A 55,672-nucleotide genomic window follows, 5' to 3' on the forward strand; every position below is an offset into this window, starting at 1 on the left:
CATCCAGCCGTCGGTGATAGGGGCGCAACTCGATGAACGGGTTCAGCGCCCGCAGCGCGATTTCCGCCGAAAACACCTTCGGCATCCCGATCCGCGCATCGGCATGGATGATCTGCCGCTGCAGGTTCGATCCATCCACCATGTCATCATCGACAAAGCCCAGAACCCCGACCCCGGCCCCCGCCAGATACAGCAGCGCAGGCGACCCCAGCCCCCCCGCTCCGATCACCAGAACCTTGGAATCCTTCAGTTTTCTCTGCCCCGGCCCGCCAATCTCGCGCAGCATCACATGGCGCGCATAGCGGTCCAGTTCCGCCGGGCGAAAGGCCCCCGGCGCGGGTGCCGCGACCGCCTCCACCCGCCGCCGCCCGGCCACCAGCCGCAACCCCTGCCGATAGATCAGCACCAGCCCCGCCAGCAGGCCAAAGACCACCCAGCCCTCGAAATCCCCGCCGACGACGCCCGCCAAGGGATTCTCCGCCTGCATCGGCAGATGCGCCACCATCAGGAAGGCCCACCAGATCGCCGCCAGCACCAGCCAGCGCGCCCCCCAGCCCCGCCAGCGCCCCAGCGCCCAAAGCCCGACAAACCCCAGAAGCCCGATCATCGCTTGCCCGTCGACCCGAACCCGCCCGCGCCCCGCGCCGTATCCGACAGCGCCTCAACCACCTGAAATTGCACCTGAATCACGGGGGCCACGATCATCTGCGCGATGCGATCGCCATGATGGATCACATAAGGCTCCGCCCCCAGATTGATCAGCGCCACGCCCAAGGGCCCCCGGTAATCGCTGTCGATCGTGCCGGGCGTGTTGGGCAGCGTGATGCCATGCTTCAAGGCCAGCCCCGACCGGGGGCGGATCTGCATCTCGAAGCCTTGCGGGATTTCCACCCGCAGCCCCGTCGGCACCACGGCCCGATGCATCGGGTCCAGCGTGAAGCCACTTTCGCGATCCTCGGGCAGCAGGTTCGCCCGGATATCCGCCCCCGCCGATCCCGGCGTCTCATAGGCGGGCAGGCCGACCGTCCGGTCGGCCCAGTCCTCCCAGATCATCTTGAGGACAGTCATGCCCAACCCCTTGCAAGACCAGACTTTTTCGAAAACTTTCGCAAAATTCCCCGACGGGTTCCGGTCACGCCAGCGCCTCCGCGATGCGCTGCGCCAGCCGCCGCGCCACCTCGTCCTTGGGCAGGCGCGGCCAGTCCTCCACCCCCGAGGCGGTGATCAGCGTCACCGCATTCTCTGCCCCGCCCATGATCCCCGTCGCGGGCGATACGTCATTGGCCACGATCCAGTCACAGCCCTTGCGCGCCCGTTTCGCCTGCGCATGGGCCAGCACGTCATCCGTCTCGGCGGCAAAGCCCACCACCAGACGCGGCCGCCGGTCCGTCGATTGCGCCACCGATTTCAGGATGTCGGGGTTTTCGGCAAATTCCAGAACGGGCAGGGCGGCCCCTGCCATCTTCTTGATCTTGTGGCCGGATTCATTGGCCACCCGCCAATCCGCCACCGCCGCCGCCATCACGGCGGCTTCCGCTGGCAGCGCCGCCTCCACCGCCTCCAGCATCTCGCGCGCGGTTTCCACCCGCACCACCTGCACCCCCTCCGGCGCTGGCACCGCCGCAGGCCCCGTCACGAACGTCACCCGCGCCCCCAGATCGCGCAGTGCCCCCGCAATCGCCGTGCCCTGCGCGCCCGAAGATCGGTTGGCGATATAGCGCACCGGGTCGATGGGTTCATGCGTCGGCCCGGATGTCACCAGCACATGCCGCCCCGCCAGCGGCCCGGCGGCCAGCGCGCCCCGGATCGCGGCAAGGATCGCCGCAGGCTCCGCCATCCGCCCCGGCCCGTATTCGCCGCAGGCCATCTCGCCCTCATCCGGCCCGACAAGGCGGACCCCATCCCCTTGCAATGTCGCGATATTTCGCTGCGTGGCCGGATGCTGCCACATCCGCACATTCATCGCAGGCGCCACCATCACCGGCGTATCCGTCGCCAGAAGCAGGGTAGAGGCCAGATCATCCGCCCGCCCCTGCGCCATCTTCGCCATCAGATCCGCCGTTGCCGGGGCCACGACCAGCAGGTCGGCCACGCGCGACAGCTGGATATGGCCCATCTCGGCCTCATCCGTCAGGTCGAACAACTGCGTGAAGACCTTCTCGCCCGCCAGCGCCGAAACCGAAAGCGGCGTCACGAATTCCGCCCCCGCCTTTGTCAGCACCGGCGTCACCGCCGCGCCCTCCTTGCGCAGAAGGCGGATCAGTTCCAGCGCCTTGTAGGCGGCGATGCCGCCGCCGATGATCAGAAGAATGCGCTTGTCGGCCAGCATCGGAAGGCTCCGCTTGTCCTGTCAGCCCATGGTGTAGGGAAGCGCGGGCGCAAACTCAACCGCGCATGACGGGCCTCAGCCCGCCTCAGCCCTCGGTCGATCCGAAGGCGGCGCAGGGATCGCCGCGCGATGCGACGCCATCCGTCAGGATCCACAGATGATGCGGCGGACGCCCGACGGGCACCTGTTCCACCTGCCCGATGGAAAGCACCGTCACCCCCGGCGCGGCCCCGCGGATCAGCGCCGGCACGCCGATATCGGTGCGCGCATGTTCCACCCCGGTGATTACCGCAACCGGCCCGCCGGTTTCCCGCAGCGCCGCCAGCGCCGCCCGCGCCAGCGCCGCATCGCGCAGGCGCTGTGCCTGCACCATGCCTGCCATCGCCTCGGCCGGAAGGGCAAAGCAATGGGCGGCCAGCAGGTCCTGCTCGCGCTCTGCCTGCACGGCATCGGGATAGGGCTCGCTCAGCCCGAAACGCGCCGCCTCCGCCCCGAAGACGGCCGCCGCGCCCTCTTGCGTGGCCCGCCGCACCTCATCGCGCGGCACGTCGCCCGCATAGATGCGCGCCCCGGGAACGGCGGTGAACAGGGGGTGATACATGTCGAAATCCGGCCAGCCCCGCGCCTCCCACTGGGTCGCAGACTCGACCGCCTCGGCATCCGACAGATCCTCGGGCAGCGCGGCCACATGATCGGGCAGCAGCATCTCGAAGACAATCGCCGCCGGCGCGATGGCGCGCAGGGCGCGCGCCTGATTGCGGTGATGCGCCGGGTTGTCATGCACCTCGCCCAGCACCACGATATCGACATCGGGAAGGCTGTCCAGCGCATCCGGCCCGATCTCACGCGCGGCGGCCGCACCGCCAAGGTGCAGCGCCAGCAGGGCAGAGATCAGAAGCCGCGTCATGCCAGCAACGCATAAACCTCGCGCGACTGTGCTTCAAGGCTGCGGCGCATCTTGGCAAAGGCAGCGGCTTCAAGTTGCCGAACCCGTTCCTTGGAAAGCCCCAGCTCCTCGCCCAGCGATTCCAGCGTGCGGCCCTCATCCTTCAGCTTGCGTTCGGCCACGATATAGCGTTCCCGCGCGTTCAGCGCCTGCATCGCCGAAACCAGCCAGGTCCGCAGCCGTTCGGCATCATGCGCGCCTTCCACCGCCTCGGCGGCCTGCACGCCATCATCCTCCAGCGCGTCGATCCATTCGCGCCCGTCCTCATCCGACGATTGCGTGGCATTGAGCGAGAAGTCCGATCCCGACAGCCGCCCCTCCATCATCTCCACATCCGCCAGGGGCACGCCGACCTCGGTCGCTACCATCTGGCGCAGCTGGAACTGGTCCAGCGTTTCGCCCCGCGCCGCCGCCTCGCGCTCCAGTTTCGCCTGAACACGGCGCAGGTTGAAGAAAAGCGCCTTCTGGCTGCTGGTCGAACCCGTCCGCACCATGGACCAGTTCCGCATCACGTAATCCTGGATGGAGGCCTTGATCCACCACACCGCATAGGTGGAAAACCGCACGCCGCGATCCGGGTCGAACTTGTCGGCGGCCTTCATCAGGCCAAGGCTTGCCTCCTGGATCAGATCGTTCATCGGCGCGCCATAGCGGCGGAATTTCGCGGCCATGCTGATCGCCAGCCGCATATAGGCCGTCACCAGCCGATGCAGCGCCTGTTCGTCGCGCTGGTCGCGCCAGGCATAGGCCAGCCGCAATTCCGTTTCCGCATCCAGCAATTCCGCCCGCATCGCTTGGCGCGACATGGTTTGGTCGGTATATCCGTCGAGCGCCATTTCGAACCCCCAGTCAGATAACGCGCATCGGCATTCTTGCCGTTTTGAGATTGATACGAGGCTCCGACGTGGCTGGATCACCCGCAGACGCAATAAAATTGCTGGCCGACATCTCCTTCGTTGTCGGAGGCGCAAGGTCAGGCAAATCCCGCCTTGCCGAAGGTCTGGCAATGGGCAGCGGCCTGACCCGCCGCTACATCGCCACCGCGCAGGCCTGGGATGACGAAATGCGCGACCGCATCGCCCGCCACCGCGCCGATCGGGGGGCCGGTTGGATCACGGTCGAAGCGCCCCTTGATCTGGCCGCCGCGCTTGCCGGGGCGCGCGAGGGTGAAGTCGTGCTGATCGACTGCGCCACCCTCTGGCTGTCGAACCACCTCCTTGCCGAACACGATCTCGAGTCCGAGACATCCACCTTCCTCAGCGCCCTTGCCGCCTGCCCGGCCCCGGTGGTGGTTGTGTCGAACGAGGTTGGCTGGGGCATCGTGCCGGAAAACGCGCTGGCCCGCGCCTTCCGCGATGCCCAGGGCCGCCTGAACCAGCAGATCGCGGCAAGGGCGGGGCTGGTGGTCGGCGTCATGGCGGGATTGCCCATGGTGCTGAAGGGGCAGCTTCCGCCATGGATGTGACGCGCCTCTGGTGGGTCCGCCACGGGCCGACGCATGAACAAGCGATGGTCGGCTGGCGCGACGTGCCGGCCGACCTGTCCGACCACGAAACCATCGCGCGCCTGAACGCCCACCTCCCGCAGGACGCGCTCCTCGTCTCCTCCGACCTGATCCGCGCCACCGCCACCGCCGACGCGCTGGCACAGGGCCGCCACCGCCTGCCCCCCCACCCCGGCCTGCGCGAGCTTCACTTCGGCGACTGGGACGGCCAGACCTGGGACGCCATCGCCAAGACCCATCCCGAACTCACCTTCGCCTATTGGGACGATCCGGGCGACCACCGCCCCCCGAACGGCGAAAGCTGGAACGAAGCCGCCGCCCGCGTCTCTGCCGCGACCGATGCCCTCGTCACCGCCCATCCGGGCCGCGATATCATCGTCATCGCCCATTTCGGCGCGATCCTGACGCAAGTCCAGCGCGCCAGGGGCTGCGCCCCCGTGGACGTCTTCGCCCACCGCATCGACAACCTTTCCGTCACCCGGATCGACCGCCACGCCACCGGCTGGGATATCATCGCCATCAATCACCGCCCGTGATGATCAAACCCACAAATCGCCATTTGGCAGGACAGCACGGCTGACCTACCCTCGCCCAAAACCAAGGGGAACATAATGACCTACGATCTCGTCATCGGCGACCGCGCCTATAGCTCGTGGAGCCTGCGCGGCTGGCTCTTCTTCGATGCCTTCGGCATCCCGGTGAAACTGCACCGCGCGCGGCTTTATACCGACGAACTCCCCACCCTGCTGAAACAACTCCACCCCGCCCGCACCGCCCCCACGATGCGCACCCCCGAAGGTGCCGTAGTCCCCGAAACCATCGCCATTGCCGAGGAACTGGCCACCCGCCACCCCGAGGCCGGGCTCTGGCCGCGCGACCCCAAGGCCCGCGCCATCGCCCGCGCGGTCTCGGCGGAAATGCATGCAGGCTTCACCGCGCTGCGGTCGCATTGCCCGATGAACCTGCGCGTCAGCTATACCGACTGCGCCCCGCCCGACGCCGTGCTGGCCGATCTCGCCCGGCTCGACACGATCTGGACCTGGGCGCGCCGCGAAACGGGAAGCACCACCCCGTGGCTCTGTGGCGATTACAGCGCCGCCGATGCCATGTTCGCCCCGGTGGCGACCCGCATCGCCACCTACAACCTGCCGGTGACGCCTGCGGCGATGGACTATGTGACCGCCCATCTCGCCCACCCCTCCTTCCGCCGCTGGCGCGCGATGGGCATGGTCGATGGCGCGGATCAGGATTTCTACCGCCGCGACTATCCCACCCGCCCCTGGCCCGGGCCAACCCCGCTTCCGGCCCGCGCGGTGGACGGGACCGATACCGAAAACAGCCTCTGCCCCTATTCCGGCACCCCCGTCACCCATGCGCTGGAACTGGATGGCCGCCGCTTCGGCTTCTGCAACGCCTTCTGCCGCGACAAGACCGTGGCCGATCCCGAAGCCTGGCCCGCCTTCATGGCGATTTACCGTTCGTAAACCATTCCCGCCCTATGCCTGAGGCCGGGGCAAAGGGCGGGACAGATGCTGGCACGGGCCTATACGGTGGCCTTCGAAGGGGTCGAGGCGCGGATGGTCGAGGTGCAATGCGCCGTCGCCCCCGGCATGCCCTATTTCGGCGTCGTGGGCCTGCCCGACAAGGCCGTGTCCGAGGCCAAGGAACGCGTCCGCGCCGCGCTTGCGGCCATGTCCATCGCGCTGCCCTCGCGCCGGATCATCGTCAATCTCTCACCCGCCGACCTGCCCAAGGAAGGCTCGCATTTCGACCTGCCCATCGCGCTGGCGCTTCTCGCCGCGCTCGAGATCATCCCCCGCGATACGGTCGAGGCGACGGTCGCGCTGGGCGAATTGTCGCTCGATGGCCGCCTGATCGCCGTGGCCGGGGCGCTGCCCGCCGCCATGGCCGCCGCGGAAGAGGACCGCGCCCTCCTTTGCCCCCGCGCCTCGGGGGCCGAGGCGGCCTGGGTCGGCGCGGTGCAGGTCCTTGCCGCCGCCTCGCTGGATGAGGTGGTCCGCCACTATACCGGCCAGACACCCCTCACCCCCGCCGAAGCGGGCGAGGTGACCCCCGACCCCAGCCCCCGCGACCTGCGCGAGGTCAAGGGTCAGGAACGCGCCAAGCGCGCGCTGGAAATCGCCGCCGCAGGCCGCCACCACATGCTGATGATCGGCACGCCCGGTTCGGGCAAATCCATGCTCGCCGCCCGCCTGCCCGGCATCCTGCCGCCCCTTTCGGCGGCCGAGGCGCTGGAAACCTCCATGATCCATTCGCTGGCGGGACTGATCACCGAAGGCGGCATCTCGCGCGCGCGGCCCTTCCGCGAACCGCATCACACCGCCTCCATGGCCGCCATCGTCGGCGGCGGCAAGGGTGCCAAACCCGGCGAGATCAGCCTTGCGCATAACGGGGTGCTGTTTCTGGACGAATTCCCCGAATTCGCCCGCCCCGTGCTGGAAACCCTGCGCCAGCCCATCGAAACCGGCGAGGTGGTGGTGGCCCGCGCCAATGCCCATGTCCGCTATCCCTGCCGTTTCCTGCTGATCGCCGCCGCCAATCCCTGCAAATGCGGCTACCTCACCGATCCGGCCCGCGCCTGCACCCGCGCCCCCGTCTGCGGCGAGGATTACCTCGGCCGCATCTCTGGCCCGCTGATGGACCGCTTTGATCTGCGGGTCGAGGCCCCCCCCGTGGCCTGGCAGGATCTCGACCTGCCGCCCACGGGCGACAGTTCGGCCACCGTGGCCGCCCGCGTCGCCCAGGCGCGCGCGCGGCAATCCGCCCGCTTTGCCGATCACCCCAGGCTGCGGGTGAATGCGGATATGGAGGGCCGGCTTCTGGAAGAAGCCGCCAGCCCCGATGCCGAAGGGCGCGACTTCCTTTCCCGCGCCGCCGATCGTTTCGGGCTGACGGCGCGCGGCTATCACCGCATCCTGCGCGTCGCCCGCACCATCGCCGATCTCGACGGCAGCGCCACCGTCCGCCGCCCCCATATCGCCGAGGCGGTGGGCTACCGGCTGGTTATTGGAACCCACGGCTGAAGGCACGAATTTTCTGCGAAAATTCTGGGCGTCGCCCTGCTGGGGAAACCGTTGCCGAAAGGATCAGCCTGTTCCCGTTCGGGAACAGGCCCCGAATTTTCGCAGAAAATTCGCCCTTTCAGACGGCGCGTCTTGCCTCGATGGCCTGCCAGATCCGCTCGGCACCATTGGTGCCGTCAAAGCGTTCCAGTTCCTGCAGCCCGGTGGGCGAGGTCACGTTGATCTCGGTCAGCCAGTCGCCGATCACGTCGATCCCCACGAAGACCTGCCCCTTCTCGCGCAAGAGCGGGCCGATGCGCGCGCAGATCTCGCGGTCGCGTTCCGTCAGCCCGATCTTCTCGGGCCGCCCGCCCACATGCATGTTCGACCGCGTCTCCCCCGCCTGCGGCACCCGGTTGATCGCGCCGATCGGTTCGCCATCCACAAGGATCACGCGCTTGTCCCCCTGGGCGACGGCGGGCAGGAATTTCTGCACGATCAGCGGCTCCCGGCTCATGCCCGTGAACAGCTCGTGCAGCGAGGCGAGGTTGCGGTCATTCGGATCCAGCCGGAACACGCCCGCCCCGCCATTGCCGTAAAGCGGCTTCAGGATGATGTCGCCATGGCGGGCCTTGAAGGCGCGGATCGTGGCCAGATCCCGGGCAATCGCCGTGGGCGGGGTGAGATCGGGAAAACGCAGCACCAGAAGCTTTTCGGGATAGTTGCGCACCCAGAACGGATCGTTCACCACAAGCGTGCGGGGATGGATCAGTTCCAGCAGATGGGTGGTCGTGATATAGCCCATGTCGAAGGGCGGATCCTGCCGAAGCCAGACCACATCGAACTCCGACAGGTCGACTTCGGTCTCCTCGCCATAGCTGACATGATTGCCGATCTCGCGCCGCAGTTCGATGGGCCAGCCCCGCGCGATCACCCGCCCCTCGACAAAGGCCAGCCGGTCCGGCGTGTAGAAGAACAGGGAATGCCCGCGCGCCTGCGCCTCCAGCGCGATCCGGAAGGTGGAATCCGCATTGATGTTGACCGCGCCGATCGGGTCCATCTGCAGGGCGACCTTGAGGGGCATCTTTCACTCCGCGCTGTGTTCGCCCCTTGATGGCGCATCACCGGGCGGGATGCAATTCATCGGCATCGGCATCGGCATCGGCATCGGCATCGGCATCGGCATCGGCATCGGCATCGGCATCGGGCGCGGATGGTCAACCCACGGCTGCCTGAGACACTGCCCCCGCAACTTCCGCCTGCGGCACTTGCCGCCCCCGCCCCGATCCCTTCCGCGGCCGCCCTCAGACCCTTTCGCCGCCACAGCGCCGCCGACCGGGATTGCTAGGCGGCAAAGGCATTCTCGACGATCTCGATCCGCCCGGTGCCATCCACCAGCGCCACGTCGATCCGGACTTCGGTCAGCGCCCCTCGCGGTTCCCCGTCGAGGAATTCGGCCGCCGCGTTCCAGATCCGCTGCATCTGGCGCGGCGAAAGATGGGCCGCCGCGGCGGCATGCGTGCGGCTTTGCTTGACCTCGACGAAGATCACCTTGTCACCATCGCGGGCGACGATGTCGATCTCGCCCGACAGGCCGCGCCAGCGCCGGTTGCAGACGGGCATGCCGCCGCGATCATAGTGGCTGGCGACCCTATCCTCGGCGGCCAGGCCCACAAGGTGGCTGCGCCTGCCCCGATCCGACTGCATCTGCATGCCCATGCCCTTCCCCCGTTGCCCGGCGCCCCCCGCCAGGATTGAAATCTTCGCGTGCCAGCCTGCACCAGGTTTCCAAAGATTTGGCTAACGCGCCTTCGCCCGTGACAGCGCCACCTGATAGACATCGCGGCGTGGCAGGTCGAAGGCTTCGGCCACCATCGCCGCGGCATCCTTTACCGAAAGGGTCTGCAGCGCCTGATCGAGCGCCTCTTCCCAGGTCGCGCTGTCGGCCGCGTCCGGGGCGGCGCGGTCGATCAGCACGACGATCTCGCCCTTCACCTCGCGTTCGGCAATCATGGCGGCCAGGTCGCCAAGGGTCGCGCGGATCACCTCTTCGAATCGCTTGGTCAGTTCCCGGCAGACAACGCCCTGCCGATGCGCCCCCATGACCGATGCAAGATCGGCCAGCAGCGCCGCCAGCCGCTTGGGCGATTCGTACAGCACCAGCGTGGCCTGGATCTGGCGCAGGTCTTCCAGGAATCGCAGCCTTGCGCTGCGGGCTGCCGGGGGAAAGCCTGCGAAATGGAACCGGTCAGCGGGCAGCCCGGCCACCGCCAGCGCGCAAAGCACGGCCGAGGCCCCCGGGGCGGCCAGCACGGGCAGGCCCTGCGCCACGGCTTCGCGCGCGATGACGAAGCCGGGATCCGAAACCAGCGGCGTGCCCGCCTCCGAGGCATAGGCCACCGATTTCCCCTCGGCCACGGCGCGCAGCAGGCGCGGGCTTGCGGCGCTTTCGTTGTGGTCATGGCAGGGGATGATCGCCCGCCCGTTCAGCGGGATGCCGTGGATTTCCATCAGATGCCGCAGGGTGCGCGTATCCTCGGCCGCCAGCAGATCGGCCGAGGCCAGGATGTCCAGCGCGCGCAGGGTGATGTCGCGCGCCGCGCCGATGGGCGTGGCCACCAGATAAAGCCCGGCCGCAAGCGGCTTTGACTCCCAGGCCTGGATGGGCGGAGGCATGCGCGCGGCTCCCCTGACAAGTTTACTTCCCCGGTCGAACCCCTTAGGCTTGACCGCGATTTCAGCGCGGCCCGCGTCGCCGCGACCCAGAGGTGAGGAGCCCGCATGTTCTCTGTTTTGCGCACCGCCCGCAAGTCGTTGGGCGCAGCCGTCCTGTCCGTGGTTGCCGTGGCCCTTGCCGCCTGCACCCCCACTGCGGGCCCGGCCACCCGGCCCGGTGCCGCGGTGCCGGTTGCGCTTCTGGTGCCTTCGGGCTCCGGTCAGGCCAGCGACCAGCTTCTCGCCCGCTCGATCGAGAATGCCGCCCGCCTTGCCATCACCGATCTGGGCGGCGTGCAGATCGACCTGCGGGTCTATCCCACGGCGGGCAATCCGGCCCAGGCTTCGGCCGCCGCGCAGCAGGCGGTCGCCGAAGGGGCGACGGTCATCCTCGGCCCGGTCTTCGCGGAAGAGGCGAATGCCGCCGGTGTGGCCGTGGCCTCGGCCGGGGTGAATGTCCTCAGCTTCTCGAACAACCCCGCCATCGCGGGGGGCAATGTCTTTGTCCTTGGTCCCACCTTCGCCAATACCGCGCAGCGGCTGGCCTCCTATGCCACCCGTGCGGGCAAGTCGCAGATCATGATCGTGCATGATCGCAATGCCCAGGGCGAGGTCGGCCGCGCCGCCATCCAGAATGCCGTGGCCGCCGCCGGCGGGACCGTCGCGGCGACGGGATCCTACGAATTCTCGCAGAACGGCATCGTGCAGGCCGTTCCGGCCATCGCGGCCCAAGCCAAATCCAGCGGCGCGCAGGCGATCTTCCTCACAGCCGATACCGCGGGGGCCTTGCCGCTGGTCACCCAGCTTCTGTCCGAGAATGGCGTCAACCCCGCCACCACCCAGTATATCGGCCTGACGCGCTGGGACATTCCGGCCGCCACGCTGTCGCTTCCGGGCGTGCAGGGCGGCATCTTCGCCATGCCCGATCCCGCGCTTTACGCCCAGTATCAGGCCCGCTACCAGGCCGCCTTCGGCGAACTGCCCCACCCGGTTTCCGCCATCGCCTATGACGGCATCGCCGCCATCGGCGCGCTTGCCAAGCAGGGCCGCGGCATGGACCGCGCCTCGCTCACCCAAGGGGCGGGCTTTGTCGGCGTCAATGGCGTCTTCCGCCTGCGCGGCGATGGCACCAACGAGCGCGGCCTCGCCATCGCGCGGATCCAGAACAACGCCGTCACCGTGATCGACCCGGCCCCGCGCAGCTTTGGCGGGGCGGGCTTCTGACCGCAGCGCAGCAAGGGCCAGCCGCCATGCCCCGGGCCGTTCCGGCCATGTCCGACCGCAGCCTTCCGCCGGAACCCCCGGGCATGATCCTGCCCGGGGCGCAGATCATCGACCCCGCCGCCCTGCGCGCGGCCATCCTGGCCGATCTGCCCGGCGCCGATGATCCCCGCGCCGCCCGCGCCATCGCCGTGCAGCACCTGGCCGAGGCGAAGGCCCGCGGCAATGCCGCCCTTGCCGCCGCCTTTGCCGCCCGCCCGCATGACGCCCGCGCCCTGATCCGCGCCCAGTCGCACCTGACCGATGGCCTTGTCGCCACCGCCTTCGACATCGCCCGCCACCAGCTTCACCCTCTGTCGAACCCGACCGAAGCCGAACGCATGGCCGTCCTTGCCGTGGGCGGCTTCGGCCGCGCCGAAATGGCCCCCCATTCCGATGTGGACCTGCTGTTCCTGACGCCCTGGAAGATCACGCCCTGGGCGGAATCGGTGATCGAATCCCTGCTCTACATGCTGTGGGACCTGAAGCTGAAGGTCGGCCATTCCTCGCGCACGGTGAAGGATTGCCTCCGTCTCGGGCGCGAGGATATCACCATCCGCACCGCCCTTCTCGAACATCGCTTCATCGCCGGGTATGAGGCGCTGGCCGTCGAACTGGGCGATCGGCTCTGGGGCGAGTTGTTCCGCAATTCCGGCCCCGAATTCATCGAGGCCAAGCTGCGCGAAAGGGCCGAACGCCACAAGCGGCAGGGCGGACAGCGCTATGTGCTGGAACCCAACGTGAAAGAGGCGAAGGGCGGTCTGCGCGATCTCCAGACGCTGTACTGGATCGGCAAATACCTCAACCGTGTCACCGATTCCGAAGGTCTGGTCGCCGCTGGCCTGCTCACGCGCGAGGAATACGATCTCTTCACCCGGGCCGAGGATTTCCTCTGGGCCGCACGCTGCCACCTGCATTACATCACCGGCCGCGCCATGGATCAGCTCACCTTCGATCTGCAGGTCGAGGTGGCCGCCCGCATGGGCTATGCCGACAGGGGCGGCAGGCGGGCCGTCGAACATTTCATGCAGGATTATTTCCGCCACGCCACCCGCGTGGGAGAGTTGACCCGCGTCTTCCTCACCCAGCTTGAGGCCCGCCATGCCAAGCCGGAAGCCAGCCTTCTGGGCATCTTCCGCCGCAGCAAGCGCATCAAGGCGGGCTACAAGCTGGTTCAGGGGCGGCTTGATCTGGCCGAGCCGCAGCGTTTCTTTGCCGACAAGCTGAACATCCTGCGCGTCTTCGAAGAGGCGCTGCGCACCGGCTATCTGATGCATCCCAACGTGATGCTGCAGATCACCGCCCATCTCGACCTGATCGACGACGACATGCGCGCCGATCCCGAAGCGGTGCAGATCTTCCTTGATCTGCTGCTGAAACACGGCAACCCCGAACGCGCCCTGCGGCGGATGAACGAGTTGGGCGTGCTGGCCGCCTTCATCCCGGAATTCGAACCCGTCGTCGCGATGATGCAGTTCAACGTCTATCACCACTACACGGTGGACGAACACATCATCCAGTGCATCTCGATCCTGGCCCAGATCGAACGCGGCGAGCTGGTCGAGGAACTTCCCGTCGTTTCCGGCATCCTCAAGGCGGGGGTGGATCGCAAGATCCTCTATCTTGCGCTGTTCCTGCACGATATCGGCAAGGGCCGCCCCGAGGATCACTCGATCCTGGGCGCGCAGATCGCGCGCCGTGTCTGCCCCCGGCTGGGCCTTTCGCCGGAAGAGACGGAAACCGTCGAATGGCTGGTGCGCAATCACCTTCTGATGTCCGACACTGCGCAGAAGCGCGACATCGGCGATCCCCGCACCGTGCGCGATTTCGGCAAGGCGGTGAAATCGCGGCGGCGGCTCGATCTGCTGACGGTGCTGACGGTCTGCGATATCCGCGGCGTCGGCCCCGGCACCTGGAACAACTGGAAGGCCATGCTCCTGCGCCAGCTTTACGGCCAGACGGCCGAGGCGCTGGAGGCCGGGATCGAATCCCTCAACCGCGAGAACCGCGAGGATGAGGCCAAGCGCGCCCTGCGCGAGCGGCTGAAGGATTGGCCCGCCGCCGACCTGCGGCACGAGGCGACGCGCCACTACGCGCCCTATTGGCAGGGCCTGCCCACCGATACCCATGTGGTCTTTGCCCGCCTGCTCAAGGATCTGCCCGATACCGATATCCGCATCGACCTGCATCCCGATGCCGACCGCGATGCCACCCGCGCCTGTTTCGCGCTGGCCGATCACCCCGGCATCTTCTCGCGCCTTGCGGGGGCGCTGGCGCTGGTCGGGGCCAATGTGGTGGATGCCCGCACCTATACCTCGAAGGACGGCTATGCCACCGCCGTCTTCTGGGTGCAGGACAGCGACGGCAAACCCTATGAGGTGGCCCGCCTGCCGCGCCTGCGCGGCATGATCGAGAAAACCCTGAAGGGCGAGGTCGTCCCGCGCGAGGCGCTGAAGGATCGCGACAAGGTGAAGAAGCGCGAACGCGAATTCCGCTTTCCCACCCATATCACCTTCGACAACGAAGGGTCGGATATCTACACGATCATCGAGGTGGATACGCGGGATCGTCCCGGCCTGCTTTACGATCTGACGCGCACGCTGGCCGCCAACAACATCTACATCGCCTCTGCCGTGATCGCGACCTTCGGCGCGCAGGTGGTGGACAGCTTCTATGTGAAGGACATGTTCGGCCTGAAGCTTCACGCCAAGTCAAAGCAGGAAGCGCTGGAGCGGAAACTGCGCCAGGCCATCGCCGAAGGCGCGGAACGGGCGGCCGGCTGATGCAGCCCATCCGCCTCATCCGCTCCATCCTCACCGTGGGCGGCTGGACGCTGCTTTCGCGCGGGGCGGGCTTTGCCCGCGACGTGATGATGGCGGCCTATCTGGGCGCGGGGCCGGTGGCCGAGGCGTTCCTGATCGCCTTTTCCCTGCCCAACATGTTCCGCCGCTTCTTCGCCGAAGGGGCCTTCAACATGGCCTTCGTGCCGATGTTCTCGAAGAAGCTGGAGGCGGGCGAAGACGCCCAGGGCTTCGCCCGCGATGCCTTCAACGGGCTGGCGGCGGTGCTGATCGTCTTTTCCATCCTTGGCACGCTGGCCATGCCCTGGCTGGTCTGGCTCATGGCCTCGGGCTTTGTGGGGGACGCGCGGTTCGACCTTGCCGTCCTCTTCGGGCGCATCTCCTTTGTCTACATCCTCTTCATCTCGCTCGTGGCGCTGCTCTCCGGTGTCCTCAACGCCTTTGGCCGCTTTACCGAGGCCAGCTTCGTCCCCGTCCTGATGAACCTGATGTTCATCGCCGCCATGCTGCTGGCCGATCACTGGGGCTGGGACATGGGCCTTACGCTGGCCTGGACCGTCCCCCTGACGGGCATCGCCCAACTCGCCTTCACTTGGGTCAGCGCCCATCGCGCGGGCTTCCGCTTCACGCCGGGCCTGCCCCGTCTCACCCCGGAACTCAAACGCCTCGCTGTCATCGCCGCGCCTGCCGTGCTGGCGGGCGGCGTGGTGCAGATCAACCTCCTCGTCGGCCGCCAGGTCGCCTCCTTCACCGAAGGCGCGGTGGCCTGGCTCTCCTATGCCGACCGTCTCTACCAACTCCCCTTGGGCGTCGTGGCCATTGCCGTCGGCACCGTCCTGCTGCCCGACCTCTCGCGCCGCCTGCGCGCCGGCGATGCGGAAGGCGGCTGCGCCTCCTTCAACCGCGGCACCGAATTCGCGCTCTTCCTCACGATCCCCGCCGCGGTGGCCCTTGTCGTCATCGCGCTGCCGCTCTGCGAGGTTCTCTTCCAGCGCGGCGCCTTCGGCCCAGATGATACGGCAGCCACGGCCCTCGCCCTCGCCATCTACGGCGCGGGCCTGCCCGCCTTCGTCCTGCACAAGGTCTTTCAACCGCTCTACTACGCGCGTGAGGATACCCGTTCTCCCTTCCGCTTTGCCCTCTGGTCGATGGTGGTCAACGCCGCCATCGCCGTGGGCCTGCTGCCCGTCATCGGCTTTGCGGCGGCGGCGCTTGCCACCACCCTTTCCGGCTGGATCATGGTGCTGCAACTCTGGCTCGGCACCCGGAAAATGGGCGATGAGGCCCGCTTCGACCCCCGCTTCCGCACGCGCCTTCCCCGCATCCTGATCGCCAGCGCCCTCATGGGCGCGGTCCTCTGGGGGGGGATGATCCTTCTCGGCCCGATGCTCGGCAGCCGCGGCTGGCGCGTGGCCGGCCTCGCCCTTCTTGTCGGCGCGGGCATGGCCAGCTATGCCATGGCCGCCCTCGCCCTTGGCGCGATCCGCCTGTCAGACCTGAAATCCGCGCTGCGCCGTCAGCGCTGACGCATCTTCGCCAGCACCCGCCCCCAGCCCCCGGGGCTGACGACGAAGGACAAGAGGAACCCGGTGGCAAACCCCGCCAGATCCGCCACCCATTCCAGCCCGCCGCCAAAGATCACCCCAAAGACAAGCTGTATCCCCAACAGGAACCCGATCAGGCTGAAGGCCCGATACTTGTTCGCCCCCACCGCGGCCAGGTTCACCCACAGCAGGAAGGTGAACCCCCCGATCAACCCGTAAACCGCAGGATAGCCCCCGAACAGCGGCGCCGCATTCCCCGGCACCAGCATGAAGGCAAAGGCCCCCGCCACCGCCGCCCCAAGGAACACCACCACCACCGCCCACCAGCGGAACACCTCGCCCACCATCTTTCCCAAGGCCAGCAGGATCACCACCACGAACAGCGCATGCGTCGTGTTGCCATGGACAAAGACATAGCTCACCACCCGCATCAGGTGGCGCAGCGGATAATCGCCCCGCTCCATCATCGCCTGCATCAGCGGCGGCGAAAAGGCGAACCGCTCCAGCGCCTCCAGCCGCCAGCCCGCGCCATCCGCCCCCCCGGCCAGCCCGGCCCCGCCCAGCGCCAGCACCACCTCCATCGCGATGATGGGCAGGGCCAGGATCCAGATGATCGCAGGCAGCGGGTTCAGGGGGGGCGCATTGCGATCCTGCATTCCGGGCAGCTCTCGGTTGTGTCAACGGGCAAGCAGGGTCGATTGACGCCCCGCCGCCCCAGCGATAAGCGGAAAGCGCAACCATTTCCAGACGGAGCATATCATGGCCGAGCCGGTCCAAACGCCTCAGGCTGCCTTCCCCACGCGCATCTTCTCGGGCATCCAGCCCTCCGGGGGGCTGACGCTGGGCAACTACCTCGGCGCGCTGAAGCGTTTCGTGGAAAAGCAGGAGGAAGGCATCGAAACGATCTACTGCATGGTGGACATGCACGCGATCACCGTCTGGCAAGACCCGGTGAAACTGCGTCAGCAGACCCGCGAAGGCGCCGCCGCCTTCATCGCCGCAGGGATCGACCCCGCGCGCTCCATCCTCTTCAACCAGAGCCAGGTCTCCGCCCATGTGGAACTGGGCTGGATCTTCAACTGCATCGCCCGCATGGGCTGGATGAGCAGGATGACCCAGTTCAAGGACAAGGCGGGGAAGAATTCGGAAAACGTCTCCCTCGGCCTCTTCGCCTATCCCTCGCTGATGGCCGCCGACATCCTTGCCTACAAGGCGACCCATGTCCCCGTGGGCGATGACCAGAAACAGCATCTGGAGCTTTGCCGCGACATCGCGATCAAGTTCAACAATGACTATGGCGTGAATTTCTTCCCCATCGTCGAACCGGTGATCGAAGGCGCCGCCACCCGCGTGATGTCGCTTCGCGACGGCACGAAAAAGATGTCGAAATCCGACCCCTCGGATCAGTCACGCATCAACCTGACCGACGATGCCGACACCATCGCCAAGAAGATCCGCAAGGCCAAGACGGACCCGGAACCCCTGCCCGAAACCCTCGACGGGTTGAAGGACCGGCCCGAGGCGCGCAACCTCGTGAACATCTACGCAGCCCTTGCCGGACACACCCCCGAACAGGTGATCCGCGACTATGCGGGGGCGCAATTCGGCACGTTCAAACCGGCGCTGGCCGATCTGGCGGTGGAGAAACTGGAACCCATCACGCTGGAGATGAACCGCCTGATGCAGGACCCGGCCGAGATCGACCGAATTCTGGGCCAGGGCGCGGACCGCGCCGATGCCATCGCGCGGCCCATCGTCGATCAGGTCTATGACATCGTCGGCATGGTCCGCTCGCGTCGGTCATGACGGGGCGCTGATGTTCCGGCGTCTCGCACGCCATGCCATGACGCTGGTGATCGCAGGTTCGCTTGCGCTCACCCTCCTCTCGGCGGGCCGCATCGCGATGGACCCGACCCTCGCCCCCCTGCGCGCGGCGACAACATCCGAGATTACCGCCGCCATCGACCGCGAACTCGCCCGCCTTTCCCCCGGCACCATCCCCGCCCGGATCACCGAACACCTCGCCGCCGACCGCCGCGATTGGGTCGTGCTGCAATCCCTGCGCGACCTCGCCACCGAACTGGGCCAACCGCTGCCCCCCGAAACGCAGGCCGCCTATGACGCCGCATGGGAAGAAGATTCCGGCCTCTGGGCCAATGCCGCCAATTGCGCCGCCTGCGCACTGGACCCGGCGGCCTGCACGCTGTCCACCTTCATGATGTGTCAGGCCCCGATCATGCTCACCCCCATCGGTGACCTTGCCACCATCACCGATGCCGGGATCGACTACATGGCCGGGGCCGAGGTGGACCGCATCGCCGTCACCCTCTCGATCATCGGCCTTGGCGCGACGGCGACCGTCGTCGCCACCGCGGGCACCTCTGCCGCGGCCAAACTGGGCGCCTCCGCCCTGAAGACCGCGCGCGCCATGAACCGCCTGTCGCCGCGCCTCACCGCGCTCACCACCCGCGCCGCGACGGATGGGGTGGACTGGATCGCGCTGCGCCGCGCCCGCAGCCTCGACGATGTCGCCCTCTCGCTCCGCGCCGATGCCTTCGCCCCCCTCGTCTCCATCGCCGCCGACCTCGACCGCATCCGGGGCGCGACCGATACCACCACGGCGCTCCACCTCCTGCCGCTGATCGACGATGCGAACGATGCCCGCCGTCTTGCCGATGCGACACAGGCGCTGGGCCCGCGCATCACCGCCCGGGCCGAGGTTCTGGGAAAGGCCCGCCTCCTGCGCGCCACCACCCGCGTCACGGGGATCGGCTATGCGCTGATCACGGGGATGGTCGGGCTGATCCTCTCGGTCGGCCTCTTCCTCGCCTCCGCGCTCCAGACCCGCCTCTTCGCGGCGCTCCGCCGCCGGGCCGCCGCCGCCGATCAGGCAGAGACCGACTAGCCCCTTCATCTTGGCCCAAATACCCAATCGACAGATCCCGCAAGCGCGCCGCCGGGACAGCGCGCCACCCGCCACAGCCCGGATTTTCTGCAAACAGGGTTAAAGGAAAAAACGGTGCCCGGGCGTATGCACAGCCGTCTGCACCGGCTGTCTGCACCGGCCGTGGCACGGGTTTTTTCACCTCGGCCGGGAAGAAAACGCAGCGTTCGCAGGGCCTTGCCCCCGCCGCAGCGCCGAAGGCGGCACCCCGAACCGCCGACTGAACGCCCGGCTCAGGGTAGAGGGGGACGAAAACCCCGTCCGCAGCGCCACCTCGGCCAGGGGATGGCGCGTATCCGTCACCAACCGCCGCGCGGCCTGCAGGCGCAGGCCCATCGCATAGGCCCCTGGGCTTTCGCCAAGGTATTGATGGAAAAGGCTTTCCATCCGCCGGGGCGACAGCCCCACCGCCCGCGCGATGCGCGCCATGGGTTCGGGATCGTCGATCCGCGCCTCCATCCGGGCAATCGCCTCGGCCACCCGCCCATCCAGCCGCGGGTCGCGCTGCGGCGGGGCCACCTGCGGCTCATGCCCCGCGCGCTGCGTCGTCAGGAAAGACGCCGCCACCTGCCGCGCCAGGGGCGCCCCATGGCGGCTTGCGATCAGATGCAGCATCAGGTCCTGCGCCGGTGCCGCACCCCCCACGGTTACCCTATTGCGATCAATGACATAGCGGTCTGGCAGGCATTCCATCTGCGGGAAGGCGGCCGCGAAATCCTCCAGGTCTTCCCAATGCACGGTCGCCCGATAGCCATCCAGCAACCCCGCCCGCGCCATCACCCAGGCCCCCGCATCCACCCCCGCGATCAGCCGGAACCGGGGCGCCATCCGCCGCAGGGCCTGCAGGAAGGGCCGCGTCGCCACCTCGGCCTGCCGATAGCCCACGATCACCATCAGCACATCCGCCCCTTCGGCCGAAGCCAGCGGCCCCGCCGAGGGCAATTCGATCCCGCAGGTCAGCGGAACGGGCCGCCCATCGGGTGACACCACGCGCCAGCGATAGGCCTCTTCCCCCAGATGCCGGTTCGCCGCCCGCATGGGATCAAGCACCGAGGCCACCTCGAGGATCGAGGCATGCGGCAGCACCAGCACCGCCAGCGTCAGGGGCGCACGGGAGGGAAGGAAAATGTTGACGTTTTCGGCCATATGAATTGCGTAAAGCGCAAAGCATCGCGGCGCAAGCAGGCTAATCTTGCAGGAAGACAAGGGAGGACCGCCATGCCGCTCGCCATGAATCGCGAGGTTTTCATCACCTGTGCCGTGACCGGATCGGGCGGCACGCAGGACCGCAGCCCGCATGTGCCGCGCAGCCCCCAGCAGATCGCGGAAAGCGCCATCGCGGCGGCCAAGGCGGGCGCGGCGGTGGTGCATTGCCATGTCCGCGACCCCGAAACCGGCAAACCCGCCCGCGACCCCGCGCTTTACCGCGAAGTCACGGAACGCATTCGGGATTCCGCGACCGATGTGGTGCTGAACCTGACCGCCGGGATGGGCGGCGACATCTATTTCGAAGGGACCGAGGATATGGGCCGCATCGGCCCCCGCTCCGACATGGCGGGCGCCACGGAACGGGTGGCGCATGTCGTGGAATGCCGCCCGGAAATCTGCACGCTCGACTGCGGCACAATGAATTTCAACGAAGCCGATTACGTCATGGTCAACACGCCCGGCATGCTGCGCGACATGGCGAAACGCATGACGGCGGCAGGCGTTCGGATCGAGATCGAGGCCTTTGATACCGGCCACCTCTGGCTGGCCAAGGAACTGGTGAAGGAAGGCGTGATCCCCGAACCGGTGCTGGTGCAGCTTTGCATGGGCGTGCCGTGGGGCGCGCCGGATGACCTGAACACCTTCATGGCGATGGTGAACAACGTCCCCGCAGGCTGGCACTATTCGGCCTTCTCTCTGGGTCGCAACCAGATGGCCTATGTCGCGGCGGCGGTGCTGGCGGGCGGCAATGTCCGCGTCGGGCTGGAAGACAACCTCTGGCTCGACAAGGGCGTGCTGGCCACCAACGCCCAGCTTGTCGAACGCGCGGCGACCATCGTCGAAAACATGGGCGCCCGCGTCATCACCCCCGCCGAAGTGCGCGCCCGGCTCAAGCTGGACAAGCGCCCGCCCTTGCCGAAATAGGGTGGAAAAGGTCGGCTCCATCCCGCCGCCCCATGCCGCGCAAAGCATCGCGCGGCTGATTCCCCTGGGGCAGGGCTGGGTGCTGGAGCCGCTGGAGGCGGGCTTCCTCCTCCGCACCATCGCGCAAGAGGCGCGCCCGGTGCAGGTCCGCATCACGGGCGAAGAGGCACAGGCCCTGCGTCAGGGCGAGGTGACGCCGGAACAGATGGCGCAGCGGCACGGGGTGGCGCTGCACCACCCGCCGCCCGGCGCTGTCACCGTCGCCTTCTCGGACGAGGCGATACGTCTTGCAGGGCGGGCGCAGGATGGCAGGGCACAGGGCGGCGACGCCCGGGTGCCACGGGAACAGCCGCCGGGGCAGGGGACCTTCCTGCCCCGCGCGGGCATCATCGGGGCGGCGCTGATCGCGCTGCTGGCCTTGGCCCTTCTATGGGCCGTCTGACGGAGAGAACGGACATGGCGCGCAAGGCGGGCATCATCGGGGGTGGGGTCATCGGCGGCGGCTGGGCCGCGCGCTTCCTGCTCAATGGCTGGGATGTGGTGGTCTTCGACCCCGATCCGGAGGCCCCGCGCAAGGTGGGCGAGGTCATCGCCAATGCCAAGCGCGCGCTGCCTGCCCTGTCCGATGGCCCGATGCCGCCCGAAGGCAGGCTGACCTTCGCCGCCACCATCACCGAGGCCGTGGAAGGCGCCGACTACATTCAGGAATCCGTTTCCGAACGGCTGGACCTGAAGCACCGCGTCTTTGCCCAGATCCAGCAGGTGGCACCGGATACCCCCATCGGATCCTCCACCTCGGGCTTCAAACCCTCCGAGTTGCAGCAGAACGCCGCCAACCCCGCGACGATCTTCGTCGCGCACCCCTTCAACCCCGTCTACCTGCTGCCGCTGGCCGAGATCGTGCCCTCAGTGAAATCCGACCCGGCGCTGATCGAAGCCGCGAAGGAGATCCTGCGCGAAATCGGGATGTTCCCCCTGCATATCCGCAAGGAAATCGACGCCCATATCGCCGACCGCTTCCTCGAAGCGGTCTGGCGCGAGGCGCTGTGGCTCGTGAAGGACGGCATCGCCACGACCGAGGAAATCGACGAGGCGATCCGCATGGGCTTCGGCCTGCGCTGGGGCCAGATGGGCCTGTTCGAGACCTACCGCATCGCGGGCGGCGAGGCGGGGATGAAGCATTTCATGGCCCAATTCGGCCCCTGCCTGACATGGCCCTGGACCAAACTGATGGATGTCCCCGAATTCAATGACGACCTCGTGGACCTCATCGCCGGGCAATCCGACGCGCAATCGGGGCACCATACCATCCGCGAACTGGAACGCATCCGCGACCAGAACCTGATCGGCTTCCTGCGGGTGTTGAAGGAACGGAACTGGGGCGCGGGCAAGGTGCTTCTGGACCACGACGCCCGCCGCCGTCAGGCGATGCCCGACCCGTCGCCCGACAGCGCGGCCCCCATGGAAATGGCGCGCATGCATGTCCTGCCGGGCTGGATCGACTATAACGGCCACATGACCGAAAGCCGCTATCTCTTTGCGGCCTCGGAAACCTCTGACGCCTTCCTGCGCCATATCGGGGCCGATATCGCCTATGTCGGCACGGGCTTCAGCTATTACACCGCCGAGACGCACATCATGCATCTGGGCGAGGCGAAGCTGGGCGATGCGCTGTCGGGGACGGTGCAGGTGATCCATGCCGATGAGAAGCGGCTGCATGTCTTCATCCGCATCCTGAAAGGCGATGAGGCGGTGGCGACGCTGGAACAGATGCTGCTGCATGTCGACATGAAGGCAGGCAAGACCTGCGCGGCGCCGCCCGCGATCCTTGATCGCCTGCTGCCCATCGCCAAGGCCCATGCCGCCCTGCCGAAACCCGAAGCGGCGGGCCGCCATGTGGGGCAGAAGAAGTGACACGCCGCGTCCTGATCACGGCAGGGGCGAATGGCATCGGGCTGGAAATGGCCCGGGCCTTTGCTGCGGTGGGTGATCGGGTCTGGGTGACCGATGTGGATGCCGCCGCCGTGGCCGCCGTGCCGGAAGGCATGCGCGCCACCCGCTGCGATGCCTCGGATGAAGGCGAGATGGTCGCGCTCTTCGCCGCCATCACCGCCGATTGGGGCGGGCTGGACGTGCTTTGCGCCAATGCAGGGATCAAGGGCCCGACCGCCGCGATCGAGGACATGGACCTTGCGGAATGGCATGCCTGCCTTGCCGTCAACCTCGATGGCGCGATGATCGCGGCGAAACACGCGGCGCGGCTGATGAAGCCAGCGGGCAAGGGCGTGATGATCTTCACCTCCTCCACCTCCGGTCTTTACGGCACGCCCTTTCGCGCCCCCTATGTGGCGGCGAAATGGGGCGTCATCGGCCTGATGAAGACCGTGGCCATGGAACTCGGCCCCCATGGCATCCGCGCCAATGCGATCTGCCCGGGGTCGGTGAACGGCCCCCGCATCGACCGGGTGATCGAGGCCGAGGCCGCGGCCAAGGGCATGACGCCGGATGCCGTGCGGCAAGGCTATGCCAGCGGCACCGCGATGAAGCGGCTGTCCGACCCCGAAGATGTCGCCGCCATGGCGTTGTTTCTTGCCTCGGAGGGGGCGAAGATGGTGTCGGGGCAGGCGCTTGCCGTCGACGGCATGACCTATAACGTTGATCCGTAAGGAAGACCGCCATGCAATTCGGCCTGACCGAAGAACAGCAGATGATCGTCGAGACGACGCGCAGCTTCGTCGAGAATGAGCTTTACCCCCACGAGATGGAGGTGGAACGCACGGGCCATCTGCGCATGGACCTGATCAAGCAGGTTCAGGCCAAGGCCATGCAGGCGGGCCTCTATGCCGCCAACATGCCGGCCGAGGTGGGGGGCGCGGGTCTGGATACGCTGTCATGGCTTCTTTACGAAAAGGAGCTGGGCAAGGCCAACTACGCGCTGCACTGGACCTGCGTCGCGCGGCCTTCGAACATCCTGCTGGCCGGGACGGAAGAGCAGCGGCAGAAATACCTCTATCCCTGCATCCGGGGCGAGAAATGGGATTGTCTTGCCATGACGGAACCGGGCGCGGGGTCCGATCTGCGCGGCATGAAGGCAAGCGCGCGGCAGGACGGGGATGACTGGGTGCTGAACGGCACCAAGCATTTCATCAGCCATGCCGATCTGGCCGATTTCGCCATCTGCTTCATGGCAAGCGGAGAAGAGGACACGCCGCGCGGCAGGAAGAAGCTGATCACCGCCTTCTTCGTGGACAAGGGCACACCCGGTTTCACCGTCCGCGACGGCTATCGCAATGTCAGCCACCGGGGATATACCAACGCCATCCTCGAATTCGACAATTGCCGCCTCCCGAAGAGCCAGATTCTGGGCGAGGTCCACAAGGGCTTCGAGGTCGCCAATGCATGGCTTGGCGCGACCCGCCTGCAGGTCGCCGCAACCTGCCTTGGCCGCGCCGAACGCGCGCTGGCCCATGCCGTGCAATATGCGGCGGAGCGTCAGCAGTTCGGACAGGCCATCGGCAAGTTCCAGGGCATCAGCTTCAAACTGGCCGACATGGCGATGGAGTTGAAGGCGGCGGAGCTTCTGACATGGGAAGCCGCGTGGAAATTCGATCAGGGCACGGTGACCGAGGCCGACATGAGCATGGCCAAGCTCAAGGCGACCGAGGTTCTGGCCTTCATCGCCGACGAGGCGATCCAGATCCACGGCGGGATGGGCCTGATGGACGACCTGCCCCTGGAACGCATCTGGCGCGACGCGCGGGTGGAGCGGATCTGGGAAGGCACCTCCGAAATCCAACGCCACATCATCAGCCGCCAGATGCTGCGGGCCTTCGGTGCCTGACCCCACTCCCGGGGGCGCTTCGCCCCCCGGACCCCCAGAGGATATTTGAGAACAGATGAAGTAACGAAATGTTAACGCATCGAGTCCACTCTGATCGCACGGTACAGGCGGGGACGCCGATGACCGTAACAGGTGAAGTCCCCCTGTCCGTTGACTGGGCAGGGGGCGCTTCCTGCCTCTTCATCTGTTCTCAAATATCCTCTGGGGGTCCGGGGGGCGAAGCGCCCCCGGGGGCATCCACTTGTGCCGAGGCGCAGGCATGAGGGACCTGCGACGCCTCCTCCGCCCGGGCTCCATCGCCGTGCTTGGCTCTGGCTGGGCTGCGAATGTCATCGAACAATGCCGCAAGATGGGCTTTGACGGGCCGGTCTGGCCCGTTCATCCGACGCGCGACCAGATCGCAGGGGCGCCCTGCTTCCGCTCCTTGGCCGATCTTCCGGCGCCGCCCGACGCCACCTTCATCGGGGTGAACCGGCATGCCACGCTGGATGTGGTGGCCGAACTTGCCGCGATGGGCGCGGGTGGGGCGACCTGCTTTGCCTCTGGCTGGGAAGAGGCGGGCGAGGCCGATCTGCAGGCCCGTCTGGTGCAGGCGGCAGGCGACATGCCGATCCTCGGCCCCAATTGCTATGGCGTGATCAACTACCTTGACGGTGCGCTCCTCTGGCCCGATCAGCATGGCGGTGTGCGGGTGGAGCGGGGGGTGGCGCTCTTGTCGCAATCCTCGAACATCGTCATCAACCTGACGATGCAGGCGCGCGGGCTGCCCGTGGCCTATGTCGCCTGTCTGGGCAATGCCGCGCAGGTCGGGCTGGCGGAACTGGCCGGGGCGCTGCTCGCGGATGAGCGGGTGACCGCGCTGGGCATGTATGTGGAAGGCATCGACGATGCGGTGGCCTTCGCCGACCTCGCCGAAGGTGCGCGGGCGGCGGGCAAGGGGATCGTCTGCATCAAGTCGGGCAAGACGGAACTGTCGCGCACGGCGGCGGCCTCGCATACCGCCTCGCTCGCTGGCGGGGGCGCGGCCTCCTCTGCCTTTCTGCGGGCCTGCGGCGTGGCCGAGGTGGCGACCCCTGCCGAATTGATCGAGACGCTGAAGATCTTCCACCATTGCGGCCCGCAGATCGGCCCGCGCCTCTGTTCACTGTCCTGTTCGGGGGGCGAGGCGGGGCTGGTGGCCGATCTTGCCGCACCCTTCGGCATCGACTTCCCGCCCCCGTCCGAGGCGCAGCGGCAAAGATTGGGCGATATCCTCGGCCCCATCGTCTTCATCTCCAACCCGTTGGATTACCACACCTTCATCTGGGGCGACGGGCCGCGCACGACGGATGTCTTCACCACGATGCTGGCGGGCTATGACGCCGGTATCTTCATCATCGACCCGCCGCGCCCGGATCGCTGCGATCCCTCCAGCTTCCAGCCCGCGCTGGATGCGGTGGTGGCGGCGGCGCAGAACACCGGGAAACCCGCCTTTGCCGTGGCCTCGCTGCCCGAGAATTTCGACGAGGCGCTGGCGCTGCGGATGGCCGCGCCGAATGTGGTGCCGATGATGGGGCTGGAAACCGCGCTGGGGGCGATCAAGGCGGCGCAGAGGGGGCCGAACCGGGGCGGCTGGCGGCCCTGGCCCGTCATGGGCGCGCGCAGGCTGCGGATGCGGGACGAGGCGTCGTCCAAAGCCCTGATTGCGGCTGCAGGCGTGGCCGTGCCGCGCGCGGTGACGGCCCCGACCTTGCCGGAACTGGCGGCGCAGGCGGCAGGTCTGACCGCACCCCTTGCGCTGAAAGGGTTGGGCTTCGCCCACAAGACGGAAGCCGGTGCCGTGCGTCTTGGACTGTCCTCCCTGGAGGGGCAGGCAGAGATGGCGGGCGCGCAGGGCTATCTGGCCGAAGAGATGGTGACGGGCACGGTGGCCGAACTGCTGGTCGGCCTGCGCCGTGATCCGGTCTATGGCGCGACGGTAACCTTGGGTTTTGGCGGCGTTACGGCAGAGGTTCTGGCCGATACGGTGACCCTCGTCCTGCCGGTGACGGCGGAAGAGGTGGCGCAGGCGCTGCGCCGTCTGCGGCTTTGGCCGCTGCTGGACGGATATCGCGGGCGGCCCAAGGCGGCGGTCGATGCGGCGGTGCAGGCGGTGATGGACCTGCAGGCGCTGCTGCAGGCCCGCCCGGCGCTGGAGGAAATCGAGATCAACCCGCTGATGCTGACGGCCACGGGTGCCGTGGCGGTGGATGCGGTCATCTGGGAGGAAGCGGAATGAGCGGCATGCAGATGCGGACCGAAGGCCCGATCCGGACCCGGCGCGAGGGCGCGGTGCTGGAGGTGACGCTGGACCGGCCCAAGGCCAATGCGATCGACCTTGCCACCAGCCGGATCATGGGCCTGACTTTCCGCGATTTCCGCGACGACGACAGCCTGCGCGTTGCGATCCTTCGGGCCGAGGGAGAGAAGTTCTTCTGCCCCGGCTGGGATCTGAAGGCCGCAGCCGCAGGTGATGCGGTGGATGGCGATTATGGCGTGGGCGGTTTCGGCGGGTTGCAGGAACTGCCCAACCTGAACAAGCCGGTCATCGCCGCCGTCAACGGCATCTGCTGCGGGGGCGGGCTTGAACTGGCGCTGTCCTGCGACCTGATCCTTGCCTCTGCCAATGCCACCTTTGCCCTGCCCGAAATCCGGTCGGGCACCGTGGCGGATGCCGCCTCGATCAAGCTGCCCAAGCGCATCCCTTATCACGTGGCGATGGATCTGCTGCTGACCGGGCGCTGGTTCGATGCCGAAGAGGCGCTGCGCTGGGGCATCCTGAAGGAGATCACCACGTCCGAGGACCTGCTGCCCAAAGCCTGGGAACTGGCGCGGCTGTTGGAAAGCGGACCGCCGCTTGTCTATGCCGCGATCAAGGAAGTCGTGCGCGAGGCCGAGGCGCTGCGCTTTCAGGATGCGCTGAACCGCATCACCAAGCGGCAATTCGCGACGGTGGACCGTCTCTATTCCAGCGAGGATCAATTGGAAGGCGCCCGCGCCTTTGCCGAAAAGCGCGATCCCGTCTGGAAGGGCAAGTAACACGGAAACGACAGTTTCCTGTCGCTGAATGTCACGCCCGCCCTTGGCGCGGCGCTAGGCTCCGCCGCAAGCAGAGGTGGGCCATGGACGACCAGACGGATTACATCATCGTGGGCGCAGGATCGGCGGGCTGCGTGCTGGCCGAAAGGCTGACCGCCAGCGGCAAGCATCGGGTGACGGTGCTGGAGGCGGGCGGAACGGACCGGCGCTTTTTCGTGATGCTCCCCTTGGGCTATGGCAAGCTGTTCTATGACCCGGCGGTGAACTGGCTTTACAAGACCGAACCCGATCCCGGCTTGGCAGGGGCGCGGGACCATTGGCCGCGCGGCAAGGTTCTGGGCGGATCGTCCAGCATCAATGCCATGGTCTATATCCGCGGCCATCGCGCGGATTACGAGGAATGGGCGGCGGCGGGCAATCCCGGCTGGGGTTGGGACGATGTGCTGTCCGCCTACAAGGCGATGGAGGATACCGAGGCCGGGGGCGATGACTGGCGCGGCAAGGGCGGGCCGCTCTTCGTATCAGCCAACCGCAAGGGGCTGCATCCCTTGGTGAAGGATTATGTCGCCGCCTGCGAAAGCGCGGGGCTTCCGCATAACCCTGATTTCAACGGGGCCGAACAGGAAGGCGCGGGCATCTATCAGATGACCATCCACAAGGCCCGCCGCAATTCTGCCGCCCGTGCCTTCCTGCGCCCGGCGATGAAGCGCCCGAACTGCCGCGTCATCACGGGTGCCATGGTGACCCGCGTCCTTGTCGAGGAGGGCCGCGCGACCGGTGTCGAATACCGCATCGGCACGGAAACCCGCATCCTGCGCGCCAGGGCCGAGGTGATCCTGTCCGGGGGGGCGATCAATTCGCCGCAACTGCTGCAACTTTCGGGCATCGGCCCCGGCGCGCTGCTGCAGGGCTTGGGCATCCCCGTCCTGCGCGACAACCCGAATGTGGGCGACCACCTGAGCGATCATCAGGGCATCAACTACACATGGAAGATGCGCGTCCCCACCTATAACGACGAGCTGCGTCCCTGGTGGGGCAAGCTGATTGCCGGGATGAAATACGTGCTTGCCGGGGCGGGGCCTCTGGCGAAGTCGATCAACCATGCGGGCGGTTTCTTCCGCACTTCGCCCGATCTGCCCCGGCCCAACATGCAGCTTTACATGCAGGCCTTTTCAACGCTGATCCCGCGCGAAGGGGAAAGGCCGATCCTGACCCCCGATCCCTTCCCCGGCATGTCCATCGGCCTGTCGAACTGTCGCCCCACCAGCCGGGGGCATATCCGCCTGCGCTCGGCTGATCCGCTGGCGCATCCGGTGATCACGGCCAATGCATTTTCAACCGATCATGACGTGCAGGAGATGTTGCTGGCGGTGAAATACCTGCGCCATCTGGCTGCCCAGCCGCCGCTTGCGCGGTTGATCGCCGAGGAACTTCGCCCCGGGCCGGAGGTGGTGACCGACGAGGCGTTGACGGCCGACTTCCGCACCCGGTCGGGCACCGTCTATCATCCGTCCTGCACCTGCCGGATGGGGCCGGATGCCGCGACCAGCGTGGTGGATGCGCGGCTGCGGGTGCATGGCGTGGCGGGGCTGCGGGTGATCGATGCGTCCAGCTTTCCGAACCTGATCGCCGGCAACACCAATGCGCCCGCCATGATGCTGGGCTGGAAGGGTGCCGAGCTTGTGCTGGCTGACGCGCCCTGATCCCGCGCGGGGCTGCCATTGAAGGGGGCATCGAACCCCCTTCAATGGCGTTGCCACGGAAAGCGTCGCCGGAGGCTCCAGGCCCGTTTCGATGCGCGAGCGACAGGGTTCTTCGGGTATTTATTGCCAAGATGAAGGGGCTGTCGGATCCTTTTGCGCCGCCGTCATTGCAGGGTCATGCTTCGGCGCAGTTCGGACCGGCCCCGTCATTCCCCGCGGGGGAAACGCTTGTTCTCTTCCAGCACGTTCAGATCCATGTGGTTGCGCATGTAGCGTTCGGATGCGGCGCGGAGGGGTTGGTGATCCCACGGGTAATAGGCGCCGTTGCGCAGCGCCTCATACACCACCCAGCGGCGGGCCTGGCTTTCGCGCACGGCGGCGTCGAAGGCGGCGAGGTCCCAGCGGGCATCGGCCTTGGCGCGGAACGCGGCGAGGGTTTCGGCATGGGCGGGATCGGCGGCGAGGTTGCTGCGTTCCGCCGGGTCGGTTGCAAGGTGGAAGAGCTGTTCGGGATCGGCGGGGCAGCGGATGTACTTCCACGGGCCTTCGCGCAGGGCCACCATCGGGGTGATGGTGCCTTCGGCGGCGTATTCCATGGCCACGGGCGCGCTGCGGGGGGTGCCGGTGGCGAGGGGCAGGAGGTTTTCGCCATCGGTCCATGGCAGGATTTCGGCCATGTCGATGCCTGCCAGCGCGCCGAGGGTGGGGGTCACGTCGATGGTGGAGACGGGCGTGTCGATGCGCTGCGGGGTGAGACCGGGGGCCGAGATCATCAGGGGCACGCGGGCGGAGCCTTCGAAGAAGTTCATCTTGAACCAGAGGCCCCGGTCGCCCAGCATCTCGCCATGGTCCGACAGGAAGAGGATGATCGCCTCTTGCCGCGTGGCCGCGAGCGTGTCGAGGATTTCGCCGATCTTGGCATCGACATAGGAGATGTTGGCGAAATAGCCCTGACGGGCGCGGCGGATATGGGCATCGGAAATGTCGAAGGCGCGCCAGTCGCAGGCATCCATCAGGCGTCGCGAATGGGGGTCCTGTTCATCGTAGGGGATGGCGGGGGGCGGTTCCAGTTCCGGGGCGCCTTCGTAGAGGTCCCAGAATTTGCGGCGGGCGACGAAGGGGTCGTGCGGGTGGGTGAAGCTGACGGTCAGGCACCACGGGCGGGCGTCATGGCCGCGTGAGAGATCATAGAGTTTCTGCACCGCCTGAAAGGCCACGTCATCGTCATATTCAAGCTGGTTGGTGATTTCCGCCACGCCCGCGCCGGTGACGGAGCCGAGGTTGTGATACCACCAGTCGATCCTTTCGCCGGGCTTGCGATAGTCGGGCGTCCAGCCGAAATCGGCGGGGTAGATGTCGGTGGTGAGCCGTTCCTCGAAGCCGTGGAGTTGATCGGGGCCGACGAAATGCATCTTGCCTGAAAGCGCTGTCTGATAGCCTGCGCGGCGCAGGTGGTGGGCGTAGGTGGGAATGTCGGAGGCGAACTCGGCGGCATTGTCATAGACGCGGGTGCGTTTCGGCAATGCGCCCGACATGAAGGCCGCGCGGGCCGGGGCGCAGAGCGGCGAGGGCGTGTAGCTGTTAGCGAAACGGACCGACTGTTCGGCCAGCCGCCGCAGGTTGGGGGCATGGAGGAAGGGGGCGGGGCCATCGGGGAAGAGGGTGCCGGTGAGTTGGTCCACCATGAGGATGAGGATGTTGGGGCGGGTGGTCATGGCGGGCTCCGGCGCAGGTTTTCTGCGCGGAGCCTATGTCAGCCGCGGGATGGCAGATAGGACCGAAACGCCCTGCCGCTGCCTTCAGCCGACATTCACGCGGCCGACCCGGTGCGGAACAGGCGGACGGGGGATTTCGGGCCGCGCGCGAGGATGCTGCGCGCCTCGAGATCGAGCTGGACGCATTTCATCCACCACCCGGCCTTGGCGCCGCCGGGGAAGAGAGCGGCGTCGAGATGGGGAAGGAGGGCGGTCTGCGCCTCGGCCACGGTCATGCCGGGGGGCGTATCGGGCAGGACGGTCATCAGGGCGTGGCGCATCGCCTGATACTTGGCGCGATCGACGCGGGTGACGTGGTGGGGCGACGTGACATTGCGGACTTCGATCCGGTCGGAGGTGTCGGGCATGGTGGTGTCTTTCCGTTGGTGGCGATGGTCAGGTTACACAATGGCGGGGGCAGGTCGCGCGAAATCGTGGGGCGCGTGTCGCGTTCCGTCCCTTGAGGGGCGGGAACTGGCGCGGAATGGAGGGACGGGTAGCATCTGATGCCGATCAGGAAAAGGAGCCTGCCGCATGACCATCCGGACCGAGTTTCCCTGCCGCATCGTCGAGCAGGAGGATATGGGGATCGTGATGCCGGATGGCTGCCGGCTTTCGGCGCGGGTCTGGATGCCCGAGGATGCCGGGGTGCGGCCGGTGCCTGCGGTGCTGGAATACATCCCCTATCGCAAGCGCGACGGGACCCTGCCGCGGGACGAGATGATGCACCCTTACGTGGCGGGGCATGGCTATGCCTGCGTGCGGGTGGACATGCGGGGGAATGGCGACAGCGAAGGGTTGATGGCCGACGAGTATACGCAACAGGAAATGGATGATGCGGTGGCCGTCATTGACTGGCTGTCGCGGCAAGCCTGGTGCAGCGGCGCGGTGGGGATGATGGGCAAGTCATGGGGCGGGTTCAACTGCCTGCAGGCCGCGTTCAACCAGCCGCCCGCGCTGAAGGCGGTGATTTCGGTCTGTTCCACCACCGACCGTTTCGCGGATGACATCCATTACAAGGGCGGCTGCCTGCTGGGCGAGAATTTCGGCTGGGGGGCGGTGATGCTGTCCTATTCCTCGCGCCCGCCGGACCCCGTGCTGCGGCCCGATTGGCGGCGGATGTGGATGGAGCGGCTGGAGGCCGAGCCGTGGCTGGCACCGCGCTGGGCCGCGCTGCAGGAACGGGGGGCGTTCTGGAAGCACGGGTCGGTGGCCGAGGATTACGGCCGGATGCAGACCCCGGTGCTGATCTGGGGCGGCTGGGCCGACAATTACATGAACACGGTGGCGCATCTGGTGGAGAATGTGCCTGCGCCCTGCAAGGGGATCGTGGGGCCTTGGGTGCATCAATACCCGCATACGGCGGTGCCGGGGCCGCAGGTGGGGTTCCTGCAGGAGGCCGTGCGGTGGTGGGATCGCTGGTTGAAAGGCGTGGAGAACGGGGCAGAGCATGATCCGGCCTATCGGGTGTGGATGATGCATTCCGCCCCCCCGGATGCCAGCGCGAAGGTCAGGCCGGGGCATTGGGTGGCCGAGGCGGAGTGGCCGTCGCCGCGCGTGTCGCGGCAGGTCCTGCAGCTTGGGGCCGCGCGCGGGGCAGGGGCGTCGCAGGGGTATTTGGGCCGAGACGAAGGGGCGGAGGGGTTCGCCCTGACGGTGGCGACGCCGCAGCATCTGGGCCTGAAGGCGGGGGAGTTCTTTCCCATGGGCCTGAATGCCGAAATGCCGGGGGATCAGCGCGAGGATGATGCGCTGTCCCTGTCTTTCGATGGCGATGTGCTGGAGGCGGGGCTGGACCTTCTGGGCGCGGCGGAGCTGCGGTTGCGGGTGGCGTCGGACCGGCCGCTTGGGTTCGTCGTTGCGCGGCTTTGCGATGTGGGGCCGGACGGGGCCTCGGTCAGGATCGCGCATGGGATGTTGAACCTGTGTCATCGAGAGAGCCGGGAGCGCCCCACGCCCATGGTGCCGGGCGAGGCGGTGGAGGTGGCCTTCACGCTGGACCAGATGGCCTATCGGGTGGCGCCAGGGCATCGGCTGCGGCTGGCGCTTTCGAACAGTTACTGGCCCTTTGTCTGGCCGTCGCCGGAGGCGGGGCGGTTGGTGGTGACAGGGGGAAGCCTTGCCCTGCCGGTGCATGCGGGCAGCGCGGCGGAATGGGTGCCACCGCCTGCGGAACATGCGGCACCGTGGAAGCATCGGGTGATCCGCGCGGGGCGGACGCGGCGGTTCGTCGAGGAGGATCTGATCGCGGGGACATATGCCCTGATCGTGGAGGATGATCTGGGGGATGCCGAGAACCTGACGCATGGGCTGTGCAGCGGCGAGACCATGAGCGAGCGGTGGGAGATCCGGCCCGACGATCCCTTGTCGGCGAAGGCGGTGCATGTGTGGGAGCAGCGGCTGTCGCGGGGCGACTGGTCGGTGCGGACGCGGGCGGAGGCGGAGATGACGGCGACGGCTGCGGAATTGCGCCACAAGGCCGTACTGCGCGCCTGGGAGGGCGAGGTGCTGGTGTTCGAGCGGACATGGGATGACAGCGTCCCGCGCCGCTTTGTCTGAATTCGTGACCGGCCAGCAGGAAAAAACCTTTGCTCCCGCGCAGATTCGCGGGTTACTGATTGGGCAATCAACAAAAACGGCCGTCGCAGGGGGCGGCCACCAAAAGGGAGACCACTGGGATGAACTCTGAATTCGACTACCTGCTGAAGCGTGCCGCGCGTGGCCTGATGAGCCGCCGTGAATTTGTCGGCCGCGCCTCGGCGCTGGGGATCTCGGCGACGATGGCGAATACGCTGCTTGCCTCGGTTGCAGGGGCGCAGGCGGTGAAGGGCGGCGTGATCAAGGCCGGTGTGTCGGGGGGGGGAATCCACCAACTCGCTCGACCCTGCGGTTGCCGCCTCCCCGGCGCCGTTCATGGTGAACATGCTCTGGGGCGAGATGCTGGTGATCGTGAACGAGAAGGGCGAAGTTGATCCGCGCATCGCCGAAGAAATCTCGTCCAACGCCGATGCGACGGAGTGGAAGTTCAAGATCCGGTCCGGCGTCGAATTCCATGATGGCAAGACGGTGACCGCCGAGGATGTGGTTGCCACGCTGAAGCGCCATACGGACGAGAAGGCGCAATCCGGCGCCTTGGGCATCGTCCAGGGCATTTCGGAAATGACCGCCGAAGGCGACATGGTCACCCTGAAGCTTGCATCCGCCAATGCCGACCTTCCCTTCCTGCTGGCCGATTATCACCTGCAGATCCAGCCGGGCGGCGGTTATGACAACCCGACGGCGGGTATCGGCGCCGGTCCCTACAAGGTGGTGTCCTTCGAGCCCGGCGTGCGCGCGGTGTTCGAACGCCACGCCAATTACTTCGACAGCTCGATCGGCCATGCCGACGGGGCAGAGATCCTGGTGATCAACGACAACACCGCACGGACGGCGGCGCTGCAGTCGGGCCAGGTTCACATGATCAACCGGGTCGATCCGAAGATCGTGGAACTGCTGAAGGGTGTTCCGGGCGTCTCGATCGAACGTGCGGCCGGTCGCGGGCACTATGTCTTCATCATGCATTGCGACAAGGCCCCCTTCGACAACAACGACCTGCGGATGGCGCTGAAATACGCGGTCAACCGTCAGGAGATGGTGGACAAGATCCTTGGCGGCTTCGGGTCGATCGGCAACGATTTCCCGATCAATGCGGCCTATCCCTATTTTGACGAGTCGATCCCGCAGCGCGAATTCGATCTGGCCAAGGCGGCGGAACATTACAAGGCTTCGGGCCATGATGGCAGCCCGATCATCCTGCAGACGGCCCCCGGTGCCTTCCCCGGTGCGGTCGAGGCGGCGCAGCTGTTCCAGCAGACCGCCGCGCAGGCGGGCATTCCGCTGGAAGTGAAGGTGGAACCCGATGACGGCTACTGGTCCGACGTGTGGAACGTGCAGCCCTTCTGCGCGAGCTATTGGGGCGGGCGCCCGGTGCAGGATCAGATGTATTCCACCGCCTATGCCTCGACGGCTGACTGGAACGACACGCGCTTCAAGAACGCCCGCTTCGACGAGCTTCTGGCGGCTGCGCGGGGCGAACTGGACGGCGACAAGCGCAAGAGCATGTATTCCGAAATGGCCATGCTGGTGCGCGACGAAGGCGGCCTGATCTGCCCGATGTTCAACGAGTTCGTCGAAGCCCGCCGTGGCGAGGTGGGGGGCTGGATCGTCGATCCGAACCACGAACTGATGAACGGGCGCGCGCTTGCCAAGTGCTGGCTGAGCGCGTGATCGGGGCCGGACCGAGGTGCATCCGATCCTGAAACTGGTGGCCCAGCGTCTTGCGCTGGGCCTGCTCCTGCTGCTTGCGGTTTCGCTGCTGATCTTTCTCGGCACCGAAGCGCTGCCCGGAGATGTGGCACAGGCGATCCTGGGGCAGTCGGCTACCCCGGAGGCCCTTGCCAACATGCGCGAGGCGCTGGGCCTGAACCAGCCCGCCTATGTGCGGTATTTCCAGTGGCTCGGCGGCATTCTGACCGGCGATTTCGGAACGGCCCTGACAAATGGGCAGGATATCGGGCAGGCCATTGGCCAGCGCCTTGGCAATACGCTGTTCCTTGCGGCCTGTGCGGCGGCCATCTCTGTTCCGCTGGCAATCCTGCTGGGCCTTCTGGCCGCGCGCTATAATGGCCGGTGGCCGGACAAGGTGATTTCCGGGCTGACCCTGTCGACGATTTCGCTGCCCGAATTCGTGGCGGCCTATTTCGTGATCTTCCTGCTGACGCAGGTCTTTCCGATCTTTCAGCCCGTGGCCATGGTCTTTCCCGGCATGTCCTTCTGGGAGCGGTTGAATGCCGTGGCCCTGCCGGTGATCGTTCTGGTCCTTGTGGTGCTGGCGCATATGATGCGGATGACGCGGGCGGCGATCCTGAACGTGATGCAATCGGCCTATATCGAAACGGCCGAGTTGAAGGGCCTGTCGCCGATGCGGGTGATCTGGCAGCACGCCTTTCCCAATGCCATCGCGCCCATCGTTTCCGTCGTCGTCCTGAACCTTGCCTATCTGGTGGTGGGGGTCGTCGTGGTGGAGGTGGTCTTCGGCTATAACGCGCTGGGGCAATACCTTGTGGACCATGTGGCCAAGCGCGACCTGCCGGTGGTGCAGGCGGTGGGGCTGATCTTTGCCGCCGTCTATATCGGGCTGAACATCCTTGCCGATGTGATCGCCATCATCGCCAATCCGCGTCTGAGGCACCCGAAATGAAGATGCCCCTGTCCGCACTGATCGGCCTGATCCTGACGGGTGGCTTCCTGTTCTGTGCCGTCTTTGCCCAGTTCATCGCCCCGTATCCCGTTGATGCCGTCCTGGGCGGGGTGTGGGAGTCGCCGTCCGCGACCTACTGGCTTGGCACCGACACCATCGGCCGGGATATCCTGAGCCGGATGATCTATGGCGGTCAGATCACCATTTTCGTGGCCCTGGCGGCTTCGCTGTTGTCCTTCGGGCTTGGATCCTTCCTCGGCTTTCTGGCCGCGGTTCGCGGGGGGTGGATCGACCAGGGGCTTAGCCGGATGGTGGATCTGGTCATGGCAATTCCGTCGCTGATCGTGGCGCTGGTCCTGCTTTCGGTGCTGCCGATCAATCTGACGGTGCTGATCATCGTGATGGGCCTGCTGGATTCGACGCGTGTCTTCCGTCTGTCGCGCGCCGTCGCGATGGATATCGCCGTGATGGACTATGTCGAGGCGGCAAAGCTGCGGGGCGAGGGGCAGACCTGGATCATCTTCCGCGAGATCCTGCCCAATGCCCTGTCTCCTCTGGTGGCAGAGTTCGGGCTGCGGTTCATCTTTGCGGTGCTGTTCATTTCGACGCTGTCCTTCCTTGGTCTGGGCATCCAGCCGCCGCTGGCGGATTGGGGCGGGATGGTGAAAGAGAACAAGGACGGGCTGATCTATGGCAAATCCGCCGCGCTGATGCCGGCGCTGGCCATCGCCTTGCTGGCGATTTCGGTGAACCTTGTGGCGGATTGGATCCTGTCGCGGACGACGAGCCTGAAAGGGGGGCGCGGTGCCTGATCTTCTGGAAATCCGCAATCTCCGGATCGAGGCGACATCCTATCCGCCGGGAGAGCCGCCGCGCGACGTGGTGCTGGTCGATGATGTGTCGGTCAGCGTGGCAAAGGGCAAGGTGCTGGGTCTGATCGGGGAATCCGGGGCGGGGAAATCCACCATCGGTCTGTCGGCCATGGCCTTTGGCCGGGGTGGCGTGCGGCTGACGGGTGGCGAGATCGTGCTGAACGGGCGCGACATCCGGACAATGGGTGCAGCCGGTCTGCGGGCCCTGCGCGGGCGCGAGGTGACCTATGTCGCGCAATCCGCGGCAGCCGCCTTCAACCCGGCGAAGCGCCTTATGGAGCAGGTGATCGAAACCTCGCTCTCGCACGGGTTGATGGGGCGGGCCGAGGCTGAGAAGCGCGCGGTCATGCTGTTCCGCAAGCTGGGCCTGCCTGACCCCGACAATTTCGGAAGCCGGTATCCGCATCAGGTATCCGGCGGGCAGTTGCAGCGCGCGATGACAGCGATGGCGCTGTGCCCGAAGCCGGATCTGGTGATCTTTGACGAGCCCACCACCGCGCTGGACGTGACGACGCAGATCGACGTCCTGGCCGCGATCAAGGAGGCCATCCGGGACACGGGGGTTGCGGCACTTTACATCACGCATGATCTGGCCGTGGTGGCGCAGGTGGCCGACGATATCCTTGTGCTGCGGCACGGGAAGAAGGTCGAATATGGCCCCGTTGCGCAGATCATCACCGATCCGCAAGAGGCCTATACCCGCGCGCTTGTTTCTGTCCGGTCCATCGACCATGCCGAAAAACCCGAAGCGCCGCCCGTCCTTTCGGTGCAGAACGTCACGGCACGCTATTCGGGCACCAATTTCGACGTGCTGAAGAATGTCACGCTTGATCTGCCGGCAGGGCAGACCCTGGCCGTTGTGGGGGAAAGCGGATCGGGAAAATCGACGCTCGCGCGGGCCATTACCGGCCTGCTGCCGCCGTCTCAGGGGCGGATCACCTTTGCCGGACGTTCGCTTTCGGCCAATCTGCAAAGCCGTTCCCGGGATGATCTGCGCGAATTGCAGATGATCTATCAGATGGCCGATACGGCGATGAACCCGCGTCAGACGGTTGGTACGATCATCGGGCGCCCGCTTGAGTTCTATTTCGGCCTTGGCGGCGAGGAGAAGCGCAAGCGCGTTCAGGAGTTGCTGGACGAGATCGAGATGGGCAAGGGCTTTATCGACCGCTACCCCGCCGAATTGTCAGGCGGGCAGAAGCAGCGCGTCTGCATTGCCCGCGCATTGGCGGCCAAGCCCAAGCTGATCATCTGCGACGAGGTGACCTCTGCCCTGGATCCGCTGGTGGCGGATGGCATCCTGAAACTGTTGCTGGAACTGCAGGCCCGGGAACATGTGGCCTATCTGTTCATCACGCATGACCTGGCCACCGTGAAGGCAATCGCCGACAAGATCGCTGTCATGTATCGTGGCAAGGTCGTCAGATACGGATCGAAGACCGATGTTCTGACCCCGCCTTTTGACGACTATACCGATCTTCTTCTGTCTTCCGTCCCTGAGATGGAGATTGGCTGGCTGGAACAGGTTCTTGCCCATCGCAGGATGGAAAGCGCGGGGAACTGACGGCATTCCGGGTCGGCCGCCGGATCGCCCCGGCAGTGCAGAGGCAGACGGTCGCGCGATTGATTGCGCGGGCCTGCCTTGGCTAGGTGCTGTAATCGGGGGCCTCGTCATCCAGAATGGCGCGCAATTCGCGCAGATGCGCCTCGGCGAAGCCGGGATAGGCGGCCCATTCCAGTGCGGTCTTTTCGGCGATGGCATCGGGCAGGACGCGCAGGGGGCGGCCTGTCTGGAGCGCGCGGATATAGGTCTCGGCCGCGCGTTCGAAATAGTAGAGGCGGTTGAACGTCTCGGCCACGCTGGGGCCGATGACGAGGACGCCGTGATTGCCCATGACCATGGCGATGGTCTTCGGATCGGCAAGAAGGGTGGCGCAGCGGGTGCCTTCCTCTTCGAAGGCCATGCCGCCGTAATGGTCGTCGATCACGATGCGGTCGTGGAACATGGCGCTGTTCTGGTCGATGGCGGGAAGGCGGCTGTCGGCGAGGCTGGCCAGCACGGTGGCGTGGATGGAATGGACATGCATCACGCAGCGGGCATGGGGCAGGGCGCGGTGGATGGAGCCGTGGAGGCCCCAAGCCGTGGGATCGGGGGCATCGGGGCGGTCCATGGTGGCGGGATCGTTCGCGTCGATCTCGATCAGGGCGGAGGCGGTGATGCGGGCGAAGTGGCGGCCGTTGGGGTTGATGAGGAAGCGCGTGCCTTCGGGGGTGATGGCGAGGGAGAAGTGGTTCGCCACGGCCTCGTGCATGTTGAGGCGGGCGGTCCAGCGGAAGGCGGCGGCCATGTCGCAGCGTTCCTGCCAATGGGTAAGATTGGGGGTGGGGGCGTTCATCGGTGATCCTCTGATCCGGGCCAGGTGCCCTTGGCCATGGCGGAAAGCGTGCGGGTGATGCGGGCAAAGCTGGCGGCGGCGCGGGGGACGGTGGCGCGGGCGCGGAGGTAGCCGTGGACGAGGCCGGGTTCGGTGACGGCGCGGGCGGGGGTTCCGGCGGCGGTCAGGCGGGCGGCATAGGTGGTGGCATCGTCGGCGAGCGGGTCGCATTCGGCGGCGATGGCGAGGGTGGGGGGGAGGTTCGTGAAATCGCTGTCGGAGAGCGGGGCGAAGCTGGGATCGGGCGGCGGTTCGGGCGCGTCGCCATGGCGGATGCGGGCGTAGAACAGCACGTCGTCGCGGGTGAGCATGGGGGCCTGCGCATGGGTCAGGTAGGAGCCTGCGTCGCGGTTGCCGCCAAGGCCGGGATAGATGAGGACCATGCCCGCGATGCCAAGGGCGCCTTTGCGGCCGATGGCTTGGGCCGTGGCGGCGGCGAGGGTGCCGCCCGCGCTGTCGCCCGCGAGGAGGAGGGGGGCCGCGCATTCGGCGGCGATGGCGCGGGTGGCGGCGAGGGCGTCGTGGAAGGCGGCGGGGTGGGGGTGTTCGGGGCAGAGGCGGTAATCGACCGAGACGACGGTCAGGCCGGTTGCGGCGCGGATCTCGGCGCAGACGTCGTCATGGCTGTGCAGGCCACCCACCACGAAGCCGCCGCCGTGGAAATAGACGACCGTGCCGCCCTGACCGGGATAAAGGCGGCAGGGGACGCCGCCGAAGGGGCGGTCTTCCGCCGTGATGCCGGGGGGATAGCCGCGATGGAAGGCGCGGCACATGGCATCGTAGATCGCGCGTTGATCGGCGATGGAGAGGGTGGCGGTGTCGGGGGGATAGGCGGCCTCGGTCCTGCGGATGAAGTCCCAGGTCGGGGCGTCGATGAGGGTGGTGTAATCGGGGCTGTCCATGGCCCGATCTTGCGCCGTGACGGGCCTTCTGGCTAGCGGGTTCGCCGACCTGCGATGTCGCTGGCTGACCTTGCGGGCGAGAGCGCTTGCCCGAAATGCTATGGGGCGCAACGGGTTGGTTGCGCCCCATGCGGGTTGTTCGTGATCCTTGGGATCAGGCGAGTGCGAGGTTGGTCGCCGACTCGCGGCCGTCACGGCCGGCTTCGATGTCGAAGGTCACGGCCTGGCCGTCCTTCAGACCGCGAAGGCCTGCACGCTCCAGCGCGGTGATGTGAACGAACACGTCCTTCTTGCCGCCTTCCGGGGCAATGAAGCCGTAGCCCTTGGTTTCATTGAACCATTTCACGGTGCCCTTGGCCATCGTGAAGTCTCCTGTCTAGTCTGCCGCCCGCACTGTGCGGCGGCCTGGCCCCGTCAGCCTGGTCGATGCTGTGGCCGGAAAATCCGAAGACAGAAGTCGAGTAGAGTTAACGTCGCAAATAGGGATATGGGGCCAAAAGGGCAGAAAATCAAGGAAATTGGGGTTAATTTGCGATGAAGGGCAGAGATTGGCCGGGGAACTGCCCATCAAATAAAACATTCAGTATATTGAATGTTTGAGGGAAAGGCGCTACATCCTTGCCATCGCGGCCCGGCGGTGGGCTGCCTGGATGGAGTGGAAGACATGACCCTTGACCGTGGCGTGATGGCCTTTGCCGGTGTGATGATCCTGATCAGCGTGCTGCTGACCAGCTTTGTTTCCCCTTATTTTCTGTGGTTTACCGTGTTCATCGGGGTGAACCTGATCCAATCCGCGTTCACCGGCTTCTGCCCCGCCGCGATGGTGATGAAGAAGCTGGGCCTGCGTCCGGGCTGCGCGTTCTGATCCTTTCCGGCCCGGGCTGCGCGGACCCGCGCAATGGCCGGGCCGGACTGCCCGGACCGGGGCCAGGGCGAATTTGACCGTGCAACGCGCGGTGCAGATGCGCAGTGCAGCAGGCTGTGCATACGCAGAGCATACCAACAGAGAAAATCGACCGAAGGGCGGGGCAGGGCGCACCCGCCCTTTTGCTTGGCCCCTTCCGATGATCCGGCCCATGGCAACCCGATTGGCGGTGGTCAGGAGGTCCGTTTCGGACCCGGGCGGAGCGGTCGCGTAGCCACAGCCCCTTCCTGGAGGGCCGCTGCGGGCTGCAACCCGGGGGCGAGCCGGGGCTGCCTTGAATTTGCCACAGTGATTCGGAGTTCACAGCCGCAGATTGCGGCGGGCGGGGAAGAATATCGCCAGGAAAGAAACAATAGTTAACAGCCTAGCCGATCGTCCGCGTTAACACATCTTAAAGTATGTAATCATGGCCAGAATTTGACTTCTTTATGGCGGTTCGCCTAGCCCGGATGGGCAACCGGATGCATTCCGCATCCTTACAGACAGGTGAAAGATGCCCCTTTCCTCGATGCGCTATATCGCCCCGATCTCGACCCTTGCCCTGCTGGCCCTGCTGCCTGCTACGGCATCGGCTGCAACTTCCTCGCGTCAGCTTTGCAGAATGGCAGAGCGTGATCCGGCCGGTTTCATGGACCGTGCCGATCTGGCCAACACCCTGCTGCGCATGTCGGAAAGCTGCCCCGATCTGGCGCTGGCGCTGACCGGCGTGACCGGCTCCATCCCGGCGGCCACGGCGCAGAGCGGCAAGGGGGGCAAGGCGGTTGCCGATTTCGGCGGGCTGCTGAAGCGTCTGGCCAAGGCGACCGACCGGCTGAACGATGCGACCGACGATGTCGCCAAGGCGCAGAAGGCGCTGGAGAAGAGCGTGGGTCGCGCCAAGAAGGCGGGCCTGACGGAGGAGGATCTGGATGTCATCGCCGCCCTTGATGGCGACGGCGACAAGACGGTGAAGGGCGCGCTGCGCCACTACACCGGACAGAAGCGCCAGGCGCTGGAGAACTATCTGTCGGCCCGCGACCGGCTGGCACGGGCGGATGCAGCGCTGGCAGATGCGACGGAGAAGGCCAAGCCGCTGGTTCAGAAGGCGATGGAACTGGCCGGGCAATCCGACGCGGCGCAGCAGAACCTGAACAATGTCCTGGGCAACGAGACCGCCGAAGAGCGCAAGGCGCGGCTGGCGGCGGCCCTGGACGAGGCCAAGCAGGCCGTGGCCAGCCTGACGGCAAAGATCGCCGAGACGGAAGGCAAGCTGGATGCGGCGAAGGCCGCGCTGTCGGCGGCGCTGAACGATCCGGGCTATACCAAGGCGCTGTCCGACTATACCAGCGAGGAAGAGCGGCTGGCGGTGGCGGCGGCAAAGACCGAGGCGGCAGAAGCCGCCGTGACCAAGGCGGCAGCGGCCCTCGCCAAGGCGAAGGCGCGGGATCGCAACTGCAACGGGCGGGATTGCCGCGAGGCGGCCGAAGATCTGCGCGACGCCAAATACGATCTGGACCGGGCCGAGCGGTATCTGGACCAGAAGACCGATGACGTGAAGACGGCGCAGAAGGCGCTGGAAGAGTTCGAGCGTGCCCTGAACCTGAGCGGGATCAGCGACACCTACTGGGCCACCCGGGCGGAGCTGATCGCGGCGCAGGAGGCCGAGGCTGCGGCGAAGGCCAGGATCGACGTCGTGTCGCAGGAGGCGGAGGCGCTGTCGAAGCTGCTGTCGGATGCAGCGGATGCGCTGGCCAAGGCCGGCGCTGCCTCGGATGAGGCGAAGGCCGCCACGGCAACGGAAGAGGCCGAGGTTGTGGCCGCGAAGGCCGCGCTGACCAAGGCCATCGACGAGGCGCGGTCCGCGCTGGCGGGAAGCCCTGAGGAGGCCGCCGCGCTGGAAGCGGTGGAGGCCGCGCAGCAGGACCTGACCGAGGCGCTGGCCAATCTGGGTGCGGCGCAGGAAGAGGCCGAGGCGCTGGCTGCGGAAGTGGCGATGGTCGCCGGGGCTCCGAAGCCGGTGGATAAGGCCGAAGAGGCGCTGAGCGAGGCCATTGATGCCAGCGAGGCCGCCGAGGACGAGGCCGAAGAGGCGATGGCCGATGCCGAAGAGGCGCTGGCTGAGCATGAAGAGGCGACCGAGGACCTGTCCAAGGCGCTGGAAGAGGGCGGCCATGCCCCCGCCGAAACGTCTGCCGATGCCGGGGATGACGCGGCGGCTGGCAACAGCTGATCCTGTTGCGGATCTGCCGCCCCGGGCATGGGGCGGCGGAAGCAGGGGGTGCGGGCGCGAGCCCGTGCCCCCTTGTCTTTTTCTGGCCAGTGCTTGGCCAGTGCTTGCCCTTCACCTTGGCCGCGCAAACTGGCATGTCGGGGCTGACCAATTGCAAAGGAGGCTGCCATGCTGAGCGGGAAACATCTGATCGCCGGGGAATGGGTTGCGGGCGGGGGCAGCTTCACCTCGCAGCCGGCGAGCGGGGAGGGCCATGTCTTCGCCAGCGGGGGCGCGGCCGAGGTGGCGCGCGCGGTCGAGGCGGCCGAGGCGGCCTTCTGGAGCTATTCGGCGCTGTCGCGGGCAGAGCGGGCCGGGTTTCTGGAGCGGATCGCGGATGAGATCGAGGCGCGGGGCGCGGATCTGACGGCCGTGGGATCGGCCGAGACGGGCCTGCCCACCGCGCGGCTGGAGGGTGAGCGGGGGCGGACCACGGGGCAGCTCAGGCTGTTCGCGCGGCATATCCTTGGCACCGATTTCCTGGATCTGCGCCATGACGTGGCGCTGCCGGAGCGGCAGCCGCTGCCGCGCCCGGACATCCGCATGATGCAGCGACCGGTGGGGCCGGTGGCGGTGTTCGGGGCCTCGAACTTTCCCCTGGCCTTTTCGACGGCGGGGGGGGACACGGCCTCGGCCCTTGCCGCCGGGTGCCCGGTGGTGGTGAAGGGGCATCCGGCCCATCCGGGGACGGGCGAGATCGTGGCGCAGGCGGTGGATGCGGCGGTGCGGGCCTGCGGGCTGCATCCGGGGGTGTTCAGCCTGATCCAGGGGGTGGGCACGGATCTGGGCGTGGCGCTGGTGACGCATCCGCTGATTACCGCGGTGGGTTTCACGGGGTCGCTTGCGGGTGGGCGGGCGCTGTTTGATCTTTGCGCGCGGCGCGAGGTGCCGATCCCGTTCTATGGCGAGTTGGGGTCGGTGAACCCGGTCTTCCTGATGCCTGCCGCGCTGGCCGCGCGGGGTGAGGCGATTGCCAAGGGCTGGGCCGCGTCGCTGACGATGGGGGCAGGGCAGTTCTGCACCAATCCGGGGATCGTGGTGGCGATGGCGGGGGCGGAGGGCGATGCCTTTGTCGCGGCGGCCACGGCGGCGCTGGGCGCGGTGGGGCCGCAGGTGATGCTGACGGATGGGATCGCGGCGGCCTATCGCGCGGGGCGCGAGCGGATCGCGGCCACGGCGGGGGTGCGCGAGGTGCTGACCTCGGTCTGCGACCGGCGCAATGCGACTCCTTACGTCTTTGAGGTGGCGGGGGCGGATTGGCTGGCCAATTCGGTGCTGGGGCATGAGGTGTTCGGTCCCCTTGGCGTGATCGTGCGGGTGGCGGATTTCGCCGAGATGGAGGCGGTGGCGCGGTCGCTGGAAGGGCAGTTGACCTGCACGCTGCAGATGGATGACGGCGATGCCGATCTGGCGCGCCGCCTGATGCCGGTGCTGGAGCGGAAGGCGGGGAGGGTGCTGGCGAACGGCTTCCCGACGGGGGTGGAGGTCTGCGAGGCGATGGTGCATGGCGGGCCTTATCCGGCCAGCACGAATTTCGGCGCGACGAGCGTGGGGACGATGGCGATCCGCCGCTGGTTGCGGCCGGTGAGCTATCAGAACATACCCCTGGCTTTGCTGCCCGAGGAGTTGCGGTAATCTTGTGGAGCGGGGCCGGCCAGGGCCGCCCCCGCACGCCTTTTGTCTCGCCTTCCGCGCGTGCCGCGCGTCCGGCTCGGCTGATGGGGCCCTGCCCCAAACCCCGGGGTATTTGGGCCAAGATGAAGGGGAGGGCTGTCTGGTATCGTCCTGGCGACGGGGGGGAGGCGCCTTGCGCCGAGGGGGGGCGGATGCCCCCCCTGCCGCTGGAGGATCAGGCCTCGTCCTTGAGGAGGAGGGCGAGGGCGAGGACCGAGAGCGCGACGCCGATGAGGATCAGGGGGGGCGGGGCGGCGCGGCCCATCGCGATTTCCCACAGGATGACCCAGGAGGGGACGAGGTAGGTATAGGCCATGACCTTGGCCGCGGGCAGGCGCATGGTGGCGTATTGCAGAAGAACGAAGGTCGCGGCAGAGGCGAAGACGGCCGTATAGACCAGCGTGATCCAGACGATGGCGGGCAGCGCGGCCCAATCCGTGGCGCGGATGGCGGGAAGGCCCGCGGTGGTGAGAAGGAACCAGCCCGCGATCATCATGCCGAAGGTGAAGACGACGGCGGGTTCGCCGCGGTTGAGCTTGCGCACCAGGGGGGCATAGAGGGCATGGGCCACGCAGCCTGCGAAATAGATCACCTCTCCCTTGCCGATATGGAGCGACAGGAATTTGCCGAAATCGGCGCGGAAGATGACCCAGAGTGCGCCCGCAGCGCCGATGGCGAGGGCGGCGGACATGCGGAGGGTAAGGCGCTGGCGCAGGGTGAGCCAGCCGAAGCCCGCGGCCATCAGGGGCGTCAGCGTGAAGACGGCGGCGGCAGAGACGGGTTCGGCGGTCTTCAACCCTTCGAACATCAGCACGAAATAGGCCGAGAGGAGCGCGCCAAGCACGCCATAGCGCCAGGGTGCCTGAAGGGCGCTGCGCCGGATGCCGGTGGTGGCGAAGGCCGCGGCCCCCACCAGCGCGCCGGCAAGCAGGAAGCGCAGCGCGGTCAGCGCGAGCGGGTCGATCAAGGGCGCGGCCATGGCGCCGAGGCTGAAGGATCCCGCAACCAGCGCCGAGAAGGCAAGCATCGCAAGATGCCCGCGGCGGCCTTCGGTCAGGGTCACAGATCCCAGTCCTTTGCCGCCTCCTTCAGGACGGCAAGAAAGGCCTGCACCTTGCGGGTGCGGTGCAGATCGACATGGGTGACGAGCCAGAGCGGCGCGTCCCATTCCGGGATCGGGGGCATGACCTCGATCAGGTCGGGGTCGCGGCTGGCCTTGAAGGCGGCCATGAAGCCGATGCCGAGACCCGCACGGATGGCGGATTCGAAGGAGGCCAGTTCGGTGGCGCGGAAGGTGAGCCGGTCGGCGGGGACGCGGTCGCGCATCCAGCGGTGGAAGGGGGCGCGGCTGTCGGAGGCATCGGTGGTGATGAAGCGATGGGCGGGGAAATCCGCCTCGGTGGCGGGCAGGCCGTGGCGTTCGGCATAGCTGCGCGCGGCATAGAGGCCGGTGCGGATGCGGGCGAGGGGGCGGACGACATTGTCAGGCTCTTCCGGTGCGGCGCCGGCGCGGATGGCGACATGGGCTTCGCCGTAGTCGAGGCGGAAGACGCGCATATCCGTGAGGAAGCGGAGCAGGATGCCGGGATATTGCGTCTGGAACTGCGACAGGACCGGGACCAGCAGATCCGACATCCCGGCGATGGAGGTGACCACCAATTCGCCCGAGACGGTTTCCCCAAGGCCCTTGATGCGGCTGGCGAGTTGGGCGAATTGCTCATCGGTGGTCTGGGCCACGGTGAGCAGGTCCTGGCCTGCCTCGGTCGGCGTATAGCCGCGGGCGTGGCGCTGGAAGAGTTTGGTGCCCAGCCGCTTTTCCAGCGCGTCGATGTGGCGGATCACGGTAGCGTGGTGGACGCCCAGAACCTCGGCCGCGCCGGAGACCGTGCCGAGGCGGGCCACCTGGAAGGCGGTTCTGATTTCGTCCCAGGTCTCGATGCCCATGATTGTGCAGCCCTGAACAGATTTGCCGCAATCTGGCTTTGCTGCGCGGGGGAATGCAAGCGACATTTCCGTGCGTGGCGGCGGGGCCGGCCCGCGCGGGGCGGGCCAAGGCTTGACTCGGGGCGGTCAGAGGCGTATCGCCCCACCCATTCCCCGGAGGCCGCAAGCTTCCGGTCCCGTCGCATTTGCGGGGATCGCCATCCGTCAGCGCGTTGCGCCCACGGGTGCCGTTGGTCTTTGCAGATGCAATCCCGCTGCCGGATACCCATATCCGGCGTCACGCAACGAACCCGGAGGGTCGCATGTTCGAGAGCCTGTCAGAGCGTCTTGGTGGCGTATTCGACCGTCTGACGAAAGCGGGTGCGCTGACCGAGGCGGATGTCGTCGCTGCGCTGCGCGAGGTGCGGGTGGCGCTGCTGGAGGCGGATGTTTCGCTGCCCGTGGCGCGGGATTTCATCAAGCGGGTGCAGGACAAGGCCACGGGCGTGGCGGTGACGAAGTCGGTCACGCCCGGGCAGATGGTGGTGAAGATCGTCCATGACGAGTTGATCCGCGTGCTGCAGGGCGAGGGGCCTGCGGATGCGCTGAAGATCGACAATCCGCCGGCGACGATCCTGATGGTGGGTTTGCAGGGTTCGGGCAAGACCACGACCACGGCGAAGCTGGCCAAGCGGTTGAAGGAACGGAACGGCAAGCGGGTTCTGCTGGCGTCCCTGGATACCAACCGGCCTGCGGCGATGGAGCAATTGGCGATCCTGGCCGGGCAGATCGGCGTGGACAGCCTGCCCATCGTGAAGGGCGAGAGCGCGGTGCAGATCGCCAAGCGCGCCAGGACGCAGGCCAATCTGGGCGGCTATGACGTGCTGTTCCTGGATACGGCGGGGCGTCTGCATATCGACGAAGTCCTGATGGACGAGGTGCAGGCGGTGCGCGACATCGCCCAGCCGCGCGAGGTGCTGCTGGTTGTCGATGGCCTGACGGGGCAGGACGCGGTGAACGTCGCGACCGAGTTCGACGGCAAGGTCGGGATTTCGGGCGTTGTCCTCACGCGGATGGATGGCGACGGGCGCGGCGGTGCGGCGCTGTCGATGCGGGCCATTACCGGAAAGCCCATCCGTTTCGTGGGCCTTGGCGAGAAGATGGACGCGCTGGAGACCTTCGAGGCGGAGCGTGTGGCGGGGCGCATTTTGGGCATGGGCGATATCGTCGCCCTGGTCGAGAAGGCGCAGGAGACCTTCGAGGCCGAGCAGGCGGAGCGCATGGCCAAGCGCTTTGCCAAGGGTCTGTTCAACATGAACGACCTGAAGATGCAGCTTGAGCAGATGATCAAGATGGGCGGGATGCAGGGCCTGATGGGCATGCTGCCCGGCATGGGCAAGATGCAGGCCGCCGCCGCCGAGGCGGGTCTGGACGACAGGATGCTGAAGCGGCAGATCGCGCTGATCCAGTCGATGACGAAGAAGGAACGCGCCAATCCCGACCTGTTGCAGGCGAGCCGGAAGAAGCGGATCGCGGCGGGGGCGGGGCTGGACGTGGCCGATCTGAACCGGCTGCTGAAGCAGCACAAGCAGATGGCCGAGATGATGAAGAAGATGGGCAAGGGCGGCATGATGAAGCAAGCCATGCGCCAGATGCTGGGCAAGGGCGGCATGCCCGATCCCAGCAAGATGACGCCCGAGCAGCTTGAGGAAGCCGCGAAGGGGATGCGGCAGGGGCTGGGGCAGGGCGGCGGCTTTCCGGGCATGCCGCGCGGGATGACGCTGCCTTCGGGCCTGTCGGGGCTGATGAAGAAGAAGTGATGATCGCGCCCACCCTTCATACGGAGCGCCTGACGCTGAGGATGCCTGTGCTTGAGGATTTCGAGCATCGGGCGGTCTTCTATGCGTCGGAGCGGTCGGTCTGGGAAGGCGGGCCGCTGTCGCGCGTGGAGGCGTGGCGGATCTGGGCTTCGGAGGTGGGGCTTTGGCCGTTGCGCGGTTACGGGCCGTTCACGGTCGAGGCGGGCGGGGCCTATGTCGGCGAGGTGGGCATCTATCAGGCCGAGGATTACCCCGAGGCGGAGCTGGGCTGGTTCGTGGTGCCGGAGGCCGAGGGCAAGGGCTATGCGCTGGAGGCCGCGCGGGCGGTGATGGGCTGGGTGCGGCGCAGCTTTGGCTGGGACGAGATCGTGAACATCATTGATCCGGGCAATGCGCGGTCCATCGCGCTGGGCCTGCGGCTGGGCGGGCGGATTGATCCGTCGCGGGCGGGGATTGACCCGGGCGATGTGGTGATCGTGCATGACCTGCGGGGGCTGGCATGATCGCGCTGGCGGGAACCCCTGTGCTGACGACGGAACGGCTGGTGCTGCGCGCGCCGGAGGCGGGGGATTGGCCTGCGTTTCAGGCTTTTCTTGCGTCGGAGCGGGGGCAGTTCGTGCGGACGGGGGAGTTTGACCTGTCCAATACCTGGCGCGGCTTCTGCCATGTGATCGGGCATTGGGTCGCGCGCGGGTTCGGGATGTTCGTGTTCTACACCAAGGGGGATGCGACGCCACTGGGTGCGACGGGGCCGTGGATGCCCGAGACATGGCCGGAGCGCGAGATCGGCTGGTCGGTCTGGAACCCCGCCGCCGAAGGCAAGGGGTTTGCCTTCGAGGCGGCGTATGCGGCGCGGGAATTCGCGTTTGGCGCGCTGGGCTGGACCACGGCCGTGTCCTATGTGGCCGAGGGCAACCTGCGGTCGGCCGCGCTGGCGCGGCGTCTTGGCGCGGAGGTCGATCCCGCTGTGCAATCCATCGGAGAGCCGCCCTGCCTCGTCTTCCGCCACCCCTCACCTGAGAGCCTGAGGACCGCATGACCGACGCCGCCCAACGAGCCGCCGAATTGCTGAAGGAGCATCGCCAGTCGATCGACCGGCTGGATGCGATCCTTGTCTATACGCTGGCGGAACGGTTCAAGCATACGCAGGCGGTGGGGCAGTTGAAGGCGGCGCATGACCTGCCGCCCTCTGACCCCGCGCGCGAGGCACGGCAGATGGCTCGGCTGGACCAGCTGGCCAAGGAGGCCGATCTGGACCCCGATCTGGCGAAGAAATTCCTGAACTTCATCATCAGCGAAGTCATCAGGCATCACGAGAAACTGCAGAAATAACCCATAAGGGTGCGCGGGGACCGCACACCCTACGAAACCCAAGGAGAAGACTGAAATGGCAATGAAGATCCGGCTGGCCCGTGGTGGTTCCAAGAAGCGTCCGCATTATTCCATCGTGGCGACCGACTCGCGCATGCCGCGCGACGGGCGCTTCCTGGAAAAGCTGGGCACCTATAACCCGCTGCTCGCCAAGGATGACGAGAACCGCGTGAAGATGGATCTGGAGCGCATCAAGCATTGGCTGGGCCAGGGCGCGCAGCCGACCGACCGCATCGCGCGGATGCTGGAAGCCGCAGGCGTGATGCCGAAGAAGGCCCGCAGCAATCCGAAATCCGCCGTGCCGGGCAAGCAGATGGCCGAGCGCGCCGCCAAGAAGGCCGCCCGTTCGGCCGCCCCTGCGGAAGAATAAGACCAAAAGGCCGGGGGGGCCGCCCATGCGGCCCCCCCGGACCCCCCCCTTTCCCAGAACCTGCAACCGGGTGAATGACCATGACGCGACCTGACCGCATCTGTGTCGGTGCCATCGCCGGGTCTTTCGGCGTGCAGGGCGAGGTGCGGCTGAAAAGCTTTTGCGCCGATCCGGAGGCGATTGCCGATTACGGCCCGCTCTGGACCGAGGATGGAACGCGATCCTTTACCGTGAAGCTGACGCGGGCCTCTGTCTCGGGCGGGGTGGGCGCGCGCCTGTCGGGCGTTGCCACCAAGGAACAGGCCGATGCCTTGAAGGGCGTGCAGCTTTTCGCGGATCGGGACCGGCTGCCTTCACTGCCGGATGACGAATTCTATCACGCCGACCTGATCGGCCTGACTGCGCAGGATACCGGGGGCGTGACCCTTGGCACGGTGCGCGCGGTGCATAATCACGGGGCGGGCGACATGCTGGAGATCCTGGGGCCGGGGACGAAATCGGCGCTGCTGGTGCCTTTCACGCTTGCCGTGGTGCCGACGGTCGATCTTGCGGCGCGGCGGATCGTGGTGGACATGCCGGAAGGTCTGGAATGACCGACGACTTGCCCCGGTCCCATGGTCGCCTGAAGGTGCAGGTGACCCTGCAACCCCGCGACCTGATGGAGGAACCGCGCCGTGTGAAGGGCGCATGGGAGGCGCGGATCGTCACGCTGTTTCCCGAGGCCTTTCCCGGTGTGCTGGGCCTGTCGCTGACGGGGAAGGCGCTGGATCAGGGGCTATGGCGGCTGGAGACGCTGGACCTGCGGACCTTCGGCGAAGGCAAGCACCGGAATGTGGATGACACGCCTGCCGGCGGTGGCGCGGGGATGGTTCTGCGCGCCGATGTGGTGCATCGCGCGCTGCGGCAGGCGATGAGCGGCGCGCCCATGGATCGGGCGCGCTGGCCGGTGGTCTATCTTTCGCCGCGCGGGAGGCCCTTTGATCAGGCCCGCGCGCGGGGCTGGGCGGCGGCAGAGGGGGTGACAATCCTTTGCGGGCGGTTCGAGGGGGTGGATCAGCGGGTGCTGGACCATTGGGGGATCGAGGAGGTCAGCCTTGGGGATTTCGTCCTGACCGGGGGCGAGATCGCGGCGCAGGCGATGATTGATGCCACGGTGCGGCTGTTGCCCAATGTGCTGGGCAATGCGGCCAGCACCGAGGAGGAAAGCTTCTCTGACGGGCTTCTGGAGCATCCGCAGTTTACGCGTCCTGCAGTCTGGGAAGGGCGGGAGATTCCGCCGGTGCTGATGTCAGGCCATCATGGCGAGATCGAGAAATGGCGGCGGGCAGAGCGGGAGCGGCTGACGCAGGAGCGGCGGCCGGATCTGTGGGAGAAACGGAAGGGGTGAACCCCTTCGAGGCGGGGTGAACCCCTTCAAGGCGGGGTGAACCCCGCCCTACGGGCAGCTTGGAGAAGATGCGGTTGAAGGGGCACGGCACTGCGCTTCGGCCCTTGACCGCAAGGGCCATTCGCCCCTATACGCGCCCGATCCGGGGCGGTTTCGTCATCCGGGTGCGATTCCTTTTGCCTTCTGCTTTCTTCGGCAGGAACCGGGCAGGGGAGGCGGCATCAAAAGCAGGCCTGCATCTCTGGCGGGCGTCCCATGCCGAAGTCGGGCGGGGACGGACCCGGACGAGGACCGAGAGCTCTGGGGCGGCATCACCTTCACGGGCATACCGTGAGCATAGAAAGGATTGCGCATGAACCTGATCGCGCAGATCGAGGCGGAGCAGATCGCTGCCCTGAACAAGACCATCCCGGATTTCAAGGCCGGCGACACCATCCGTGTCGGCTATAAGGTGACCGAAGGCTCGCGTTCGCGGGTGCAGATGTATGAAGGCGTCTGCATCGGCCGCAAGGGCGGGCTGACCATCTCGGCCTCGTTCACCGTCCGCAAGATTTCCTTCGGCGAAGGCGTGGAGCGGGTGTTCCCGCTCTATTCGACCAATATCGATTCGATCGAGGTCGTCCGTCGTGGCCGCGTGCGCCGCGCGAAGCTGTACTATCTGCGTTCGCGTCGCGGCAAATCGGCCCGGATCGCCGAAGTGACGAATTACAAAGAAAAAGCCGAGTAAGGAGCCGCACCGATGAAAAAGGGCATCCACCCCGACTATCACATGATCACGGTCAAGATGACCGATGGCTCCACCTTCCAGACCCGCACCACCTGGGGCAAGGAAGGCGAGCAGATGGCGCTGGACATCGATCCGCTGGCGCATCCGGCCTGGACCGGGCAGTCGGCCAAGCTGATGGATACCGGCGGCCGCGTGTCGAAGTTCAAGAACAAGTATGCCGGTCTGGGCTTCTGAGTCCGGTCTTGCATGGGTCTGGAAACGCCGCTCCATTCGGGGCGGCGTTTTTCGTTTCAGGATGGGACATATGCTGATGCTGCGTTGTCTTGCGCCTTTGGCCCTGGTGGCCCTTGTCCTGCCCGCAAAGGTGGCCCGTGCCGAGGTGGCCTGGCTGCATGACATCCAGGGTTGGTTCGGGCTTGAGATGTTCGAGGAAATGGCCTGCGCGGGAAATCCCGTCAGGATGCGGGTGGCGGAGGGGACGGACCGGCTGGAACTGCGCTGGCGAAAGCCGGTGACCTATGCGGATGGCAGCGTCACGGATGCGGTGGACTTTCGCATCACGGGGATCGAGGGTGGCGATGTCACGATGATCCGGCTGAGGGACGGGGTTCCGGCCCTGTTCCGCTTTTCCGGGGATTTCCAGAGTTTCGACTATTTCGAAGGGCCTGATCTGGAGGCCGCGCAGAAGGCCGAGATCCTGGTTACCTTCACGCGTTGCGAGTTGCAGGGAAGCTGAGCAATCGCTGGGGTGCTTTTTCCGGAGCCGCGGCGCAAGGAAGGGCTTGCGGATTCCCGCCAACTGGGCCTTATCCCTGTCTCGCACCGCGCGCTGCCGCGCGGTTGGCCTTCTTGCCAGTGGGGACTGCTGTATGGCGCATATCATCGTTGTCGGGAACGAGAAGGGCGGGTCGGGGAAATCGACGACCTGCATGCATGTCGGCACGGCACTGGCGCGGCTGGGGTTCCGGGTGGGGGCGCTGGACCTGGACCTGCGGCAGCGGAGCTTTGGCCGCTATGTCGAGAACCGGCGGGCCTATATGGCGCGGACGGGGTTGAGCCTGCCCAGCCCGGACTATCGCGAATTGCCGGAAGTCCCCGCCGATGCCATGCAGCCCGGCGAGAATGCCTTTGATGCGCGGCTGGCGGCGGCTGTGGCGGCGCTGGAGCCGGTTTCGGATTTCATCGTCATTGATTGCCCCGGATCGCATACGCGGCTGTCACAGGTGGCGCATTCGCTGGCCGATACGCTGATCACGCCGTTGAATGACAGTTTCGTGGATTTCGATCTGCTGGCGCGGGTGGACCCGGAGACGGGCAAGGTGAAGGGGCCGTCGATCTATTCCGAGATGGTCTGGAACGCGCGGCAGTTGCGCGCGCAGGCGGGGCTGAAGCCGATCGACTGGATCGTGCTGCGCAACCGCCTTGGCGCGCAGCAGATGCACAACAAGAAGAAGGTGGGTGCCGCGCTGGAGGAATTGTCGCGGCGGATCGGGTTCCGTGTGGCGCCTGGCTTTTCCGAACGTGTGATCTTCCGCGAACTTTTCCCGCGCGGGCTGACGCTCTTGGACCTGCGCGATACGGGCGTGGATCAGCTGAACCTGTCCAATATCGCCGCACGGCAGGAAGTGCGCGATCTGGTGAGCGAACTCAGACTGCCCGGTGTTCGGGTGGATTTCTGAGGCTGTTTTCGCCAGTCACGGGAATAGCGCCGGCCTGTCTTTCCCGCAGCATTTCGCGCGCGCCGATGCGTTGCAGGCGCAGATCGAAATGCGGATCGACATGGGCGGATTTGTGGGCGAAGAGCCCGAGCTTTTCCAAGAGAGCAAGACCGAGTTGCATCGTGATATCCTGTCTGGTCGGATGGGGCGTGAATTCGGGTGCAGGCAGTTCTGACCGCAAGGATTGCGCGGAAAAGGGGCAGGAAAGGGGCAGGTGCCGGGTCTTTCCATGCCGGAATGATCGCTTTTCAAAAGAGTTCGGGGGCCGCGTCGGCGGCCCCCGCATGCCTTGCTGAGGGTGCGGCCTATTCGGCCGCGCGGGTCACATTGTCCCCGATGATCGTGTCGCGGGCGACACGCGCTTCGGGGGCCGTCAGGCTGCGCCGGGCAGAGGGGCCATAGGCCGTGAAATCCATCCCTTCCAGTTGCGTGTTGATTTGCGCTGAGAGCTGACCCGGTTGGGCTGAAGATTTCCATTGAGATTTGACCCATGTGACCCTTCCCCGA

General features: G+C 66.7%; 54 protein-coding genes and 1 pseudogene (1 of these 55 only partly in view). 36 read left to right on the forward strand and 19 right to left on the reverse strand.

Features of this window, described 5'->3' with window-relative positions:
* The 5 genes from G5V65_RS15610 to G5V65_RS15630 all read right to left on the reverse strand — a co-directional run.
* On the reverse strand, positions 1–607 hold the 5' portion of the coding sequence (locus G5V65_RS15610; protein WP_165051857.1) for a HesA/MoeB/ThiF family protein. The gene continues 428 nt to the left of window position 1, outside the view; only the first 607 of its 1,035 coding nucleotides appear in the window; it begins with the start codon at positions 605–607; its stop codon lies off the left edge, out of view.
* Positions 604–1,068: a dUTP diphosphatase gene (gene dut / locus G5V65_RS15615; protein WP_165051858.1), complete on the reverse strand. Its 465-nt coding sequence runs from the start codon at positions 1,066–1,068 to the stop codon at positions 604–606. The genes G5V65_RS15610 and dut overlap by 4 nt, the downstream gene beginning before the upstream one ends.
* Before the next feature lie 64 nt (positions 1,069–1,132).
* Complete coding sequence (gene coaBC / locus G5V65_RS15620) at positions 1,133–2,329, reverse strand: bifunctional phosphopantothenoylcysteine decarboxylase/phosphopantothenate--cysteine ligase CoaBC (RefSeq protein WP_165051860.1); 1,197 nt, start codon at positions 2,327–2,329, stop codon at positions 1,133–1,135.
* 85 nt (positions 2,330–2,414) lie between these two features.
* Positions 2,415–3,236: a ChaN family lipoprotein gene (locus G5V65_RS15625; RefSeq protein WP_165051862.1), complete on the reverse strand. Its 822-nt coding sequence runs from the start codon at positions 3,234–3,236 to the stop codon at positions 2,415–2,417.
* Positions 3,233–4,111, reverse strand: coding sequence for an RNA polymerase factor sigma-32 (locus tag G5V65_RS15630; protein WP_165051864.1), 879 nt, complete (start codon positions 4,109–4,111; stop codon positions 3,233–3,235). Before G5V65_RS15630 ends, G5V65_RS15625 begins: the two co-directional genes overlap by 4 nt.
* Positions 4,112–4,209: 98 nt before the next feature.
* On the opposite strand from G5V65_RS15630, the gene cobU reads away from it, so the two are divergent.
* The 4 genes from cobU (at position 4,210) to G5V65_RS15650 (ending at position 7,823) form a co-directional block, all read left to right on the forward strand.
* Positions 4,210–4,740: a bifunctional adenosylcobinamide kinase/adenosylcobinamide-phosphate guanylyltransferase gene (gene cobU, locus G5V65_RS15635; RefSeq protein WP_165051867.1), complete on the forward strand. Its 531-nt coding sequence runs from the start codon at positions 4,210–4,212 to the stop codon at positions 4,738–4,740.
* Complete coding sequence (locus G5V65_RS15640) at positions 4,737–5,315, forward strand: histidine phosphatase family protein (protein ID WP_343162856.1); 579 nt, start codon at positions 4,737–4,739, stop codon at positions 5,313–5,315. The genes cobU and G5V65_RS15640 overlap by 4 nt, the downstream gene beginning before the upstream one ends.
* A gap of 75 nt (positions 5,316–5,390) precedes the next feature.
* On the forward strand, positions 5,391–6,263 hold the full coding sequence (locus tag G5V65_RS15645; protein WP_165051871.1) for a glutathione S-transferase: 873 nt from the start codon (positions 5,391–5,393) through the stop codon (positions 6,261–6,263).
* Positions 6,264–6,308: 45 nt separating this feature from the next.
* The gene (locus G5V65_RS15650; protein ID WP_165051873.1) at positions 6,309–7,823 is read left to right on the forward strand and encodes a YifB family Mg chelatase-like AAA ATPase; all 1,515 of its coding nucleotides are present in this window, start codon (positions 6,309–6,311) and stop codon (positions 7,821–7,823) included.
* A 118-nt stretch (positions 7,824–7,941) separates the two neighbouring features.
* Here G5V65_RS15650 and gshB read toward each other — a convergent pair whose 3' ends face one another.
* From gshB to rsmI, 3 genes are all read right to left on the reverse strand, one after another.
* Positions 7,942–8,886 carry a glutathione synthase gene (gshB, locus tag G5V65_RS15655; protein ID WP_165051875.1) on the reverse strand — a complete coding sequence of 315 codons (945 nt, stop codon included), beginning with the start codon at positions 8,884–8,886 and terminating at the stop codon, positions 7,942–7,944.
* Between the two features lie 260 nt (positions 8,887–9,146).
* Positions 9,147–9,515 (reverse strand): YraN family protein, encoded by a 369-nt coding sequence (locus tag G5V65_RS15660; RefSeq protein ID WP_165051878.1) that lies wholly within the window; start codon positions 9,513–9,515, stop codon positions 9,147–9,149.
* 87 nt (positions 9,516–9,602) lie between these two features.
* Positions 9,603–10,478, reverse strand: a complete 876-nt coding sequence (rsmI, locus tag G5V65_RS15665) for a 16S rRNA (cytidine(1402)-2'-O)-methyltransferase (protein WP_165051880.1) — start codon at positions 10,476–10,478, stop codon at positions 9,603–9,605.
* A gap of 105 nt (positions 10,479–10,583) precedes the next feature.
* On the opposite strand from rsmI, the gene G5V65_RS15670 reads away from it, so the two are divergent.
* The 3 genes from G5V65_RS15670 to murJ are packed head-to-tail and all read left to right on the forward strand — an operon-like array spanning position 10,584 to position 16,104.
* Positions 10,584–11,741: a penicillin-binding protein activator gene (locus tag G5V65_RS15670; protein WP_165051882.1), complete on the forward strand. Its 1,158-nt coding sequence runs from the start codon at positions 10,584–10,586 to the stop codon at positions 11,739–11,741.
* 26 nt (positions 11,742–11,767) lie between these two features.
* Positions 11,768–14,560, forward strand: coding sequence for a [protein-PII] uridylyltransferase (locus G5V65_RS15675; protein ID WP_241250599.1), 2,793 nt, complete (start codon positions 11,768–11,770; stop codon positions 14,558–14,560).
* Positions 14,560–16,104, forward strand: coding sequence for a murein biosynthesis integral membrane protein MurJ (murJ, locus tag G5V65_RS15680; RefSeq protein ID WP_165051884.1), 1,545 nt, complete (start codon positions 14,560–14,562; stop codon positions 16,102–16,104). Before G5V65_RS15675 ends, murJ begins: the two co-directional genes overlap by 1 nt.
* Here murJ and G5V65_RS15685 read toward each other — a convergent pair.
* Complete coding sequence (locus G5V65_RS15685; protein WP_165051887.1) at positions 16,095–16,778, reverse strand: rhomboid family intramembrane serine protease; 684 nt, start codon at positions 16,776–16,778, stop codon at positions 16,095–16,097. The two genes, murJ and G5V65_RS15685, sit on opposite strands and share 10 nt — an antisense overlap.
* Before the next feature lie 103 nt (positions 16,779–16,881).
* On the opposite strand from G5V65_RS15685, the gene trpS reads away from it, so the two are divergent.
* Both trpS and G5V65_RS15695 read left to right on the forward strand, forming a co-directional pair.
* Positions 16,882–17,928, forward strand: a complete 1,047-nt coding sequence (trpS, locus tag G5V65_RS15690; RefSeq protein WP_165051888.1) for a tryptophan--tRNA ligase — start codon at positions 16,882–16,884, stop codon at positions 17,926–17,928.
* A 10-nt stretch (positions 17,929–17,938) separates the two neighbouring features.
* Positions 17,939–19,027 (forward strand): hypothetical protein, encoded by a 1,089-nt coding sequence (locus G5V65_RS15695; RefSeq protein WP_165051890.1) that lies wholly within the window; start codon positions 17,939–17,941, stop codon positions 19,025–19,027.
* Between the two features lie 177 nt (positions 19,028–19,204).
* Here G5V65_RS15695 and G5V65_RS15700 read toward each other — a convergent pair whose 3' ends face one another.
* Positions 19,205–20,212 carry a GlxA family transcriptional regulator gene (locus tag G5V65_RS15700; protein WP_165051892.1) on the reverse strand — a complete coding sequence of 336 codons (1,008 nt, stop codon included), beginning with the start codon at positions 20,210–20,212 and terminating at the stop codon, positions 19,205–19,207.
* 72 nt (positions 20,213–20,284) lie between these two features.
* Between G5V65_RS15700 and G5V65_RS15705 the strand changes: the two genes are divergently transcribed.
* From G5V65_RS15705 to G5V65_RS15740, 8 genes are all read left to right on the forward strand, one after another.
* Positions 20,285–21,199 carry a BKACE family enzyme gene (locus G5V65_RS15705; protein WP_165051894.1) on the forward strand — a complete coding sequence of 305 codons (915 nt, stop codon included), beginning with the start codon at positions 20,285–20,287 and terminating at the stop codon, positions 21,197–21,199.
* Position 21,200: 1 nt separating this feature from the next.
* Positions 21,201–21,641 (forward strand): hypothetical protein, encoded by a 441-nt coding sequence (locus tag G5V65_RS15710; RefSeq protein WP_165051896.1) that lies wholly within the window; start codon positions 21,201–21,203, stop codon positions 21,639–21,641.
* A gap of 14 nt (positions 21,642–21,655) precedes the next feature.
* Complete coding sequence (locus G5V65_RS15715; RefSeq protein ID WP_165051899.1) at positions 21,656–23,113, forward strand: carnitine 3-dehydrogenase; 1,458 nt, start codon at positions 21,656–21,658, stop codon at positions 23,111–23,113.
* A complete protein-coding gene (locus G5V65_RS15720; protein WP_165051901.1) occupies positions 23,110–23,865 on the forward strand; it encodes an SDR family oxidoreductase in 756 nt (251 codons plus the stop codon). The genes G5V65_RS15715 and G5V65_RS15720 overlap by 4 nt, the downstream gene beginning before the upstream one ends.
* A gap of 11 nt (positions 23,866–23,876) precedes the next feature.
* Complete coding sequence (locus G5V65_RS15725) at positions 23,877–25,040, forward strand: acyl-CoA dehydrogenase family protein (RefSeq protein ID WP_165051902.1); 1,164 nt, start codon at positions 23,877–23,879, stop codon at positions 25,038–25,040.
* A gap of 259 nt (positions 25,041–25,299) precedes the next feature.
* The gene (locus tag G5V65_RS15730; RefSeq protein ID WP_165051904.1) at positions 25,300–27,297 is read left to right on the forward strand and encodes an acetate--CoA ligase family protein; all 1,998 of its coding nucleotides are present in this window, start codon (positions 25,300–25,302) and stop codon (positions 27,295–27,297) included.
* Positions 27,294–28,097: a carnitinyl-CoA dehydratase gene (locus tag G5V65_RS15735; protein ID WP_241250600.1), complete on the forward strand. Its 804-nt coding sequence runs from the start codon at positions 27,294–27,296 to the stop codon at positions 28,095–28,097. Before G5V65_RS15730 ends, G5V65_RS15735 begins: the two co-directional genes overlap by 4 nt.
* 83 nt (positions 28,098–28,180) lie before the next feature.
* Entirely contained in the window at positions 28,181–29,800 is a 1,620-nt protein-coding gene (locus tag G5V65_RS15740; protein WP_165051906.1) for a GMC family oxidoreductase, read from the forward strand.
* 206 nt (positions 29,801–30,006) lie between these two features.
* Here G5V65_RS15740 and betC read toward each other — a convergent pair whose 3' ends face one another.
* Positions 30,007–31,515 carry a choline-sulfatase gene (gene betC, locus G5V65_RS15745; protein ID WP_165051908.1) on the reverse strand — a complete coding sequence of 503 codons (1,509 nt, stop codon included), beginning with the start codon at positions 31,513–31,515 and terminating at the stop codon, positions 30,007–30,009.
* A 95-nt stretch (positions 31,516–31,610) separates the two neighbouring features.
* Positions 31,611–31,922, reverse strand: a complete 312-nt coding sequence (locus G5V65_RS15750) for a DUF6958 family protein (protein WP_165051911.1) — start codon at positions 31,920–31,922, stop codon at positions 31,611–31,613.
* A gap of 166 nt (positions 31,923–32,088) precedes the next feature.
* Here G5V65_RS15750 and G5V65_RS15755 point away from each other — a divergent pair, with 166 nt between their 5' ends.
* The 5 genes and pseudogenes from G5V65_RS15755 to G5V65_RS15775 all read left to right on the forward strand — a co-directional run bounded on the left by G5V65_RS15755 (position 32,089) and on the right by G5V65_RS15775 (position 39,229).
* A complete protein-coding gene (locus G5V65_RS15755) occupies positions 32,089–34,113 on the forward strand; it encodes a CocE/NonD family hydrolase (protein ID WP_165051913.1) in 2,025 nt (674 codons plus the stop codon).
* 119 nt (positions 34,114–34,232) lie between these two features.
* Positions 34,233–35,820 (forward strand): annotated as a pseudogene (locus G5V65_RS15760) (ABC transporter substrate-binding protein).
* Between the two features lie 16 nt (positions 35,821–35,836).
* Complete coding sequence (locus G5V65_RS15765) at positions 35,837–36,793, forward strand: ABC transporter permease subunit (RefSeq protein WP_165051915.1); 957 nt, start codon at positions 35,837–35,839, stop codon at positions 36,791–36,793.
* Positions 36,790–37,605: an ABC transporter permease gene (locus G5V65_RS15770; protein WP_165051918.1), complete on the forward strand. Its 816-nt coding sequence runs from the start codon at positions 36,790–36,792 to the stop codon at positions 37,603–37,605. Before G5V65_RS15765 ends, G5V65_RS15770 begins: the two co-directional genes overlap by 4 nt.
* Positions 37,598–39,229 (forward strand): nickel ABC transporter ATP-binding protein NikE, encoded by a 1,632-nt coding sequence (locus G5V65_RS15775; protein WP_165051920.1) that lies wholly within the window; start codon positions 37,598–37,600, stop codon positions 39,227–39,229. Before G5V65_RS15770 ends, G5V65_RS15775 begins: the two co-directional genes overlap by 8 nt.
* 82 nt (positions 39,230–39,311) lie before the next feature.
* Here the strand turns inward: G5V65_RS15775 and G5V65_RS15780 are convergent, their stop codons facing one another.
* The 3 genes from G5V65_RS15780 to G5V65_RS15790 all read right to left on the reverse strand — a co-directional run bounded on the left by G5V65_RS15780 (position 39,312) and on the right by G5V65_RS15790 (position 41,363).
* On the reverse strand, positions 39,312–40,061 hold the full coding sequence (locus G5V65_RS15780; RefSeq protein ID WP_165051922.1) for a class II aldolase and adducin N-terminal domain-containing protein: 750 nt from the start codon (positions 40,059–40,061) through the stop codon (positions 39,312–39,314).
* A complete protein-coding gene (locus G5V65_RS15785) occupies positions 40,058–41,002 on the reverse strand; it encodes an alpha/beta hydrolase fold domain-containing protein (RefSeq protein ID WP_165051923.1) in 945 nt (314 codons plus the stop codon). The genes G5V65_RS15780 and G5V65_RS15785 overlap by 4 nt, the downstream gene beginning before the upstream one ends.
* Before the next feature lie 154 nt (positions 41,003–41,156).
* Positions 41,157–41,363, reverse strand: coding sequence for a cold-shock protein (locus tag G5V65_RS15790; protein WP_023665438.1), 207 nt, complete (start codon positions 41,361–41,363; stop codon positions 41,157–41,159).
* A 303-nt stretch (positions 41,364–41,666) separates the two neighbouring features.
* Here G5V65_RS15790 and G5V65_RS15795 point away from each other — a divergent pair, with 303 nt between their 5' ends.
* From G5V65_RS15795 to G5V65_RS15805, 3 genes are all read left to right on the forward strand, one after another.
* Positions 41,667–41,867 (forward strand): YgaP family membrane protein, encoded by a 201-nt coding sequence (locus tag G5V65_RS15795; RefSeq protein ID WP_165051926.1) that lies wholly within the window; start codon positions 41,667–41,669, stop codon positions 41,865–41,867.
* Positions 41,868–42,420: 553 nt separating this feature from the next.
* Positions 42,421–44,136, forward strand: coding sequence for a hypothetical protein (locus tag G5V65_RS15800; protein WP_165051928.1), 1,716 nt, complete (start codon positions 42,421–42,423; stop codon positions 44,134–44,136).
* Positions 44,137–44,304: 168 nt separating this feature from the next.
* A complete protein-coding gene (locus tag G5V65_RS15805; RefSeq protein WP_165051930.1) occupies positions 44,305–45,810 on the forward strand; it encodes an aldehyde dehydrogenase (NADP(+)) in 1,506 nt (501 codons plus the stop codon).
* Between the two features lie 214 nt (positions 45,811–46,024).
* On the opposite strand, the gene G5V65_RS15810 is transcribed toward G5V65_RS15805, so the two are convergent.
* On the reverse strand, positions 46,025–46,906 hold the full coding sequence (locus tag G5V65_RS15810; protein WP_241250604.1) for a DMT family transporter: 882 nt from the start codon (positions 46,904–46,906) through the stop codon (positions 46,025–46,027).
* Between the two features lie 2 nt (positions 46,907–46,908).
* Entirely contained in the window at positions 46,909–47,793 is an 885-nt protein-coding gene (locus G5V65_RS15815; protein WP_165051931.1) for a LysR family transcriptional regulator, read from the reverse strand.
* A gap of 302 nt (positions 47,794–48,095) precedes the next feature.
* On the opposite strand from G5V65_RS15815, the gene ffh reads away from it, so the two are divergent.
* The 11 genes from ffh (at position 48,096) to G5V65_RS15870 (ending at position 55,126) form a co-directional block, all read left to right on the forward strand.
* Entirely contained in the window at positions 48,096–49,592 is a 1,497-nt protein-coding gene (gene ffh / locus G5V65_RS15820; RefSeq protein WP_165051933.1) for a signal recognition particle protein, read from the forward strand.
* On the forward strand, positions 49,592–50,095 hold the full coding sequence (locus G5V65_RS15825; RefSeq protein WP_165051935.1) for a GNAT family N-acetyltransferase: 504 nt from the start codon (positions 49,592–49,594) through the stop codon (positions 50,093–50,095). The genes ffh and G5V65_RS15825 overlap by 1 nt, the downstream gene beginning before the upstream one ends.
* Positions 50,092–50,631 carry a GNAT family N-acetyltransferase gene (locus G5V65_RS15830; RefSeq protein ID WP_165051938.1) on the forward strand — a complete coding sequence of 180 codons (540 nt, stop codon included), beginning with the start codon at positions 50,092–50,094 and terminating at the stop codon, positions 50,629–50,631. Before G5V65_RS15825 ends, G5V65_RS15830 begins: the two co-directional genes overlap by 4 nt.
* The gene (locus G5V65_RS15835; protein ID WP_165051940.1) at positions 50,628–50,924 is read left to right on the forward strand and encodes a chorismate mutase; all 297 of its coding nucleotides are present in this window, start codon (positions 50,628–50,630) and stop codon (positions 50,922–50,924) included. Before G5V65_RS15830 ends, G5V65_RS15835 begins: the two co-directional genes overlap by 4 nt.
* 55 nt (positions 50,925–50,979) lie before the next feature.
* A complete protein-coding gene (rpsP, locus tag G5V65_RS15840) occupies positions 50,980–51,333 on the forward strand; it encodes a 30S ribosomal protein S16 (RefSeq protein ID WP_165051942.1) in 354 nt (117 codons plus the stop codon).
* A gap of 80 nt (positions 51,334–51,413) precedes the next feature.
* Complete coding sequence (rimM, locus tag G5V65_RS15845) at positions 51,414–51,926, forward strand: ribosome maturation factor RimM (protein WP_165051969.1); 513 nt, start codon at positions 51,414–51,416, stop codon at positions 51,924–51,926.
* Positions 51,923–52,720 carry a tRNA (guanosine(37)-N1)-methyltransferase TrmD gene (gene trmD, locus G5V65_RS15850; protein WP_165051944.1) on the forward strand — a complete coding sequence of 266 codons (798 nt, stop codon included), beginning with the start codon at positions 51,923–51,925 and terminating at the stop codon, positions 52,718–52,720. Before rimM ends, trmD begins: the two co-directional genes overlap by 4 nt.
* Positions 52,721–53,072: 352 nt before the next feature.
* Positions 53,073–53,447: a 50S ribosomal protein L19 gene (gene rplS, locus G5V65_RS15855; protein WP_165051947.1), complete on the forward strand. Its 375-nt coding sequence runs from the start codon at positions 53,073–53,075 to the stop codon at positions 53,445–53,447.
* A 12-nt stretch (positions 53,448–53,459) separates the two neighbouring features.
* On the forward strand, positions 53,460–53,681 hold the full coding sequence (gene rpmE, locus G5V65_RS15860) for a 50S ribosomal protein L31 (RefSeq protein WP_023665618.1): 222 nt from the start codon (positions 53,460–53,462) through the stop codon (positions 53,679–53,681).
* Positions 53,682–53,751: 70 nt separating this feature from the next.
* The gene (locus G5V65_RS15865; RefSeq protein ID WP_165051949.1) at positions 53,752–54,183 is read left to right on the forward strand and encodes a hypothetical protein; all 432 of its coding nucleotides are present in this window, start codon (positions 53,752–53,754) and stop codon (positions 54,181–54,183) included.
* Between the two features lie 133 nt (positions 54,184–54,316).
* A complete protein-coding gene (locus G5V65_RS15870; protein WP_165051951.1) occupies positions 54,317–55,126 on the forward strand; it encodes a division plane positioning ATPase MipZ in 810 nt (269 codons plus the stop codon).
* On the opposite strand, the gene G5V65_RS15875 is transcribed toward G5V65_RS15870, so the two are convergent.
* Together G5V65_RS15875 and G5V65_RS22115 are read right to left on the reverse strand one after the other, a co-directional pair.
* The gene (locus tag G5V65_RS15875; protein WP_165051954.1) at positions 55,095–55,286 is read right to left on the reverse strand and encodes a hypothetical protein; all 192 of its coding nucleotides are present in this window, start codon (positions 55,284–55,286) and stop codon (positions 55,095–55,097) included. The two genes, G5V65_RS15870 and G5V65_RS15875, sit on opposite strands and share 32 nt — an antisense overlap.
* 184 nt (positions 55,287–55,470) lie before the next feature.
* A partial coding sequence (locus tag G5V65_RS22115; protein WP_206526823.1) for a hypothetical protein occupies positions 55,471–55,672 on the reverse strand: 202 nt, incomplete at its 5' end.

The organism is Paragemmobacter kunshanensis, assembly GCF_011059185.1.
GTDB classification, from domain to species: Bacteria; Pseudomonadota; Alphaproteobacteria; order Rhodobacterales; family Rhodobacteraceae; genus Paragemmobacter; species Paragemmobacter kunshanensis.

Coding starts and splice junctions, on each gene's coding strand:
- G5V65_RS15645 (WP_165051871.1), top strand. CDS start 5,391: ATGACCTACGATCTCGTCATCGGCGACCGCGCCTATAGCTCGTGGAGC.
- G5V65_RS15870 (WP_165051951.1), top strand. CDS start 54,317: ATGGCGCATATCATCGTTGTCGGGAACGAGAAGGGCGGGTCGGGGAAA.
- ffh (WP_165051933.1), top strand. CDS start 48,096: ATGTTCGAGAGCCTGTCAGAGCGTCTTGGTGGCGTATTCGACCGTCTG.
- G5V65_RS15800 (WP_165051928.1), top strand. CDS start 42,421: ATGCCCCTTTCCTCGATGCGCTATATCGCCCCGATCTCGACCCTTGCC.
- trmD (WP_165051944.1), top strand. CDS start 51,923: ATGACCGACGACTTGCCCCGGTCCCATGGTCGCCTGAAGGTGCAGGTG.
- gshB (WP_165051875.1), bottom strand. CDS start 8,886: ATGCCCCTCAAGGTCGCCCTGCAGATGGACCCGATCGGCGCGGTCAAC.
- coaBC (WP_165051860.1), bottom strand. CDS start 2,329: ATGCTGGCCGACAAGCGCATTCTTCTGATCATCGGCGGCGGCATCGCC.
- rimM (WP_165051969.1), top strand. CDS start 51,414: ATGACGCGACCTGACCGCATCTGTGTCGGTGCCATCGCCGGGTCTTTC.
- G5V65_RS15865 (WP_165051949.1), top strand. CDS start 53,752: ATGCTGATGCTGCGTTGTCTTGCGCCTTTGGCCCTGGTGGCCCTTGTC.
- rpsP (WP_165051942.1), top strand. CDS start 50,980: ATGGCAATGAAGATCCGGCTGGCCCGTGGTGGTTCCAAGAAGCGTCCG.
- G5V65_RS15830 (WP_165051938.1), top strand. CDS start 50,092: ATGATCGCGCTGGCGGGAACCCCTGTGCTGACGACGGAACGGCTGGTG.
- G5V65_RS15695 (WP_165051890.1), top strand. CDS start 17,939: ATGTTCCGGCGTCTCGCACGCCATGCCATGACGCTGGTGATCGCAGGT.
- G5V65_RS15835 (WP_165051940.1), top strand. CDS start 50,628: ATGACCGACGCCGCCCAACGAGCCGCCGAATTGCTGAAGGAGCATCGC.
- G5V65_RS15685 (WP_165051887.1), bottom strand. CDS start 16,778: ATGCAGGATCGCAATGCGCCCCCCCTGAACCCGCTGCCTGCGATCATC.
- G5V65_RS15625 (WP_165051862.1), bottom strand. CDS start 3,236: ATGACGCGGCTTCTGATCTCTGCCCTGCTGGCGCTGCACCTTGGCGGT.
- G5V65_RS15700 (WP_165051892.1), bottom strand. CDS start 20,212: ATGGCCGAAAACGTCAACATTTTCCTTCCCTCCCGTGCGCCCCTGACG.
- G5V65_RS15715 (WP_165051899.1), top strand. CDS start 21,656: ATGGCGCGCAAGGCGGGCATCATCGGGGGTGGGGTCATCGGCGGCGGC.
- G5V65_RS15725 (WP_165051902.1), top strand. CDS start 23,877: ATGCAATTCGGCCTGACCGAAGAACAGCAGATGATCGTCGAGACGACG.
- G5V65_RS15740 (WP_165051906.1), top strand. CDS start 28,181: ATGGACGACCAGACGGATTACATCATCGTGGGCGCAGGATCGGCGGGC.
- betC (WP_165051908.1), bottom strand. CDS start 31,515: ATGACCACCCGCCCCAACATCCTCATCCTCATGGTGGACCAACTCACC.
- G5V65_RS15875 (WP_165051954.1), bottom strand. CDS start 55,286: ATGCAACTCGGTCTTGCTCTCTTGGAAAAGCTCGGGCTCTTCGCCCAC.
- G5V65_RS15755 (WP_165051913.1), top strand. CDS start 32,089: ATGACCATCCGGACCGAGTTTCCCTGCCGCATCGTCGAGCAGGAGGAT.
- G5V65_RS15785 (WP_165051923.1), bottom strand. CDS start 41,002: ATGGACAGCCCCGATTACACCACCCTCATCGACGCCCCGACCTGGGAC.
- G5V65_RS15730 (WP_165051904.1), top strand. CDS start 25,300: ATGAGGGACCTGCGACGCCTCCTCCGCCCGGGCTCCATCGCCGTGCTT.
- rpmE (WP_023665618.1), top strand. CDS start 53,460: ATGAAAAAGGGCATCCACCCCGACTATCACATGATCACGGTCAAGATG.
- G5V65_RS15675 (WP_241250599.1), top strand. CDS start 11,768: ATGCCCCGGGCCGTTCCGGCCATGTCCGACCGCAGCCTTCCGCCGGAA.
- G5V65_RS15750 (WP_165051911.1), bottom strand. CDS start 31,922: ATGCCCGACACCTCCGACCGGATCGAAGTCCGCAATGTCACGTCGCCC.
- G5V65_RS15795 (WP_165051926.1), top strand. CDS start 41,667: ATGACCCTTGACCGTGGCGTGATGGCCTTTGCCGGTGTGATGATCCTG.
- rplS (WP_165051947.1), top strand. CDS start 53,073: ATGAACCTGATCGCGCAGATCGAGGCGGAGCAGATCGCTGCCCTGAAC.
- G5V65_RS15660 (WP_165051878.1), bottom strand. CDS start 9,515: ATGCAGATGCAGTCGGATCGGGGCAGGCGCAGCCACCTTGTGGGCCTG.
- G5V65_RS15705 (WP_165051894.1), top strand. CDS start 20,285: ATGCCGCTCGCCATGAATCGCGAGGTTTTCATCACCTGTGCCGTGACC.
- G5V65_RS15815 (WP_165051931.1), bottom strand. CDS start 47,793: ATGGGCATCGAGACCTGGGACGAAATCAGAACCGCCTTCCAGGTGGCC.
- G5V65_RS15790 (WP_023665438.1), bottom strand. CDS start 41,363: ATGGCCAAGGGCACCGTGAAATGGTTCAATGAAACCAAGGGCTACGGC.
- rsmI (WP_165051880.1), bottom strand. CDS start 10,478: ATGCCTCCGCCCATCCAGGCCTGGGAGTCAAAGCCGCTTGCGGCCGGG.
- G5V65_RS15805 (WP_165051930.1), top strand. CDS start 44,305: ATGCTGAGCGGGAAACATCTGATCGCCGGGGAATGGGTTGCGGGCGGG.
- G5V65_RS15780 (WP_165051922.1), bottom strand. CDS start 40,061: ATGAACGCCCCCACCCCCAATCTTACCCATTGGCAGGAACGCTGCGAC.
- trpS (WP_165051888.1), top strand. CDS start 16,882: ATGGCCGAGCCGGTCCAAACGCCTCAGGCTGCCTTCCCCACGCGCATC.
- G5V65_RS15630 (WP_165051864.1), bottom strand. CDS start 4,111: ATGGCGCTCGACGGATATACCGACCAAACCATGTCGCGCCAAGCGATG.
- dut (WP_165051858.1), bottom strand. CDS start 1,068: ATGACTGTCCTCAAGATGATCTGGGAGGACTGGGCCGACCGGACGGTC.
- murJ (WP_165051884.1), top strand. CDS start 14,560: ATGCAGCCCATCCGCCTCATCCGCTCCATCCTCACCGTGGGCGGCTGG.
- G5V65_RS15650 (WP_165051873.1), top strand. CDS start 6,309: ATGCTGGCACGGGCCTATACGGTGGCCTTCGAAGGGGTCGAGGCGCGG.
- G5V65_RS15670 (WP_165051882.1), top strand. CDS start 10,584: ATGTTCTCTGTTTTGCGCACCGCCCGCAAGTCGTTGGGCGCAGCCGTC.
- G5V65_RS15770 (WP_165051918.1), top strand. CDS start 36,790: ATGAAGATGCCCCTGTCCGCACTGATCGGCCTGATCCTGACGGGTGGC.
- G5V65_RS15735 (WP_241250600.1), top strand. CDS start 27,294: ATGAGCGGCATGCAGATGCGGACCGAAGGCCCGATCCGGACCCGGCGC.
- G5V65_RS15825 (WP_165051935.1), top strand. CDS start 49,592: ATGATCGCGCCCACCCTTCATACGGAGCGCCTGACGCTGAGGATGCCT.